We start from the raw sequence: 55,499 nt of genomic DNA, 5'->3' as shown, positions 1-55,499 counted from the left end.
TATAATTAGTGAAATCACTCCAAGACAAAAAGCAACGCTAGAAAGAATCAATGACACAATCCCGACTTTGGATATTGCCCTTTTACCTAGTTGCCACTCATTACCAGTATCCGCCATATTTATCATAGATCCTCTCCCCTTCCCTTCCTAAGGATAGAATATACGAAATGTATCTATCTATGATACAGAATTTTCACATCCAGAAATCTTTGGGCTGTGCGCTCTTTCCCGTAAGCCGTCGAGCTGCTTCAACCAGGATCTTTTGCACACTTCTTGTCGGCTTATATCCTTCCTCGCTGCATGCCCGCGACACCGTTCCAGGGTTCAACCCTGTTTCTTCGCGGATTCTCTCCTGTTTGACTCCGTGTTTATCCAAGAAAGCTCCATAATCGGTTCGCTTTTTCCCTATTCCGGTCATGTGATTCAGGCCTTTCTGTCTATTTCGTATTCCTAATATGGCCGAGTCTACAAAATTTTATACCCGTCCCTATTTGGAATTCAGTAAATATGCCCGAGCCCTCTCCATAGGCTATTGACATATCATGTAGCGCCACTGGTGACGCTAACCGTTCGACGTAGAACGGTTTGTAGGGCTACCAGTAGCGCCAGAAGGAGATGACAGCATGAGTATCATTGGCATCGACGCCGGCGGCAGCTCGGTTAAGCTGTACGACGGTCGGCAGTTCAAACAGTTCCCCTCCCCCATCGGTTATGACTGGCGGGAACGAAATCTTCAGCAAACCCACGGTGAGCATGACTTCGAATGGGAGTACGGCGGGCAGCGCGGTTTTGCTGGGACTCTGGCGATGTATGAAAGCGAGTTGGCGGAAAGCACCAAGGGCGATTCGAAGGCACATCCGGATGCTCGCCTGCGCGTCCTGATCGCACTTCACCAGTATGCACCTGGATCGGAGCATCAGATCGTCGTGGGGCAGCCCATCCGAACGCATACGCCGGAGCAAAAGCTTCAGATCAAGGAGATGCTGCAGGGCCGGCACGAGATCACCATCAACGGGGAGCGGCGAGTCATTGTCATCCGCCGATGCGAAGTGGCGGCCGAAGGAGCGGCAGCTGGCCTCCTTGTTCCTAGCCTCGGTATTGTGCGGGTGATTGATATCGGGAGTGGCACGGTCAACCTCGGCACGCTGCAGGACCGGCGCTTCGTCGATCGAGCGAGCGATACGCTGGTGAACGGCATGGAGACGCTGCGAAATCCGGATCCAGTTGCTTTTGCACGGGCTATCATTGCGCATGCTATCCGCTTGAAGTGGAGAGGTAACGACGTCGTTACCTTGTGCGGCGGTGGAGCTGAAGCATTGCTACCCGACATCAGGATGCATTTCACGTCCGCGCAGCTGCTCAAGCCCGGCATGAATCTCTATGCAAACGTCGAGGCGTTCCATCTGATAGCAAAGGGGCTGTATGGAGGTGTCCAGTAGACGTATTGAAAAAATCCCTGTCTACTTCAGCCAGGACGATCCCGATCAGGTCGCTCTTTTCAAATGGGTGCAGACGAAGAAAAACCGCTCGGGCTACCTCAAGCGGCTGATTCAGCGGGATATGGATGCTTCATCCCCATTGGGGACGACTGCCCCTATTGGTTCAAAAGTTGCGACGTCTCAATTGAACCATACGACGCCGTATAGTTTGGACGCCCAGACGTCTGGACACTTCCCAACGTCGGGAAGTTTGGGCTTTGACGCGGCGGGATTTATCTAAACCGTGCGACGTCGCACCTTTTGGAATTCACCGGCGTCGGTGAATTCGTCGATGTTCGATATTCCTGCCCTAAGGAAAATCTTCCTGAGGGTTCAGCGCTTCGGCAAAATTTTGCACAAACGACTTTCAGGAAATATTTGCTGAAAGATAGAAAAAACCGCCATGGGCAGAGTCCGGTTAGGGCGCTGCGGGCGGTTTACCCTCAGCATATGCGGCAGGATTGGAAAAGATGCCAGTACATCACGATTTGTGAGGAGGATATTTTATGGCGACTCTAACCATGCGGCCGACCGGATACCGGATTGACCTGCGCCCGGCAGCGGCGGTTGCTCTGCCGGAGCCGACAAGGCGCCTGCTCATTGAGAGACTTCAGGCCGGCGCAACGATCGTTGTCGAGCACGTCGAGCGGCACAAGTTGATCTACCGTGTCGGGGCGATTACCATCATGGTGCTGCTCGGAGCCGGTGGGCTGGAACACGCATTCGCTTCGGCAGGGGACGGCACGGGGCTTGACGTAGGAGCTCAGCGGTTATACCACAAGTTGGTGAGCATCGGTAAGTGGGTCATCATCATCAAGGCGGCCTTTGACTGCATCAGCAACACGGTCCAGGGAGACTTCGTTGCAGCCCGCAAGTCGGCCCTCGCTTTTATCTTGGTCTACGGCATTCTTTTGGGGCTTCCGTGGGCATTCGGCCAAGTGGAGACGATCTTCGAAGGGATGGGATGACGATGCCCATGAAATTCCGTGTTTCATCCGAATACGGCGTCCTCGAGGAGATCCGCGGCGGCCGGGAGCACCATGGTGTCGATCTGGCAATGCCGCAGGGGACGGAGCTGCACAGTATCACGTCCGGCACCGTGGAGCGGGTCGTCAATCATGGGGCCGACAACATCGGCCGCGGCGTCATTGTCCGGACAGATAGCGGCGAGCTGCACGTATACGGCCACATGGACAGCGTCGCGGTGCATGCCGGCGAGCGGGTATTCCCCGGCGAGCTCCTTGGCATGAGCGGCAACACCGGACACAGCAGCGGTCCACATCTCCACTTTGGGCTGATCAAGGATGGCGGCTTTGCTGATCCGACTGGCCTGATCCCGGACCTGCAGCGGTATAGCGGGGAAATTGCCGGACCGTCCATTCTCGGCATCAAGGGGCCGGCGGGCTGGGTGGCTGACAAGGTCGTGGATCATGCTGCGGAGCATGTCGCGCACGGCGCCCGCGAGCACATTATTCACTGGCTCAGCGAGGCCGCAGGCGTGCTCGTCGACCTGAGCTATGGCATCGGCCTGATCGGCTGCAGCGTCCTGATCATCCTGGGCGCGCTGGGGTTACGAGACGGCTACCGCTGGTCGGGGCTGGTCTTCGGGGCTTACTCTCTTATCCGACTGCTCGGAGGAGGGCTGAGCCGATGAAAGGCATTCCATTTACGCAGCTGCTGCAGATCGTGAAGCCAGAATATGCTTACCTGCGGATCAAGCCCAACAATGCCGTCCGCAACCAGGGCACGCACAAGATCGCCCGCGCCATCGCCGCACTCTACAAGGGTGCCTTGGCCAACATCAAGGCAGAGGAGCAGCGCGTCATCAAGGCACTCGGTCGGGAGTTCATTATCGGCACCCGGTACAGTTGGACGCTGCCGGCAAAGGTCTCCTATTACATCTACATGGAGCAGCGCAAGGTCGAGTTCTTCTTCATCGTGCCTCGAGCGCACTTGGCCTATCTGCGCGAGAAGATGTCGGACGTATGGGGTCAGGTGACGATCGAGGAGGTGGAGGAGCTGCCGGCAATCGGTCCGGCGGCCACACGTTACGAGCTCGTGTACGAGAAGGAGGACGCCTTGAGCCTTGCCGTCGACCGGCGGAGCAACGACCTCCTGAACAGCAACCTCAACGCCGTGGAGCTGCTGGAGGAAGGGGACCGTCTCGGGGTCTTCTACAACTTCCTGCCCGGCAGCCAGCTTTCGTGGAGACACCTATACAGGGCCACGATCGACAAGGTAAACCGCCGGCTGCCGGTCGAGCGGAATAAGCTGGGGACTGCCTACGCGCTCAAGTACCTGCTGGCTGCCGGGAACGTCATCTTCAAGGAGATCGGCGAGGCGCTCGGTAGCGGCCGTAAGACGTCCGGAGCGTCCGGGGGCGGCGACTATATGGACGCGCTGCTCGATCGGCTCAACGGGGCGCGTAGGGGGGTGTCGGAGAGCACGAGCAAAAAGGCCGCGGCAACCGTCCTCGACACGCAGATTGTGGTCATGGCCGAGAGCGCGGACGGTATGCGGCAGCGCAACGCGGCTCGGAGCCTGGCGCAGTCCTTTGACACGGTCTCCGAGGACAACCGGCTGCAGTATCGACCATACCGGCGGCAGCTCGACATGACAGCCCGGGACATCCGAGCCAGCCGCAACAAGATCGGTGACGAGGAGGCTCAAAACTTTATCGCTCTGGCCGGCCGCGACGTCCTCGAGCGCTATAACTTTATCGAGCGCGTCGAGACGCAGGAAACCGAGGTGCCAGAGGATCTCAAGGCAGGGGTCATGTGCATCGGCACCAACACCTATAGAGGGCATGCACAAGCCGCTTACCTATCCACAGACAGGGAGTTTCGCAATCTGACGACCGTCATCATCGGACCTACTCGGGCGGGCAAATCTAACCTCATCGGCAACCTCTGCCGGGATGCGATCAACGGCGGCGAATGCGTCATCATCTTTGACTTCGTTGGTCAATGCGAATTGTCACGAGAGGTGGCCGCCGCAATCCCCATGGGCAAGACACTGGTTATTGAGTGCGGCGATCCGCGTAAGCTACAGGGCATGGGATACAACGAGGTCGGCCGGAGCACTGATCCTTTTGAGCAATACGACAACGCCAAAAAGCAGACGACGCAGCTGCTGACGCTGGTCAACTCGATCAATGCTGAGGAGACCAAACTGTCGGCTAAAATGCAACGATACCTCGTCAGCGCGTCTCTGGTCGCCTTTATGGTCGGCGGCAGCATCAGGAGCGTATTTGACTGCCTGCAGGATCACGAGACCCGACATAAGCTGATCAAGGCCGTGCCGTTGCTGCAGCGTGACAACCTCAAAAAGTACATCCGATCGCTCCTCGAGCTCGACGACAAGGATAAGGCCGGCGAGGTCATCGGCACCAAGGAGACGTACATCGTCGGGATCATCGACCGTCTCAACCAGCTCGAGCAAAATGCCTACATGGAGCGCATGCTCGACAAGGGCACAGCCGGCAACGTCAATCTTGTGGAGGAGATGCAAAAGAACCAACTGATCTGCATCCGCATGCCGTCCGACATGTTTGGGACCGACAGCGAGCGGGACGTCTATACGACCTACTGGAGCACCAAGATCTGGCTCGCTCTGCAGATGCGCAGCAAGCGGCTGGGTGGCGACCGCGACAAGATGACCAAGGTCAACCTGATCGTCGATGAGCTCTATCAGGTGCAGCACACAGAGCAGTTCATGCGTTCGAAGCTGAGCCAGTACGCCAAGTTTGGGCTCAAGCCGATCATCAGCGCCCACTATCTCAACCAGATCAAGCATATCCGCGAGGAGTTGCGGTCGGCCAATGCCTCCTACCTGCTGATCAGCGGTTGTGACAAAAAGAATTTCCTCGAGCTCTCGTCGGAGCTGCTCCCCTACACAGAAGAAGACCTCCTCAAGCTGCCGCGCTACCACTCGCTCAACCTCATCAAGCATAAGGACGGATACGCTCGCTTTATTACTCATCTTCCGGGGGTGCTGAAATAGAGAACAAAACGTATCAAAAAGTATGGATCAGCAGTGCTATACTGGATACAGGCAGGGCCGGCGCAGATGAGCGTCGGCTTTTTTCTGTACCCAGTTAAACAAAAAAAAGAACCTATCCGATAAAACGGATAAGCTCATTTTTTAAGCTATGGCTTAAAAACATAGCTGTCAGGGACCGCTGAAATTCAGCGGGTATACCTGCTACTAGACATTCGGAGGATGTACAAATCAGTAACTCGACAATCCAAAATATCGGCGCTGTTGATTGCGAATTCTAGTGACATCGTCTCCTTGCCCTTAATCAGACCTGTGATATAGGCAGGAGTAACCTCCATTTTACGGGCAAATTCTGACCTGGTAAGGCCTGCCTCTTTTAGTCGACTCAGTAGCAGGCATTCCCCCAACAGGAATGCCATATTTTTCTCCTTTGTATTTATTTACATGCATGCAGGGCTTGGAATAATGATTCACATTAATGTCGAAAGTGTTCGCATTTTCTGATATACTGATCTTAGTCAAGTTGATAATATTATCCAAGAGACATCAAGGGGTGAAAAGTCATATCGGCAAAACTGATCGTCGATTTGAAAAAGCTGCAAGAACTATTGGGCATCAAGAACCTTATCGAAATTACTAAGGGTTCTTCCGGTACAGACGTTCCGATCGTACAGCAGCAACCATCCGCTTAAATTCCTCTTCTGTCACTTCTTGACCATCAATCTCAAAGATAAATCTATTTTTAATTTCTTCGTCCGTGGACAAATCAATGGCAGTAAGAAACTCCCGCTCATTTTCATATGGGTCGGGAGTTTCTTTGTTGTCGGTATGCCCCAAAATATAATCAGTAGTTGTTCCATAGAACTTCGCAAGCACTAATAGTTCTTCCTTTTTTGGTAAGGCGCGCCCTATCTCGTGATTAGATACGCTAGCGCGATCCAGACCCAATATCCCCGCAATATCCGCTTGAGTTTTCCCTTTTTGCAATCGTAACTCTTTTAAACGTTTCCCTACTTCTTTTCTTAGTTGATCTTTAGTTTTAAGTTCCTTTGACAAAACAAATACACCGTCCCCGAAAAAAAGTTTGCAAGAGTGGTTGACGTGTACTTTTTGCACATGCTATTATTTGGATGTGCAAAAGATGCACGCGCATTCATATCATATGCATATGAAAGGAGGTTTATACATTGTCCAGACGAAAAGCGGATGCTCGCGTTATCGTGAAACGCACTATCTTTCAAGAGCTTCGCCATCATAAGGGCAAGTCTCAACGCGGCATGGGTACTGACTTGGATGTTAGTGAGAGCTTTATTCGTAGCATTGAAAATGGTCGCTGCAACCCAGAACTCAAGTTTGCTTTCCGTCTTGCAACTTACTTGGGCACCACAGTGGACAGACTGTTTGGTGACCTGGCCGATTAATACTTTCTTTGGCATCACTACAGTGTGCATTTAATGCACGCCCTCAGTTGTCCTCATTATAAAGTGTCCATTATATGCACGCAATGAGAACAGATGCGAACAGTCCGTAAATTTTCATAAAATATGGCAAAATGATCAGCTGGAACGGCAATTATTGTAGTCCGAAAGTCCTTTGTTTTGTCGAAATTAGCAGTGGAGAGGATGGTGCAGCAAGTCTTGAGCAATCAACTCCTATCAACTGATTTGAATGTCATCACCGCAGAAATCAACAGCTACAAGCAAGTAGCCGGCCAGTCGATCTTTGAAATCGGCAAGCGGCTCAAGCATGTAAGGGATAATGATTTAGCTCCGGGCAGTTTCAAATCATGGGCAAAAGATCATTGCCAGTTCGATGCGTCTACCGCATCTCGCTTCATACAAGCGTTCGAACAGTTAGGAGATGCGACGTCGCATCTGCCAACAGGGAAACTTTTTGAAATGCTCTCACTTCCGGAATCGATCGACCGCGCAGAGTTCATCCAGCAGCCGCACACGATCCCATCAAGCGGTGAATCGAAGAACGTGGACGAAATGACGGTCCGCGAGCTGCGCGAAGTGAAGAAGGCTCTAAAAGAAGCCGAAGCCGACAAGGCAGCAGCTGAAGAAGCCAAGAACGAAGTAGAAAAATCCCTTAAGAAAGCGCGGCAGTCAGTTGCGGAATTGGATGAAGCTCGAATCAGGTTGAACGCTCGTATCCAGCAATTGACCGAAACGCCGTACTCGGAAGAACAACGGAAGAAAATAGACGATCTTTTGAAAGAGCGGAATGATCTATCAGAAAAACTGCGCATCATGCGCGATAGCTATGAAGAAAAGCTCGCATACTTCGACCGCCGAGTGGTCTGGATGAAGGACATGCGGAAGGCAATGAACCGAGCCACAGCGATGCTGATGACCGACCTATCAACGGCCCTTGCAGACTTCATGTCGTTCACCGAGAGCAAGGAAGCAATTGAGATGATGGACCATTTCTTCGCGGAAATAGACAAGGTCTTGGCTGATAAGAAAGCGTGGTATCGCAAGATTCTCAATGACAATGAAATCGAGGTGACCAGGGATGGAGAAGGAACGTTCAACCGAGTTGGACGCACGATCATTATTGACGGAGAATGCGAAACTCAAAAAGGAGAATGAGGATCTTCGCAACCGGATTCCATGCTCGCGAAATCAACTGAAAGCGATCAGAGGTTGTGGGAAAGCGCTGGTCATCAAGACGCTCGGCCCACAGGACTCTGAACCGTATCGCAAGTATTCGCGCAGCATGTTCAGCTGCCTCTGGTACAAGTACAAGCTTCAATTCAGCCTCAATTCGATCACTGAAACAAAAGAGCATCAAGTCGACGAAGGACTCGCATTCATCAATAAATATGAAATCCCTCAGCGCTTCCTCTATCTCAAACCTGCACCACTCTGCCACCTATGCGATGAAAAGCCGGGCACTGTGCCAGCCGATGACGTCCTGATCTGCGACGATTGCTACGGGTTCTTCCTGTGATCGGCATCGCCCCGATCCACCGGCGCCTGGCGGAGCTGACGCACTACTGCCTCGAAAAGGACGGGCAACTGGTCATGACCTCGCAGGAGCGCGATGAGCTGACAATGCTGCTCAAGGCTAACCAATTGCTCATCCGCAAGATGGACGAGTTCAGAAGCCTATCCCTGATCGCCTACGAAGCCGGCGACATGGACTGGCACCAAAACATCTGCAAGCAAATCGATGATCTGGAGGCGACGATGCTGTGAGCAAAAAGGACGAAAAAACCGCCGCTGTGGGGGCGACGGTTGATCGTGTGAGGGAGGACAAACCAGAAGGTACATGCAGCCATGATGGTTGCTCCTACAAAGCAACTGAATGGGCAGATCGACAGCATGTCTGCTTATACCATGCGGCCATGATAGAACCGAATGCTTTCAAGGATCGCTTTGAGGCAGCAAAGGAAAGATCGAATGCGGAATATAGAGCCGCCGTTGATGACTGGATTGAAAAGCTTAGTCGAGGATCGGCACCTCGCCAAGGGTAGCGAAGAAACGCTGCATCAGACGAACAGTAAACTGCTCCGAGTGGATTCTAAGCTCTTCGCTTGTAAGTCTCAGTTTCTCATCGATATCCGGATTTCTATGTTCACCTTCGTTAAACCCGAACAACACTTCGATTTCATCGTACTCATACAGTCGTTTTCTAAGGCGCTCATAGAATTCACTTCGCATTTCCTCTGACAAATCAGCAGCTATTTCTTCAAGGCTTTTACTCAACGTTATCAACTCCTGATTAGAAATCTGTACAAAACCAGATTAACAGATTGGTACTGATCCCCTGTAGGAATACATTCCGACACGATTCGCTAAAGAACCAAATTTCGAGGAGGAAAACAAATTGAAAAAGTACATGCTGACTGAAACGGTTAAAGAATTCTTTGGCGTCAAGCTCTACCAGATCAAGGCTCTGCGTGATATCGAGGAACTGGATGTGGAAGAAGGTGAACTCGGTGGATGGGTCGAGTCGGATCGCAACCTTGATCAAGAAGGCGATGCTTGGGTGTCCGGCGATGCTCAGGTGTCCGGCGATGCTCGGGTGTCCGGCGATGCTCGGGTGTCCGGCGATGCTCGGGTGTCCGGCGATGCTCGGGTGTTCGGCGATGCTCGGGTGTTCGGCAATGCTTGGGTGTCCGGCGATGCTCAGGTGTCCGGCAATGCTCGGGTGTTCGGCGATGCTCAGGTGTCCGGCAATGCTTGGGTGTCCGGCGATGCTCAGGTGTCTGGCAATGCTCGGGTGTTCGGCGATGCTCAGATTCAGAGCCGCAAGAACATCTTCTGGGCTTCCTACGTCGGGTCTGAATCTGGCACGTTGACGGCTTACACGATCAAGACAGGGGAGATCGAAGTCACTCGGGGTTGCTTCCGTGGCACGCTGGGAGAGTTTGAAACTGCGGTACTCGATCGTCACAATGGCAGCCGGCATTCAGCGGAGTATCTCGTGCTTGTGGAATACATCAAGCTGCGCTTCCGCGAGGTGACGGTATCGGTAGAGGAGGATACAGAGGCCACTACACAATGAACCAATTCGCGACCGAATCAACCAAATTTGCTGAGTATCTAAGGGGGCAGGTTAACATGCCATTGCATGCAAGAGCCGATATTGTCAAGCACCTCCAGCAGCTTAAAGCCTACCGCTACTCCGGTGTGATCCTCGAAGCAGCCGAGTGCTGGCTCGACAAAGAGATTGCCGATCTCGAAGCCGACCTGAGAAAGGCAGGGAACGCAGCATGAGCAGTACGCCGGTGAAAGTCCGAGTCGGTGCGCGAATCTCCAACATTCGGAAGCGTCTTGGATGGACCCAAGAAGTTGCCGCTGAGAATATGAAGCTTACCCGTGCCAGCCTAAGCCACTACGAATTGGGACGGAGAGAGCCCGACCTCGAGACGATTGCCGCTATGGCAGACGCACTAAACGTCACGGTGGACTATTTGCTGGATCGGAAGATCGAACGTCAGCGGCTCTTTATGCAATGGCTGGACGAACCCTGCCCGGCGATCCAGGCAGAACTGAAAGCCAAAATCGATGCGCTTGAAGCCCGGTTGAATGGAGAGAAGCAGCATGCTTAGCCTTGACCGCTTTGCACAGGGACTTCCGGATCCGCAGGAGCACCAGCCGGGGCCGATCGACGAGTGCGAGAATCTTGAATGCTCGAAGCCAATCTATGCCGGCCAGAGGATTTGGAAGCATGGGGCCGATCAATACTGCTCGCTGCGATGCTTGGCCGAATCGATCGGCGCATCGGACGTCACAGCACTGTAAAACAAAAATCTAATGTGGGAGTAGTGAAAAATATGAAAGCAACAGGTATTGTCCGTAAAATCGATGAGCTCGGACGAGTCGTTATCCCGATGGAACTCCGCCGGACACTGGAGATCTCCGAAAAGGATCCGCTTGAAATCTTCGTGGACGGCGAAAGCATCATCCTCCGCAAGTACCGCCCAGGCTGCAGCTTCTGTGGAGAAGAGACGGTCGCAAAACGAGTGGGAGAAAAGAACCTCTGCCGCGGTTGCCTGGTTGCTCTTAAAGCTGAGGTAAACACATGACGACAATCCAGTTCGCCCGCCTTCAGCTGCGCAACTTCAAATCCCACAAAGCGCTGTCCGTCAATTTCGCCCCGATCCTCCGCATCACCGGCACCAACGGCGCTGGCAAGTCCACAATTGGCGAAGCCATCACCTGGGTGCTTTACGGCGTCGATCCGCTCGGTAATACGCTCACCAAGCAACTTTCACCAGAGCCTCTCACCTACGATTACGACCGTGTCGAAGCCCATCTCGAACTGTCCGTCGACGGCAAGCCGATCCTGCTCTCCCGGTATATCGAAAAGGGCACAATGAAATACGCCATCAATGAGACGCCGAAGCAAGCGACGGCCTTTAAGGAGCTCACCGAGTCCCTCTTCGACAAATCCTTGTTCCTCTCCCTGTTCAGTCCCGGATATTTCTTCAGCCAGAAATGGGAAGACCAGCGGGCGCAGCTGCTGCGGTATGTGACGGCTCCAGCGCAGAAGGAAGTCCTTGCGGAGCTGCCGAAGCCGCAGGCCGACAAACTCGCTGAGCTGCTCAAAAAAAAGAACCTCGACGATCTGAAGGCCACCCATGCTGACAACAAGAACCGCCAGGACAAAGCGCTCATTGCTGCCAAGGAACGGGTCCGGACGCTCAAGGAGCAGCTGGCGGAGGCACCGGAGGAAGCGAGCGGTGACCAGGCGCAGTATGAGGCGGAGCTGGCCGAGATCGATGCAAAGCTGGCGGCATCGGATGAGCGGCGCCGGCAGGCTGGAGAGGTCAATCGGAAGATAGCCAGGCTGCAGAGTGAGCGAGAAGGATACAAGGCCAGGGCGAATGACGCGGCCGCGCACTTCAAGGAGCTCAAGGAGTCGCCTGTCGAGGACAACTGCGACAAATGCGGCCAAGCTTTGGACGAGCATACGCGGCAGGCTGTCCTTGAGCACAAAGAGCGCGAACTCAGCACTGTAAAGGGGCGGTACAACGAGCTGAAAGGGAAGTTCGCGGAAATCGGGCAGCAACTGGCAGAGCTGAGCGTTGTAGACATCGACCCATCCGAAGATCAAGGTCTGATCCGCCGACGCTCCGCAATCGCCGCAGCCATGAATGCTGCCGGATCTCGGGACCGTCTGGCAGGGCAGCTGCAGCAGGCGGAGGAGCATGAAAAGAATACGCACGAGAGCTATCAGGAATCGGTCTTCATCCTGGACGCGATCAAAGCTTTCAGTGCCAAGGAAGCCGAAATGATGGCCGAGAAAGTTTCCGGCCTGTTCACCACTCTCAAGCCACAGCTGTTCCAGACGAACAAGGGCGACGGCGAGCAGAAGCCATTCTTCGAACTTGAGCAGAACGGCAAGCCATTCCGGAAGCTTTCCCGCGGCGAGCAGGCGGTTGCCGGCTTGGAACTGATCGACGTGCTGAGCCAGCAGAGCGGCGTCATCTGCCCGGTCTTCCTGGACAATGCCGAATCAATCGTCCGGTACAAACAGCCGGCAGGGCAACTGATCGAGTGCCGAGTCGTCGGCGAGCATAACGAAATCCAAATCACGGAGGTTCAAGTATGAAGCCGCAGCAACAATACAAGGTCATCGCCACGGACGCTGGCGCAATGCTCATCGAAGGCCAGACGGTCAAGCCTTACTACGAGGACGATAATGAAATCATTCTCGATATCAAGGGAGCGGCATTCAGCCACCACGTTCGTAAATCCTCGCCGTACTTCACCAACCACTTCCAACCTGCAGGAGGACAATAACCCATGGCAAACACGAAAACGGCCGTCACGGCCCTGAACACTGAAGCACTCGTCGGCAACTTCAATATGACTGAGCTCGCCACCCTGAAAGGCACGATCGCTAAAGGAACCACGGATGAGCAGTTCGCTCTCTTCGTCCAGACCTGCGCCCGCAGCGGCCTCAATCCGTTCCTAAATCAAATCTACTGCATCGTCTACAACGGCAAGGACGGCCCGGTCATGAGCATCCAGATCGCCGTCGAGGGCATTGTCTCTCTCGCCAAGAAGCACCCGCAATACGCCGGCTTTATCGCTCATGAGGTCAAAGAGAACGACGAATTTGAAGTCGACATTGTGACCGGCAAGCCAATCCATCGCATCACGACGATGCAGCGCGGCAAGACGGTCGGCGCCTACTGCGTGGCATACCGCGAGAGCGCGCCGAATGTCACGGTCATCATCACCAACGACCAGGTCGAGCACCTGCTCAAAGGCCGTAACGGAGCCATGTGGAAGGATTATTACGACGACATGATCGTGAAACATGCTATCAAGCGGGCATTCAAGCGGCAGTACGGTGTCGAGGTTGCAGAGGATGAACCAACCAGCAGCGGCGGAAACTCTGCTGACAGCACGCCAGCCTATGAGCGCCGCGACATTACGGCCGAAGTTGAATCCGAGAAGCCTTCATCACCGAAAGCCCTTAAGGATCCGGAGCCGGCAGCAGAAGTCAACGAGATGGCACAAGTCCGTGGCAAAATCAGTACTGCATTCAAACGACTCGGCATCATGGACAAAGAAGCCCAGGCAGCATACATGCAAGCGAACTGCAAGCCGAAGGGCGATAAAGTGACGCTGCCGGAACTGATCGGGCTGCTGAAAATTATGGAGATGGAGATCGAGGAGCTCGAATCGGAGGAAGGTCTGGCCGAGATCGAATAATGGACATCAAGATCCTCGCTACCGGCTCTGACGGCAACTGCGTCTGGATCAGCAATGGTGCCATCAGCATCTTGATTGACTGCGGCCTCCCCAAGACAAAGGTCGAGAAAATCCTACTCGCTGCCGACATTGACCCGACCAAGATCGAAGCTATCTTCGTGACACATGAACATCAGGACCACGCCCGCGGCCTTCCCTTCGCCGACAAGTACAAAATCCCGGTCTACGCCAGTGAGGGCACTCTTAAGGAGCTCGGCCGCCTGGAAACAGGGAAGATCCTCAAATCCTTCATCATCCTCGACGCTTTCAGCACTTCCCATTTATCGATCGCGCCATTCCCCGTCCATCACGATGCCATGGAACCTACCGGCTTCGTCATCCGCGATCAGCATGAAAAAGTCAGCGTGCTGATGGATACCGGCAAGGTCGACGACGCTATGCTCTATGCCATGTCCCACAGCCATCAATACGTATTCGAATGCAACCACGACGAGGACATGCTGGTCAACGGGGATTATCCAGATACGACCAAGGCCCGGATCCTCTCCGACATCGGCCATCTATCCAACCAAGCAGCAGCAGCCGCGCTGGCCCATCTTGTTCAGGGCCGCGGCGAGAGGATCTACCTGACCCACATGTCGAGCAGTAACAATATGCCGGCGCTTGCTCAGGGTGCCGTCAAGAAAGCTCTGCGGCAAAAGGGGCTGCAGGCCGGCAAGCATTATCATCTGGAGGTGTTTTAAGTGGAGATGCGACGAATCAAACAGATTCAGGATCAATGCAGAAATCATCCGTTTTCAGCAACAGCGAATAAAATCGTTGCGGAGTTGATTGAAAGCTATGATAAGGAACTCATTGAGGTAACAGCTGCGGCAGATCGCCTGACTGACAATGTCGCCCAGCTCCAGAAGGAGAGAAAGCGGCTGGAGGATGAGGCTGACGCCTTGAAGGAGCAAAACGATCAGCTACGGCTTAGATGCTTGGTTCAAATCATCGAATTATCGGCTTTTAATGGAGTCGAGAAGGCTCGAGCGATCGACAAGCTCTATCAAACAACTTGAATGGATGAGGTGAGATGTCCGACGACATTCAAAAGGAAAACGGGTACACCCCGATTGCTCATGTAATCCTCGAGCAAGCTTCTCAGCACGCTTTTAACGGAGCTCAGTCCCGGCTGCTGATGCGGATATGGAGACTGACCTATGGATACAACCGGAAGGATCACGAATTTTCGATCTCCTACCTTAAGAAGGCAACAGGCCTTTCGGAAAGGACAGTCAAAAAGGAACTCGCCGCCTTGATAAAAGCGAATGTCCTGATAGTGACCAAACACGAGACGAGAACGACAGCTCGGAAGCTGGCTTTTAACAAACGGTATAAGCAGTGGACTATCCAGAAGGACGGCGGTGATCAAGTGGAAGAATTGAACTTTGATGAGGGGAACGATACTGCCCCTCACCAAGACGAATCAAGCTACTTTGAGGGGAAGTATACTGCCCCTCCTGAGGGGAACGATACTGCCCCTCAAGTAGCTACTTTGAGGGGAACGATACTGCCCCTAAATAAAGATATTCTTTTAAAGAAAGTATTTAAAGAAAATGTAGACCCCTTTACTTTGTTCTATGAAACCTACCCCAGACGGATATCTAAAGCAGCTGCTTTGAAAGCATGGAAGAAGCTACAGAAAGAACCCGACTTCGACCCGATCATTGTCATCCTTCATACACAGAACTTTGCTGAGACTCACAAGTTGTTGAAAACCCAAACGTCCTATATCCCTCATCCTTCAACCTACCTTAACCAAAAAAGATTTGAAGATTACAGCGTCGTTGATCCAGAAGGTCTCTTACAACAGCTTCCGGCAGCGCCGGCCCGGCAGTCCAAGCTTTCCAAGAACAAGGATCGCCTGATGGGAGGTGTCTCTCATGACCGAGCAAGAAGCGAAATTCATCCTGTACAAGGCATCAGCAGCTTACCCGAGCCAGCTGGAGTTGGAAGACGAGACGATCGCGGTCTGGATTGAGCATCTCGCAGGCGTCCCCTTCCAAAGGGCAATCGGCAATCTAGATGATCATATCAGATCGAGCCGCTTCTTCCCGGTCATCGCGGATATCGTCCGCTCAGATCCTTACGAACACACCACCGGGGAGGTCATGCGATTGAAGGCTGCCATGCACCTGAAGCTGCTCTCTGCCTGGGAGCGAGATGACACGCCGCCGCCGGACGGATACTGGCAGCGAGTGAAACGGGAATTGGAGGGCAACAGCCATGAATGAACAAGATTATCCCTTCCCGCCGGATTACGAGGATAACACCCCCCGGGATTCCGACGCCGAGATGGCGGTCATCGGCTCCGTCCTGATTGATCCTGCTGCATATGATGTCGTCAGCGCCAAGTTGGGGCCGGGCAAGTTCTTCCACGACGAGCACAAGCGGATCTTCCGGGCAATGGGCGAATTGGCGAAGAACGGACACCCGATCGACATGCTTACCCTCGTTTCCTTGCTGCAGGACAAAGAGGAGCTTGATGATGTCGGCGGCGTGAACAAGATCGCGCAGATGGCCAGCACCGTGCCGACTGCCAGCAATGCCGGCTACTACGCCGACCGTGTGAATGAGAAGTACATGCAGCGTGAAGCGATTGAGATCGCTCGGGAGCTGTTGAAGCTGGCGACAAGTGGGCAGGACGTTGCTCAATTCGCGGCGGCGGCAGAAAAGAAGATCAGCAAGCTGACAGAAGAAGCGGTCCAGGAGCGACCGTTCACGACCATGAAACAAGCATTAGGGCAAGTATGGGAGGAGTCCGAAGAGCGCTATAACAACCGGAATAACAACCGCGGCATTACCGGGACGCCGACTGGCTTCACCGATCTGGACAAGATGACGGCAGGCTTGCAGAAACAGGACCTGATCATCGTTGCGGCGCGGCCATCGGTAGGTAAAACAGCATTGGCGCTCAATATTGCCCAGCACGTCGGCGTGAAGGCCAAGGAGACGGTCGCCATCTTCAGTCTGGAAATGTCAGCCAAGCAGCTGACGGCTCGGATGATATCGTCCCAATCCAACATGGACGCTGAGAAGCTCAAGACCGGCCTGTTCGAGGGTGACGATTGGGAACGTATGGGCTTTGCCGTCGGAGTTCTCTCTCAGGCTCGCATTTTCATCGACGACACTCCAGGCATCACGGTCCGTGAGATCCGGAACAAGTGCCGGCAGTTGAAGAAAGAACACGGTCTCGGCCTCATTCTTATCGACTACCTACAGCTGATCCAGGGCATGGGCAGCGGTGGTCTATCCAACCGGCAACAAGAGGTCTCCGACATCTCCCGGACGCTCAAGCAGATCGCCCGCGAGCTCGACGTACCGGTCATTGCTCTCTCCCAACTGAGCCGCGGTGTTGAGCAGCGCCAGGACAAGCGGCCGATGATGAGCGACCTGCGTGAATCCGGATCAATTGAGCAAGACGCGGACATTGTCGCCTTCTTGTACCGGGATGACTATTACAAAAAGCAGGACAGCGATAAGAAGAACATCATCGAGATCATCATTGCCAAGCAGCGGAACGGCCCGGTTGGTACGGTGGAGCTGGCGTTCCTGAAAAACTACGGGAAGATGGTCAATCTCGATCGGCAAACCGTGCCTGAAGATCATGATCCCAATTGGTGAGGAGAATGCCGGACATGGCTAGAATCGACCCAATCATGCAAGGCGATCCATGGGAATTCATATACGACGAAAAGGGCCGGATCATCGGCGAGGTTTACCTGCTGGTTGATATACAGCGGATGCTGATGTTTGGCAAACGGAAGGGGAAACGGAAATGAGGTTTGTAAAGAAAAAAGAACAGTCTGAAGAATCAGCGGCCAGCAAGTATAACTCCCGAAAAGCCCTACTTGATACAGACGGATTCATTACTTTGTTAACCCTTCCAGAAGTGAAAATGTTGAAGGAGAAGGGCTTGAAAGAAGGGCAGTTGCTATTTGACTCCGGACTTGAGGCCAGATACTACCGTGATCAGCTGCTTCCTATGGTCAAAGATCAATCGATCCTAGTGGAGTTCCAGCCTAAATATACACTCGTTCCGAAGTTTGAAAAAGAAGGCATCAAGCACATGGCCGTAACGTACACGCCCGATTTCAAGGTCACCTACTTTAGCGGAAAGGTCCTGCTTATTGACGTAAAGGGCGCCGAAGATCAAAAGTTTCCGATCAAAAGAAAACTCTTTGATTATATCAACCGTGATCTCCCGCCGTTGCTCGTGATGAAGTACTGTAAGAAATTTGGCGGCTGGATAACGATCGAAGAATACAACCTGAAAAAGCGAGAAGAGAAAAAAGCAAATAAAGCATAAATGCCGCGCGTCCCGCTCGGCAGGGGCCTCTTACGCCCATTTGACCAAACGAGCGTTCTCATTTTGAGGAGGGGAAGTATGGTTTACCCCAATTTCCGAAAAGCTTCGCTCGGCCAACTCTACGATATCGCCTACCGTGACAAGGAAGCACATCCCATGTTCCGTGGGCTTGCAAGAGCGGAGATTCTACGCCGGGACCGAATCTACTGGCCGCAGCAGCAGATCAAGGTGAGAAGGAGGAGGTCCGGATGAATGACATCATGCTGAACATCAACAAGCACACGCCGTTGCCGCAACATGACAAGCGCCCGGTTCAAGGCTCCAGCGGCATCGCCCCTTACCGACTCAATGAGCAGGAGTTGCAATGGGCCAGGGAAGGGAAGTACCATCTCATCCCCACTGCGGCGGAGCGTGGAATCCCATATGAAAAAGTTGAGCCGCGAGTATTTAAAACGCCTCCGGTAAATAACGATGGCCGCCGCTCTCCTGAGATCAAGCCGACCCGCGAGCTGCTGGAGTTGGACATCAAGCGGGGGCTCAGCAACAAGCAGATGGCGACCAAGTACCATCTGAGCGAGTCGGCCCTATCGGTTCGGCTAAAGCAGCTGGGACTCAGGAGTGATCGGCGCCGCAAACCCAAGAGCGAAGCTCAGAAGGAGTCGGGCTGGTAATGGGTACGCCGATCCCAAGCAAGAGCCGAGAGCTATCTGCTGCCGGAGCCGGCCCGATCACTACCCGTAAAATGACACCTGAAGAGATGGCCAGCATGGGGCGGCCTGACCGGATGACTAGGAAATGGCGTGGCCCAGGTAGGGCTCCGCAAAGAGATGTGAAGGAGGAAATTCCATTGGCAAGGCCCGCGAAGATCACGAAAGAGGAATACCTGCGGCTAAAAAGCGCTGGTTTCGACAATAAGGACATAGCCGCGAAGGTTGGTATTACGACCAACAATCTTAAAGCATATTTGGATCGCTGGGACATTGCGGAGCCGAAGGCAGCGCCTTTGCACGTGCCGTCACAGCCGCATCAGGCCGCAGTTAGGCAGCTCGTGTCAGACCCAAGCCCTCCTGCAGAGCCAGCGGTCGCAGAAGCACCACCGCAAGCAGTTAATCCCGCACCTGCCCCATCAGAGCCCAAGCCTAACGCTGCTCCCGATTCGCCAAAAGCCAGCATGGTCGACCATCCGGCCCACTACAACAAGGGCGGCATTGAAGCCATCGACGTCATGGAGGCCGCAACGATCAGCCTCAGCGGGGCAGAGGCAGTCAATACCGCATCGGCCCTGAAATATCTCTTCCGCTGGAAGGACAAAGGCGGCGCCCAGGATCTCGAAAAAGCCCGCTGGCATATCAACAGGCTGCTGGAACATCTGGCTGCAGGGAATAAACAGCTATGACCCAGATAATTACCCTTGCTCGCTGTGAGTGCTGCGGCCGAGCTGGAAAGCAACTGCGGCGGTGGAACGATCGAGATGTCTGTCTGAAATGCATTGGAGAACTTACGGATCAATCCAATTTTGAGGAGCGATAGATATGACCAAGCCAATCAAAACCGTACCACTGCCGGAGGGAGCAGCCCCGGCCCGCATCAACGATCTGGTTAACGCAGCTCACGCCAACGCCGTAGCCAAGGGCTGGTGGGCCGAGGAGCGCAGCTTCGGCGAAGTCATCGCACTCATCCACAGCGAGGCATCCGAGGCGCTGGAGGACTTCCGCGTAGGCAAGCAGCCGACTGAGGTCTGGTACGAGAACGGCGACAAGCCTTGCGGCATCCCGTCCGAGATGGCCGACATCGTCATTCGGGTCTTCGACGCCGCGGGCCGGTACGGCATCGACCTGGAGACGGCCATTGCGGAAAAGATGGCCTACAACGCCACCCGGCCGGTCCGGCACGGCGGCAAGGTGCTCTAATGACGCCGGAACTCATCATCGACAACTTCGCCGGCGGCGGCGGGGCAAGCACTGGCATCGAAATCGCCATCGGCCGCAGCGTAGATGTGGCCATCAACCACGACCCGGACGCGATCGCTATGCACGAGGCCAACCATCCGGAGTCGAAGCACTATTGCGAGTCGGTCTGGGAAGTGGATCCGCGGGAGGTCGCTGCAGGGCGTCCGGTCGGGCTAGTTTGGCTCTCCCCGGACTGCAAGCACTTCTCGAAGGCCAAAGGCGGCAAGCCGGTTCAAAAGAATATCCGCGGGCTCGCTTGGGTCGCGGTGCGCTGGGCGGCGACCGTCAAGCCGCGGGTCATCATGCTCGAGAATGTCGAGGAGTTCAAGACGTGGGGGCCGCTGCTGAAAGACGGTTACCCGGATCCCAAGCAAAAGGGCCGGACGTTTAACTGCTTCGTCAATGCACTTCGCCGGCTCGGTTACAAGGTGGACTGGCGGGAGCTGCGGGCTTGCGACTATGGCGCGCCGACGATTCGCAAGCGGCTATTCCTGGCGGCGCGCTGTGACGGCCGCCCGATCGAGTGGCCAGAGCCGACACACGGGGACCCGGAGAGCGAGGCGGTCAAGTCCGGGCGGCTGCTCCCCTGGCGCACGGCGGCGGAGATCATCGATTGGTCGATCCCTTGCAAGAGCATCTTCGGGCGCTCCAAGCCGCTGGCGGATAACACCGAGCGCCGGATAGCTCGCGGCATTCAGCGGTTCGTCATCGACGCGGAGAGACCCTTCATCGCTCCATACGCGCTGATTCAGATGGGCTACGGAGATCCGGAGGGGCGCCGCGTACTCGACCTCAACAAGCCAATTGGCACGGTAACGGCCGGCGGCAATAAGTTCGCTCTTGCGGCAGCTCACATCACCAAGTTCCGCGGCGGGGCGACCGGACATAGCGCGGTCGAGCCATTGCACACTGTCACGTCCGGCGCTGGATCGGCGCGGCCCGCAGGCGCAGCCCATGCGCTGGGCTTGGTAACGGCGTTCATTGCCAAGCACTATGGCGGCAATTACTCCGGCGCGGGTGTCGAGATGGAAGAGCCCCTACCAACCGTAACGACCAAGGATTACAATTCACTCGTTACTGCTCACATCGCCCGACATTTCGGACAATCGGTCGGCAGCGCCGCCGAGGAGCCAGTCGGGACAGTCACGGCGGGCGGCGGTGGCAAGTCATCGCTTGTCACAAGTCATCTTATCAAACTGCGCGGCACATGCGCGGACGGCCAGCCGGTCACAGAACCGATGCCGACCATCACGGCCGGCGGCATGCACGTCGGTGAGGTTCGGGCCTTCCTCCTCAAATATTACGGCAGCGCAGATAACGGCCAGATGCTGACGGATCCGCTGCACACGGTAACGACCAAGGAGCGGTTTGGGCTGGTCACAATCGCGGGAGTCGACTATCAGATCGTCGACATCGGCATGCGGATGCTGGAGCCGCACGAGCTCTTCGCGGCGCAGGGCTTCCCGGCCAGCTACATCATCGACAAGTACGCGGACGGCAAGGCAGTACCCAAATCCGCTCAGGTCGCCCGCTGTGGCAACTCGGTATGCCCGCCGCTGGCGACGGCGCTTGTCCGCGCCAACCTCCCCGAGCTCTGCGTCGGCTCCGGAAAGGTGCTGGCGTTCGAGCGGTACGCAGCGGAGCAGGCGGGGCAGCTGCAGCTCAGTATATAGCCCCCAGGGGCAGCACAACACAGGGAGGCTAAGGCTTCCCAAGGAGGAACAGAGATGAAATTGACAATGCGTGAACTGATGAATTGGGCAGAAAAGCACAACGTCGACTTAGATGCAGAAATTCAGATCGGTGTGGAGTTCAGCGGAGCGCCATCGTACAACTTCAATTTGCAATTCGAGTGTAGGCCGACTCTACAGCCGGAACCTACTTTCTGGATCACCAAAGAAAGTGTTGTTGAGCTGATGCATAATCGCATGCTGGGATAACAATCCGGAACTGCGGCAACATTCCGATGGAGGTGCAGGCATGAGTAACGAACAGCAGCCGGGCGGGATTGCCTGGATCAAGGTAGGCGAAATGGGGAGCGTTCCTGCTGGGCTGGACGCCAACGAATTTTATCTGCTCACGGACGGTCTTCGGGTTGACATGGGATGGGTAGCCAGCGAGACGGATTTAGGAGACGGGGATATGATCCCAAGCCGCTGGATTACACCCGACTTATCTAGCCTGGACGGGGGCAGCGTTACCCACTATGCCTATATCAACCTACCCGAGGACGAGCAGCCGAAGGCGTCATATAAAGAAGGCGACCGAGTCGTTCACGATCAGCACGGCGAGGGGGACTATATTTGCACGGCTTCGCCTCTCGTGGCGGTTGTCCATTTCGAGGAGTCGGGCGAGGACAGAAACGTATTCGTAGGGGAGTTGAGGAAGCGTGACTGAACAGCAGCCCATGACGGCGGAGCAGATGGTCACTGAACATTCCGGAGGCGCGGCTTCCCAATCCAAGGAGGGATTATCAATGAGCAAACAAGCAATTCTGGACGTACTTAACAGCCTGCCAGTGATCGACAGCAACGGCGGCGACGATGCCTATATCTTGGTCGCCAACACACAGGAGGTACGCGAGCGACTGGCTGCGGCAGGGGTGGTCTCGGCGGCTAACGACCCGGATGTATTGGGGCGCTATGGGGATGAGGATGAGTTTTGCATCCTGGCGTTTGCCTTTGGTGATGGATACGCCAATGACTATCAGGGCGGCAAACTGGTTTGGATTTCGGAGCCAACCAACGAAGGCGACAGCAGACCATGACAGCGGAGCAATTGGATGAAATACAAAAATCGCTGGATGCGGCGACGCCGGGGCCGTGGGAAGCGAAAGAGAAAGAAGTGCACACGGCCAAGGAGGACATAGAGGGATACAAAACGCAGGTTTGCAAGTTCACACCCTCCCGAATTGCTGCTTCCAACATTCACCTCATCGCCAACGCCCCGACCTGGCTTCGATCCCTCCTAGCTGAGGTACAGCGGCTCCAATCCTTAACGGAGGATTATGACGAGTTGGGACGGGACTTCTCGGAGGAGGTTGAAACCTTGCACGCCGAGGTACAGCGTCTTACGGAGCTTAACCAGGCCAGTCAGCGACGAGCAGAGGAGTTCATAACTGGCGAGCGTGAACGGCTGTCAGTAGAGGTACAGCGCCAGCAGGGAGAGATCGAGCGCCTGACAAAGTTGCAGGCATTCACGCAGGCTGAGGTCAAATCCGTTAGAAACCGTCTGACCAACGAGGTACAGCCGGAAACAGACATTCTGGATGAGAGCCGAGCAAGTTTGAGAAATCTAGCTCAGCACAATCATCGAAAATGGATAGAGGAAGAGGAGAGAGCTGAGCGCCTACAGGCCGAGAACGACCAGTTCCGCCAGCAGGTCCAGCACGAGCACAACCTGCACATGCAGGAGATGGACGAGAGGCGCAAGGCACGGGATGAGGTAGACCAACTCCGACAGCAGCTGGGAGAAGCCGTCGAGGTACTGAATACAGCAGGAGTGCGGAAAGCATTGCGATACCCAATCAAGCACGATATCTCCGCGAATGACGCAGAGTACGATCAAATCATTGCGGCACAAAAATTCATTGATCGTCTGAAAGGAGATAGAACCGATGGGTAGGGATTACAAGTTCAGGGGACAGAAGCACGCAGATGGTGAGTGGGCTTTCGGAAGCCTCGTCACAGCCGACAACGGCGATACGTTCATTATGACATTGAGCAAAGGCGGCATCGGCTACCACTCGAATAGCCATGCGGTCGATCCCGAGACCGTTGGCCAATACATCCGGTCAGATATAAATGGGAATGCCGTTTTTGAAGACGACATCGTGAAACAGCCGGGACCAATTTTCATTACCGGAATGGGCTTCAAGACGGAGACTGAGATGATTGGTATTGTCGAACTGCGCGAGTCGGTGTACAGAGTGCGAGGGAAGACGAACAATTCCAAGCTTACTGATTCGCCGTTGTATCCTGTTTGCGAGGTCATCGGCAACATCCACCAGCACCCCGAGCTGCTCAAGGAGGGAGAGGGATGAGGAAGGAAGTTTGTTGGTTCGCGGAACGAATGGAAAGCCGCCTCTCGGAAAATGACCACAAGCCAGGCTGGCAGGACAGCCGTGAAGATCGGGAGTTTCTGCTGAAAAGGCTGGAGGCCAATTACCACAAGTTGTGGGCAGCAGAACAATGCTACGGATCAGCATTCGACCCAGAGAATGTCGTAAAGAAAGCTGCCGACATTGCCAATTTCGCCATGATGCTCGCGGACAACGCTCGACGTGATCTTGAAAGGCAAGCCAAGGAGGCCCCCAATGGACATTAGGACGGAGACTCGGCGTCTGGTTGTTATATACGAGCCTGTTGTAATTCCGGTCGAGTTGTCGCCAGGAAGTACTCTTGTCCCTCAGCAAGACTTCACCGCAGGCAACGGCGAGATCAAATGGGTTTACTGCGAGGCGATCGACAACGGTCTGCCTGCAGATATACACGATCTCATCTCAAGTAACGAAGCCTGGATTCGTCAATGGGCTCCTTTTAAGAAGAGAAGCAAGGAGTTGGCCCTCATAATCGAAGAAGGTCTACTCCAGATCGGGGTGAGGGTATGACCGACATTAGGACGATGCAGGCGGGGCCGGAGTTGGACCAGGAAATGATCCTCGCGTTCGGGTGGACGCTGGTCAATGCCGACGTACCTCAATGGCCGGAAACCGCGCCTTTCCCATTCGTCCAATTCAATAAGGACTGGAACGAGTATCGCCTGTACGAGATATATGAAGAAGGCTGGCCCTTCCTGAGGTTCGCCCCTTCCACCACCTGGGACGGCGCCGGACAGGTCATCGAGGAGATGCGGCGGCGGGGGTTCAACGTACTCATCGGGAATCACGCATTAACCGGCAATTGGGTCGTTGAAATCGGCACGGTGTTAGTCGAGGACGTAGAGAGCTGCCCCCACGCCATCACCGTTGCCGCTATCCTTGCACTTCGATCGGAGGCAGAGCATGGAGACGTGCGGTGATTGCATCCACTTAAACGCCGGGCGCTGTCCATTCGAAAGTGAGCCGGTAAACGAGCAAGATTACGCCTGCATCGAGTTTCAAGGCGAGCCTATGCATCATCATTTTATCGGGGACTAACCCGCGAGAGGAGCAATCATAGATGGCAATCGAACTGAACGTACTTTTCAAGGCACTGACCAAGGACGACAAGAAAGAGGTCCTGAAGTTCGAGATTAAGGGCACAGAGGACGAGCAAGGTGAAGCGGACCTCTTCGACCTCTCCGGCAGCATTGTAGTGTTCGGCCTGCAGGTCGGCGGCGATTACGTGGTTCAAAACATGAAGGCGGATTTCCTGACCATGCAGCGCGACAGCAAGAAGACAGTGCTAAAGTTCGAAATCAAAGGCGAGCCAGAGAAAGCGCAGGCGCTGTATCCCTTTGCTGGCCGGAACGTCTCATTGGAAGTCGCTGCCTCGCAGATGACTATCGAGGAATTCAGGGAGCCACATGAGGGTGTTAAGTACAAGGTCGGGCCGGACGGAACAACTGAGCTCCAGAACGACAAAAACCAGCTGACAATCGACGAGGTAGCTGCCGCAGCCGAAGATCCGATGCATGACGTGGATGATCCGGAGCCGTTCTGATGCGCAGGCTCAATTGGGGCGCGCTGGCCGTACTCCTGTTGTGCTGCTGTTTTTGGCTGGCGGCATGGCTGCTGCTTAGATAAATAGGGAGGGGCTTCGGCCCCTTTTAGCTGGAGGTGAGCCGAAGTGCAGCAGGAATTCGATCTTGGTCCGCTGCCGAACCTGAACGACCTGGACGGTAAGAAGACGCAGGCTGCCATCGAGGCCGTCTTCGAGAAATATCTCTTCTACAAAAGCATCACCTTCGAGGAGCGCGAGGCGAGCACGACCGCCAGTTACTCCGACATCCCCCGCAGCTACACTGGTACGACGAGCGACCAGACGGGCAGCATCGCCATGTACAACGTTGACGAACCCGAGCGCCGCCGAATCTTCATGGACAAAGTCAGGGCTGGCGTTCGTAAGCTCCCGGTTACCGAACGCACTCTAATTGACTTCCGATACATGCAGGATGAGTACAAGCGTGATCTCGACGTCTTCCAGACGGACATGCCAATGGGAAAAAACCGCTATATGGAGATCCGGCTCCGCGCGTTTTACCGCCTCGCATTCATCTTCCACGACTTCCGGTTGCTCCAGGTTAAGGACCTGACAAGGAATCATTAACACATAAAGAGCCTGGGTCGGCAAGTTTGCCGAGCCCTCGCTCATAAAATATACAGGGTGATGCGAATGGGACAAAACGAGTCCGGCAAGAAACCCAGAAAAAAGCTCCAACTCAAGTACAACTGGATCCCCACCGACGAAGATCCGGTAGAGGCAATCTATCAAGCTCTCAACCCGAATGTAAGTTCTGTGTTGGCAAGGCATGGAGCATCCTTTAAGATAGGCTTTAAAGAAATTATCCGTAACCACTTGAAGGTGTGATGTGTTCTAATGCATAAAAATAATAGCAATTCAAAGGCGCGGGCTTATGTTCGCGTCTCTACTCTTAAAGATGCCCAAAAAGACAGCCCAGAGCATCAGGAAGGCCTGATCCGCGAACGTGCTCTTTCGGACAACGTGGATATCGATCAAGTTTATACGGACAAAGGCACAGCGACCAACATAATTGAACGGGAAGATGTTCAGCAGATGGTTGAGGATGCGAAACAGAGGAAATTCAATACCATCTATTTTGCCTCTCTCTCCCGTTTCAGCCGGGACACGCTGGACGCAATTTCTCTGAAAAGGATTCTCGTCAATGCCCTCGGTGTTCGGGTGATATCAATTGAGGATATGTATGATTCAGGCAAAGAGGATAACGAGATGGTCTTCACTATGATCTCCTCGGTTAACCAGCAACAGTCCGAGAATACGAGTAAGTCCTCAAAACGCGGCATCCGGCAGTCCGCCAAGAAGGGAAACTTCACTGGTTCAGTTCCTCCATACGGATATAAGAAGGTCGTTGTCGATGGAAGGAAAACACTTGAAGTCGTACCTGAAGAGGCCGCGGTAGTCCGTGACCTGTATGATCGGTATGTTAACCAAGGCATGGGAGAAAAAAGCCTGACCGTATATTTAAACGATTTGGGGATTCCAAGCTCCAAAGGCGGGGTATGGGGCTTATCGTCAGTTCAGCGGATCCTGCAAAATGAGAACTATACCGGCTTTCTCGTTTACGGAAAGATGGAGTCTATCAAGGTCTATGAAGATGTGAATGATCTTCAGAATCGCCGGAAGAAGCTGGTGCAGCGGGATAAGGGGGCATGGGAGAAGACTGAGTTCCAAACCCATGAGGCGATCGTATCAAAGGAACTCTTTGACGAAGCTCAGCGTATAAGACTTATCAGAGGCGGCGGCAGCCGCGGAGGAAGACGATCGTATGTAAACGTCTTTGCCAAGCTTATATTCTGCAAGCATTGCGGCTCAGCGATGGTCACAATGGCAAGCGGCCGCGAGCGTAAAAGCGGAGATATGACCTACTATCGATATCTCATGTGCAGTAAGCGGCGCCGGCAAGGCGTCAACGGATGCGACAATTCGAGTTGGGTTCCATACTACGAATTACGAGACGGTTTAATTCAACAGATCATCGAACGCCTCTCGCGCGTTGGTGAGGGTATTGAAGGATTGGACAAGGCAGCAGAAAAGCAACTGACCATCCAAGCCAAGGATTTCGAGAAGGACATCACGAAGTTGGAGAAACAGATCAGTAACAACCGCCGGCTACTGTTTGAGATTCGGCGTCAGAGTATGAACGACGAGATCGACACGGAGCAATATGAATTCGAGAAGAGTCAATACGAGAAGGAGATTAAGGAAAGCGAACTCAAGTTGATGGGGCTTAATAAACGATCCGAAGAACTCAAGAATAAGGAACGGGTCTTGAAAGAAGTCGGAAAGAGTGTGAATGCGTTGAAGTCCATCACCAATTTGGATGATGTTGAGCTGGTAAGGGGTCCGCTGAGCAAGTTGATTCAGCGAATAGAAATCGATAAGGAAGGCGAAGTTGATATCCATAGCTTCCTGGGGCGCTTTTGAGCTCCAGGATTTTTTTGTGCGTACTTGAAAATATACGATGTTGGAGATATGGTTCCTCACAGTCTTTTCGCTGATGAACAGCAGCTGCGCGATATCCCTTGTCGTCTTGTCCTGGACCAGTAGTTCGAATACTTCGCGTTCCCGGTGAGTCAGCAGAAATTTGTTTTTGTGATCGGTGCCCTTCAAAATGCCACCCCTCCTTGCTCGGGTTTTTGTGGGATACAACAAGGTTAAGGGATACAGTCAACTTATCTTATGAACAACCGCCCTGCAGGGTGCGGCTGATTGCGGAAATGGGCGCATCAGCCGGAATACATTCCGGAAGAAGGAGACGGGCCGCGCTTTTTCGCCTTCCTCCGATTTTCCAAACCGCCGGCATATGCTATGATGTGGGCTGATGGACAACTTGCATTCTTAGGGAGAAACGGGGCTGCCTTATCCATGAAAATTTTCCTGCTGTTCGGCTTGTTATGGACTCTTCTCGGCAATCCCTTCCTTGCCCTGATCGTCTTGCTTGCCGTCCTGTATATTTTGGATCGCCGATTCATCGGCCTGACGCCGAGCCTGCTGAAGCCGATCCGCGCCCGCAGCCGGAGAGCCGCGCTCCGCAGGGAGATCGACGCCAATCCGAGCAACAGCGGCTCCCGCCTGGAGCTCGCCAAGCTGCTCCTGGACCGCCGCAAGTACGGAGAAGCGCGCAGGACGCTGGAGCCGCTCAAGGAAACGCTCGTCATGGAGGAGTCGGCCGAGTTCTGGGACGATTACGGCACGAGCCTGCTGCATACGGGGCAGCCGCAAGAGGGTGAAGCTTGCATCCGCAAGGCGCTGGAGCTGAACCCGAGAGTGAAGTACGGGCAGCCGCATCTGCGTCTGGCGGCATACTTTGCGGCTTCGGACAAGGAGAAGGCGCTGCGGGAGCTGGAGGCGTTCAGCCGCATCCAGTCCTCTTCCTGCGAAGGCTATTACAGGATGGGCCGGCTGCAGAGCGAGCTCGGCCGTTCGCAGCAGGCGAAGGAGGCCTGCGAGGAAGGGCTTCGCCTGTACCGGATGCTGCCGCGCTACAAAAAGCGCCAGGAAAGGCGCTGGGCGCTTCTGTGCTTCTTGCGCAAAAACGCCGGCTGAGCTGAAGCTCCAAAAAGAAAAAGAAGAGCATTGCGGCATGTGCATAAGCCGTCCTTGCTCTTTTTTTGTTCTTTTTTTGGTATAATGATAAGAATGCCGAACAGAAGCGGAGGGGGAAGGGAATGGGCACGGACAGCAGGGTGAATCCCTTCTTCATGGACATGGAGGCAATGATCTCCAAATATATGCGGCCGGATGCCATCCGTCGAGGCTGGGACTATTCCAGCAGGGGCAAGGTCGCCGCGGTTCGAATGGTCGGCTCCAAGCTGGCTGCCGTCGTCAGCGGCAGCCATGATTACATGGTGATGCTGGGAACCAGGCATGACGATTGCAGCTGCGATTGTCCGGTCAGCGGATGGTGCAAGCATATGGCGGCCGTATTCTTCAAAGGCCTGCAGGAGAACGGCGGCGATGCGGAGCGGGCGCTCGAGCGGCTTACCGGCGGCGGACCGGTGACGATCAGCCGCATCGGCTCGAATGCGGAGCCTTCGAGCTCCGTCCGTCCGTCCGGCCAGACCTCTTCTCCCGGGGAGGAAGCCAGTCCGGAGGAGTGGCTGGAATGGATGGACAGATCGTACGGAGAGACCTGGCACGGCTGCAAGCATACTCTCCATCCGCTGCAGCCGGTGCTGTCGGCGCTCAAAGGCTCGGCCCGGGACTGGCCGAAGCCGCTGCAGAAGCTTCATTGGATGGCTTCGATCCTATTCGTCCTCGAGCAGGCGGAGCGCGCGTTGCGGCTAGCGGATGCTTTCAGCCGTTATTATCAGGAGATGAGCTTCACCCGAATGGCGGAGCCATGGGTGGATCATTTCTATGCGCTGGCCGGGGAGCTCGAGCCGTCCCTGATGAAGGGCAGGCAGTTGGAGTGGCTCGACTTCCTGACCGGGCTTCTTCGCGAGCGGGGAGCCGATACGGCCGGCAAGCTGTTCCGTTGGGACCGGCTCTACTATGCCTTGGCGGAGAAGCTTCATGCAAGGGACGACTGGATGGAGAGGGAGACGGATCAGCTCCGCTCCATCCTGAGCAAGGCGAGGCAGGCTGCATCCGATGAGCTCCTTCCGGAGCCGGGTGCGAACGACGTCCGCCGGCCTCAGGACGAAAGGGGCGGAGCCGACGGAGATTCCAGGATCTATTTCCCCATCATTGCCCTGGCGCATCTGGAGGCGTTCCGCGGCCATGACCGGCAAGCCGTTGATCTGCTGCTGCAGGGACCATCCGATCCGGCGGCCGGATTGGCGCTCGATACGGCGAGGAAGCGGCTGGACAGCAAAGATTGGGGAGGACTCGCCATCTGGATGGATTATCTGTCCAAGACGACGGACGGCAAGCGGGGCGGCTCGGCGATCCAGCCGTTTCTGCTTTTGTGCAGGAGCGCGGACATGGAGCAAAGCGACAACCCGATCTGGATGGAATACTTGGTGCAAAAGCTGCCCTTCTCCTATATGGCGCTGTCCGACCAGCTTCTGGATAAGGGCAGCTTCGAGCAATGGGCGGATCTGCAGCTCGCGATGGGCTTGAGGCCAGACGAGCTCGATCCGGCGGATGTCCGTTCCGTCGCCAAGCTTGCGCCTGCGATGCTGATTCCGCTCTACCACCAGTCTGTGGAGAGCTGGATCGGCATCCGCAACCGCCAGAGCTACCGGATGGCTGTGAAGCAGCTCAAAAAGCTGGAGAAGCTGTACCAGGCCGAACGGAATACAGAAGCCTGGGAACGCTATATGGCCCGAATCGCGCTGAAATACCAGCGGATGCGGGCGCTCCAGGAGGAACTGAGGAAAGGAAGCCTGCTGAAATGATGAGAGGACTATCTACGGCCAAGCCGATCAGGCTGAGCGGCCGCTGGACCGGCAGCGGCATCCAGCTGCATGCTGCCGAGCCCGGCGAGTTCGACGCCAGGCTGCGCGATCTGTTATTTGCCTGGCACGCTCCTTCCTGGTATGGAGCCGAAGTGGAGCAGCTGGATGCGGATCCCGGCACCGGCGCGGGCAGGTCCCTGCTCGTTGCGCCGCTGCTCGCGTGCGATTACCTGGCCATGCCGCAGCCTGTGCGGCTGCTGGCGATCGAGTACGACGATGAGCTGCTCAGGCTTGCCCGTTATGCCGGACTGATTCGCCAAGCGCTGCTGGACGGGGCGTTCGAGCCGGATTGGCAGGGCTGGTCGGAGCTGCGCAGAAGCTGGCGGCTGCGGGAAGGCTGGGAGCCCGCCATAGATGCCGTCGAGCCCCATCGGGAGGCGGTCGTCCATGAATGGCTGAGCGCGGCTGTGGAAGAGCTTATCGAGGGCAGCCGAACCGTCCGCAATGCATGGCATGATCTGGAGAGGGCGACCGGCCAGGTGCTGGAGCGCAAGTCGCCGTCCGAAGAAGACTGGTATATCGGAATCGGGCTGCGCAAGGATACGTTTCCGTTCCGCGTCGCCCTGCAGCTGGCGGAGCCGGAGCAGGGCGGGGAATGGAGGCTGCGGGCCGCCATTCGCGACCGCGAGGGAAGCGGCCCCTGGATTCCGCTGGAGCGCGGAGAGGAGCCGGGCGGCTGGCGTCCGGTCAGCGGGTCGGAGCTTCGCATTCCCGAGGAATGGCTCGACCTGCTTCATGACCGGCTGGCGAGAGAAGAGGGCAAGTGGCTGCTGGCCCTGCCGGAGTGGGGCTCCGATGCCGGCAGCGTCGTCAAGCATGCGCTTCAGGATGACGAGGCGTGGGATTTCCTGCAGAACGCCAGCTTGCGCCTGCTTGACGCCGGCTCTTCCGTTCTGCTTCCGGGATGGTGGGAGACGGTCCGCAAGCGCCGGATCCGGGTGAAGGCGAAGCTGAAGTCCGCTGCCGGATCCGCCGACCAGCCGATGTTCGGGCTGTCCCAGATCGTCCAGTTCGACTGGAAGCTCGCGCTCGGCGGGCTGGATCTGACCGAGGAGCAGTTCATGAGCCTGGCCGCCGAGAACAAGCGCCTGATCCGGATCGGAGACGAATGGGTGCATCTGGATCCCGAGGATGTATCCAAGATCCGCAAATGGATGAAGAAGGCCGGAGGACGCAAAGGACTGAGCTTCCGGGACGTCATGCAGATGCATCTGCAGGGAGGCATTGTCCTTTCGGAAGAGGAGGAAGGCGGCGAGGACGATCTTGTCGCCGAAGTGGAGCTGAACGAGCATCTGCACCGCCTGATCGGACAGCTGCAGGATACGAGCGAGCTGCCGCTCGTCAGCGTCCCCGCTGCGTTCCACGGCGAGCTGCGGCCCTACCAGCTGCAAGGCGTGTCCTGGCTTGCGTTCCTGCGGCGCTTCGGCCTGGGAGCTACTCTGGCCGATGACATGGGTCTGGGCAAAACGATCCAGTATACGGTCTACCTGCTCTCGATCCGGGAGCTCGAAGGGCGGCAGCCGGCTCCGTCGCTGCTGATCTGCCCGACATCGGTCATCGGCAACTGGGAGAAGGAGCTGCAGCGGTTCGCCCCGTCGCTCGACGTGAGGCTGCATTACGGACCCAAGCGCGCCAGAGGCCGGGATGCGTTCCTGGCATTCGCGGAAGGCGCGGATCTGGTCATCACCTCCTACGCGCTGGCTCCGCTCGACGAGGAAGAGCTGTCGGGACTGCAGTGGGAAAGCCTCTGCCTGGACGAAGCCCAGAACATCAAAAATGTGTACACGAAGCAATCGTCGGCCATTCGGAATCTGACGGCCCAGCATCGGATCGCCCTTACCGGAACTCCGATGGAGAACCGTCTGAGCGAGCTCTGGTCGATCTACGATTTTACGAATCCGGGCTATCTCGGCACGCTGCCGGAATTCCGGCGCAACGTCATCCTGCCGATCGAGAAGGAGCGGGACGAGCGGACGATATCGGCCCTCCAACGCTGGGTGAAGCCGTTCATGCTGCGGCGGGTCAAGAAGGATCCCGCCATCCAGCTGTCGCTGCCCGAGAAGAACGAGAGCCAGGTCTACGTCACGCTCACGGCCGAGCAGGGCGCGATGTACGAATCCATCGTCTCCGACCTGCTGGAGAAGCTCGACACGCTCGGTCCGATGCAGCGCCGCGGGCTTATCCTTGCCTCCATCACGAAGCTGAAGCAGGTATGCGATCATCCCGCGCTGCTCCTGCGCGAGGCGGAAGGCGATTCGGCCGCCTGGAATCCGGAACGCTCGGCCAAGACGATGAGGCTGCTGGAGATGTGCGAGGAAGCGGCTGCCGAAGGGGAACGGGCGCTTGTCTTCACGCAGTTCGTCGATATGGGAGCGGCCTTGCAGAGGCTGCTCAAGGAAAGGCTCGGCCTCCCTGTCCCTTATTTGCACGGCGGGGTGCCGAAGGCCAAGCGCGACGACATAATCGCCGACTTCCAGAATCCGGATCTGCCGCATGGAGCGTTCGTGCTGTCGCTGAAGGCGGGCGGAACCGGGCTGAATCTGACGGCGGCGAACCATGTGTTCCACTATGACCGCTGGTGGAATCCGGCCGTCGAGAACCAGGCGACGGACCGGGCATTCCGCATCGGGCAAACCAGGCAGGTGCAGGTCCACAAGTTCGTCGCTCTCGGGACGCTCGAAGAGCGGATCCATGAGATGATCGAGCGCAAGCAGTCGCTGAACGACCAGGTGGTCGGGCAGTCGGAGCAGTGGATCACGGAGCTGTCGACCGACGAGCTGCGGGAGCTGTTCACGCTGCGCCGCCAGTGGATTCAAGGCTGAGCGGCCGGGATATCGGGATCATCGAGGGCAGGGAGGAAGTTAAGGGATGAAGGATTACATCCGTTCCGGAATTCCGGAAGCAGAGGCGGGCCGTCCGCTCTCCTCAGAAGATGCAGCTTCCGGGGAGACGCGCCGCGAGGCGGAGGAAGCCGGCCCCGAGAAAGCATGGGCTGCTTTTTACGAAGCGGTCCGCAGCTCTGTGCAGGGCATGAGGAAATGACCGATAGCAATCAAAAGCCCGCCTTCCGGCGGGCTTTTTTTTCGCGTCGTCTCGATCCAATGAGGAATCTGACGGCATAACGGGTCGTTCAGACTCCGAAATCGGAATCGGGGGCTTTGTCAGGCATGATCTTCTTGTAGCTTGCCGACAGGAAAATCATGTACTTGCGCAGGTACTTTCGGCTGATATAGGCGATGAAGCCGGTTATTCCCGCCAATACAATCGCGTAGGCCATGCTCCATTGGGTCGGGATTTCGACGCCTGGATAGATGGACATGGAAATCCACGTCTGTCCGAACGAGCGGATAATTCCCGCCAGCAAAGCGAGGACCGTGCACAACCCAAATCCGTATGCGATGGTCGCAAGCGTCGGAATCACCATGATGCTGAGCAGTCCCGTCGTGCAGTAGAATCCGGCCATGGCAAGCATATCCCGGAAGGATCGGTTCGAGCCGCGGCCCATGATATATTCGCTCCGGTAAGCTCTGGCGAGCTTGCGGGGGTCGCCGAGCCGGGCCAGAACCTCGGATTCCCGCCGGCCATGGGCGATTCCCTCGGCGATGTGGCTTTCGATCTCTCTCACGGCGTCAAGCTTTTCTTCATCGGGAATGCCGCTGAGCAGCTGATGGAACCGGTCCAGGTAAGCTCTTCCTTGCGGACTCATTAAGCTTCATCTCCTCGGTGCAGTTGGATTTGATGAATGGCGGCCGCGAATTTGCCCCATTCGGCCGACATGTCATGCATGAGCATGCGTCCAGCATCGGTCAGGCTGTAGTACTTGCGCGGAGGTCCGGATTCCGATTCCTGCCAGAAGGACTCCAGGTAGTTCTCTTTCAGCATCCGCCTCAGGAGGGGATAGAGCGTTCCTTCGGTGATGGCGAGCGGTTCCCATTTGTTCAGGAGAGTCACCAGCTCGTACCCGTACCGGGGATTGCCGCTGATCAACAGCAAAATGCAAAATTCCAGAATCCCCCTCCGTACCTGGGAATTCCATTCCGATATTTCCATGCCGACCACTCCTCAGGGAACATGTTACTACAAGGTACTGTGCAGCGCAAGGTAGGTGATTGAAAACAGGCTGAATTTACGAGCGCAGCGGCGGAAATCGAATAGAATTGTATCCCTTGACAGTTTATTTTTCATCCTGCAACGGGGCGGGCCTTCCGTCTATAATAGAGTCATAGAGATCCGGGAGGTCATTCCATGATCAAACGCTTTGCCTGCGCGGCGCTGGCGGCCGTCATGCTGGTTCCTTCGGCAGGCTGCTTCAATGAATCGGGCGCTAACAAGCCCGCTGCCGATCCTTCCGTCCCCCAGGGCAGCCCTTCCGGGCCGGTGACGCTGACTCTGAGGCATACCCAGATCAAGGAGTCCGCCAAGGCCAGGCTGAGAATCCTCCAGGATGTCGTGAGCGAGACGGAGAGGGACAATCCGGGCTTGAAATTCCAGCTTGAAGGCATCGACGAGATCATCAACCGGGACCAGAAGCTCAAGGCCGAGATGGCTACCGGGACAACTCCCGATATATTTGAGATCTTCGGAGGCTCGGACGTCAGGCTGTACGTAAAAGCCGGGCGTCTGCTGGATCTGACTCCGATCATCCGCGAGTTGGGCATCGAGAGCCAATTCCAGAGCCTGGAGGAGTTCACGGTCGACGGCAAGGTATACGGCCTTCCTTTCGGCGGCTACAGCGAAGCGCTGTATTACAACAAAAGCATCTTCAAGGAGCTCGGACTGGACATTCCGACTACCTGGGACGAGCTCATGCAGGCTGCGGACAAAATCAAAAAGGGCGGGTATACGCCGTTCGCGCTGTCCGCCAAGGATCCCTGGATCGCCGGCATGATGTGGAACACGATCATGGACCGGTACGCCGGCACGGACAAGCTGGCGCGGATCGCGGCCGGCACGGACAAATGGACGGATCCGGACATGGTGGCGAGCTTCCGCGCCTATTCCGAAATCGTCAAGGCAGGCTATTTTCCTGCCGACGCGCTGAGCCAGTCCGACAAGCAGCAGGCCAAGGATCTGCTCTACGGCAAAGCGGCCATGCTGTTCACCGGCACCTGGGATCTGGCGGCACTGACCGGCGACAACGCAGGCCCGTACAAGAACGATCTCGGCTACTTCTCTTTTCCGTCGATTCCGGGAGGAGCGGGAGACTTGCATGCGCTCAATACCGGATACTCCAACGGATTCGGCTTTTCGTCCACCCTGTCCCAGGATCAGATCGCCATGGTGACCAGCTTCATCCGCAGCTACTTCAATGAAGCGAACCAGAAGCGGATCCTGCTGGAGGACAAGACGCTTCCTTCCATGAAGCTCAGCGATTTTTCCGGCGTGGATCCGCTGATATCCGAAGTTCTCCAAGTCGTGGGCAATGCGCCGTCCACGTTCCGGGCGTTCGACTACTACATGCCGTACAAGATCAACACGAAGGTCGGCATCGGGCTGCAGGAGCTGATCGGGCAGATCCGTTCCCCCGAAGCCGTGGCGGCGGAAATTCAGGCGGTGCAGGACAGCGTCCTGCGCGACGAGAAATGAAGATGCGGCCTTCCCGACCGATCATGGACGCGAGCTGACAAGAGAGGGGTTCGACAGGCTGTGAATCTAAGACCTAAGCTGCTGCTGGCCTTCATCCTTCTGATCGTAGTGCCCGTCGCATCTTCAGGGGTCGTATCCTTCCTCTATTACGAGCATCTCCTGGAGAAAAAGTACAACGAGCAGACCGAGATGACGATGCATGCGGTCGGCAGCAACATCCGCAATTTTTTCGATGAGATGAACCGTCTTACCGATGCGAGCCTGACGAGCTCCGTCGTGCAGGAAACGCTCAAGCTCAACGCCGATCCGAACGGCGGCGCCAGCTCCCTGATCGCCAAAGGGCAGGCGGAAAAGGAAATGGGCGAGCTGCTGTTCCAGAATCCGGCGATGAGCTACATCATCCTGTATGCGAACAACGGGGCGCTGTTCCGCTCCACCCGCAACGATCCCACGACGTTCAAGCCCGTCACGTACGAGCGGCTCAAATTCCATCCTTCCTATGCCAAGGCGGAGCGCCTCAACGCCAAGCCGCTCTGGATCGGACCTTATGAACAGGAAGAGCTGACCGGCAAGGAATACTCGCTGTTCACCCAGATGCGCGTCGTGAAGGACAGGGACAGCCTGGACAATCTGGGCATCATGGTCACCCAGTTCAAGTCGTCCGGCGTGGACGACATCCTGACGAACTTCCGGGGCAGCCTCTCGGACGGCTCCAGGTATTACATCGTCAACCAGCGCGGCCTCGTGCTGCTCGACAGCGAGACGAAGCTTGCCGGACAAGTGCTGGACGGGAAGAGCTATCTGCCCTCGAGCGCTGATCAGCCCTACGCGAGCGAGCGGGCCAAGTTCCAGGGAGTCGACAGCCTGACCTCCTCTTATTGGCTCGGCATCAACGACTGGATGCTCGTATCGGCCAAGCCCTGGAATTCCCTCATGAGCGAGAACGTCAACTTCGTCAAATGGATCAGCCTGATCACCGGCTTATGCCTGCTGTCGGCGATTCTGTTCAACGTCTTCTTCGTCAACCGCGTGGCCAAGTCGATCATCCGCGTCGTCCGCAAAATGCGTCTGGTCGAGCAGGGATTGCTGGATATCCGGGTTCCGGTGCAGGGCAAGGACGAAACGGTGCTGCTCGGGAGCAGCTTCAACAGCATGACCGAGAGGCTGGGAGGCTTGCTGACCGAAGTGAGGGAGGAGCAGGTGCGCAAGCAGCGTGCCGAAATGATGCTCATGCAGGCGCAGATCAAGCCCCACTTCCTGTTCAATACGCTGGAGTCCATCAATGCGCTGGCTGCGCAGAACGAAGGCGCCAAGATCATGCTCATGGTCCATCGTCTCAGCCGGCTGCTGAGGACGAGCATGCACCATAAGGAAGAGATTACGGTGCAGGAGGAGCTGGAGCATGTACGAAGCTATCTGGAAATTCAAAAGTACCGCTTCGAGGATCTGTTCCATTACGAGCTGGATGTCGATGAGGAGGCGCTGGAATACCGGATTCTCAAGCTGACCCTGCAGCCGCTCGTCGAGAACAGCATCCAGCACGGCTTTGACGGGCTGGAGCACGCAGGCATGATCCGGGTGTCCGTGAGCGTCGTTTCCGGCAGCATCGTCCTTGAAGTGGCCGACAACGGCATCGGCATGGACGGGGAAGCGATGAGCCGGATCGCAGAGGGCAGGAAAGAGGAAAAATGGAGTCCGATGGAGGATGGGGAGAGGGGCGGCCTGGGCCTGCGCAACGTCGCGGACCGGCTCCGGATCCATTACGGACCCGGCTACGGCATGATGATATGCAGCAGCCCCGGACAGGGAACGACCATCCGGTGCACCATTCCGCGCAATAGGGGGGAACAGGCATGACGGGAAAGGTCATGATCGTCGACGACGAACCGCATATTACACGCAATCTGGAGAAGGTCATCCCCTGGGAGATGCTCGGGCTCCAGGTGGCTGCCACGGCAAAGAACGGGAGGGAGGCTCTGGAGCTTCTCCAGGACGGCGACACGGATTTGCTCCTGTGCGACATCCGCATGCCCGTGATGGATGGAATGACGCTCGTGAGGACGATCCGCGAAGCGGGCATGGATCTGGACATCATCATGCTGTCCGGCTATCAGGACTTCAGCTATACCCGTACCGCCATCCAGTATGGAGTCCAGGATTATATCCTGAAGCCGATTCCTTATGACGAATTGACCGGAGTCATCGCGCGGGTCATGAACCAGCGGCGCACCCGCATGAAGCAGCTGCAGAGCGAGCGGCAGAGGCTGGATGCCGTCATGGATCTCGCCAATGAGAAAGTGCTGTTCGACGTGCTGAAGGATTATACGGACGTGTCCCATAACCATTGGCTCATGGCCGAGGACGAGCTTGAGCCGGCGGGACGCAGCTACATCCTGATCGTATTCGATCTCGACGCCGGATCCGAGGAGGCGAAGGACTGGAGGGAGTGGAACGACAAGGAGCGCAAGCTCTGGAACTTCGCCGTGAGCAACGTCGTCCGGGAAGCGCTTCGCCGCAGCGGCATACGGAATGCCGTCATCCAGATGCGGGACGGCGAATGGTGCCTGCTGCTGGAGACGCATCTCTCGCGGCTGGATCTCAATGTCATGGCGGAGAGGACCGAGAAGCTGCTCGGCGAAGTCAGCCGTCATGTGAAGCTCAATCTCCATGCCGGCATCTGGCATGAGCCGGTTCCACTCAAGGGGCTGTCGGCCGCCTACAAGCGGGTCCACCGCTCCATGCAGCTGGATCCCGAGGCGGAGCGCATCCGATTCTTCACCGACGACAGCGTGGAGAGGGACACTTCCCACGAGGAGCTGTGGGCGAACTCCGAACGGATCCTGGAGGCGATGAAGGGCGGATCGTCCAGCGAAGTGCATGAGGTCATCCGGCAGCTGTCCGCCCATCTGCAGACTCTCAGCACGCCTGAGCTGGGCAGAGCCAAGCCCGTTCTGCACTACTTCGCTCTCCATCTCATGAGGGAGATGAAGGACATGCAGCTGCTCGGCAAGGAGCAGGAAGACGCGCTGTGGCGCAAGCTGGACCGGAGGATCAGCGCCAAGGACCTGATGGGCGTCATCCGCCAGACGGCGGACGCCGGCCTTGCGGGATCGAGCGACAAGAAGAAGCATTCGGAGCGGACGATCGCGGAGGCGCGGGCATATCTGGACCGCAACCTTTTCCGCGACATCAGCGTCGAGGAGGCGGCTACCCGCGTCGGTCTCAGCACTTCTTATTTCAGCCTGCTCTTCAAGCAGACCTACGGCGAGACATTCATCGAATACGTCACGCGGCAGCGGATGGAAAAAGCCAAGGCGCTGCTCGCCGATACGTCGAAGAGCGTCGCTCTGATCTCCAAGGAAGTCGGTTATTCCGAGCGAAGGTATTTTACCAAAGTATTCATGAAGTACACCGGCGAGAATCCGACGGATTTCCGGGCCAGGCTGAGCCAGCCTCCGGCCGAAGGCTCTAGGCCGCATTCGACTTAATCTACATTTTGGAAGGCAGGGGTCTCTCTATGTCCATCAATCATCCATCTTCTATTGCCGATAGCGCGGGCAAGCCTTACGAGGGTTGGCTGCTCAAGGAAAAGATCGCACAGCTGTTCATCTTCGGCTTCCACGGCAAGCAGCCTTCGGACGACATCCTGGGCGTCATCCGGGATTACGGCGTCGGAGGCGTCATCTACTTCTCCCGCAATGTCCAGGACGCCCGCCAGGTGCATGAGCTGTCCGGGCAGCTCGGCGCGGCCGCCGCCGAGGCGGGTCGTCCGCCGCTGCTCGTCAGCATCGATCAGGAAGGCGGCATGGTCGCCCGCATCGTGGACGGAGTCACCCTCATGCCCGGCAATATGGCGCTCGGCGCAACAGGCTCGGAGCAGGCCGCGTACGAAACGGCCCGGATCTCCGGCGAAGAGCTGCGCAAGCTGGGCATCAACCTCAACCTGGCGCCTTGCCTCGACGTCAACAACAATCCGGACAATCCGGTCATCAATGTGCGCTCCTTCGGAGACCGTCCGGAGCTGGTGTCCAGGCTGGGAGCGGCGGCCGTCCGCGGCTATCAGGCGGCGGGAGTGTCCGCTACGGTCAAGCATTTCCCCGGGCATGGCGACACGAGCGTCGACTCCCACCACGACCTGCCCGTCGTCCCGCATGACCGCGCGCGCCTCGACGCCGTCGAGCTGCCCCCGTTCAAGGCAGCTATCGAGGCCGGCACGGACCTCATCATGACCGCTCACATCTGCCTGCCTTCGCTCGATCCGAGCGGCGTTCCGTCCACCTTGTCGAAGCCGGTACTGACCGGGCTGCTGCGCGGCGACCTCGGCTATGAAGGCGTCATCGTGACGGATTGCCTCGAGATGGATGCGATCGACCGCTTCTACGGTCCGGGCCAAGGCTCCGTCAAAGCCATCGAAGCCGGCGCAGACCTCCTGCTCGTCAGCCATACGCCGGAGAAGCAGCTGGCCGCGCTTGAAGCCGTTGCCGCCGCCGTCGAGAACGGACAGCTCGACGAAGCCCGCATCGACGAATCGCTGGAGCGGATACTGGCGCTCAAGGACAAGCTGGCCAAGGGCGAGCCGCTGCTGCCATGGGAAGAAGCTTCCCGCAGCATCTTCACCGAAGATCATCGGAACGCCGCTGAGCGCTGGAGCGAAGCTTCCGTGACGCTCGTCAAAAATGAAGGCGGCCTGCTGCCTCTGCCGCCCGAAGGCCGCACGCTCGTCCTGTGGCCGGAGATCGTCGCCGTATCGGTCGCCGACGAGATGCTCGCCGGCGACGGAACGCTCGGCTCGCAGCTGCAGAAGCGGCTGCCTAACGTGGAGGAGCGCCGCATGAGCGGCAGCGATCCGCTTGCGGGGCTGGAGCGCTTCGACCGCATCGTCTTCGTCAGCTACGACGCGATGAAGCATCCGCTCGAGAGGACGACGGCCGAGCGGCTGATGGAGCTGGCTCCCGAGAAGACGGTCGCCGTCTCGGTCCGCAACCCTCTCGACATCAACCTGTTCCCGGATGTCCAGGCTTACCTGGCGGTATATGAGTGCCGGCCGCTAGCCCTTCAGTCCGCCGCCAAAGCTCTTGCCGGCGAGCTGAAGCCTTCCGGCCGGCTTCCGATGGAGCTTTCGGCCGAATATCCGTTCGGCTTCGGTCTTTAATCAGCTGTTTGAACACTCGTGTTCCCTTATGGAGCGGCGCTTTATTGCGACCGCTCTATTTGATTGTGAACTTGTCCGGAAGAGCGGGTTGGCGATGGGCTGGAGGCGGTTTAAATTCCTATGCGCAGCATCATGGGATGAGCGGGTCGATTGAGGTTTTTATTTATGGAGGGGCTTTGACTTTGAACCTGCCCGAAGCGGAGCAGCCGGAAGAATCGTGCAGAAGCGGCAGCGTTCGCCTTTGAAGCCGGATTTCCTCCTCGGGAGGGAATGGAATCCATGAAATCCGGCTTCAACAGCGATCGGAACGAGCTTCCGGCTGCATAGCCTGAACGAGCTTCCGGTTGCGCAGCCTGAGTTTCCGACGCCGGAGCCGGTCAAAGCGACCTTTCCCGTGCATGAAAGTTTTACATAAAGTTTACAATACCCCCATAGCGCCGCTGGGACAAGGAGGGTACGATAGGGGAGGGTTCAGAAAGAGACTTGGGAGAGATGCCGGCTTGAAACGTTTTCGCATGCGGTTGACGCTTATCATTATCCTCATGATCGGCTTGTCGGTGACGGCAGCCGGGCTCATGATGGGCAAAACCTATAAATCCAACCATATCTCGGCGCTTGAGGACAGCATGGTTCGGGAGATGAGGATCATCAATTCCAATACGACTTGGGAATTTGCTTCCCAGGCCGAGGCGGAATCGTACTTCCAGGCGAAAGCCAAGGAACTGAAAGATTTGACGGGAGCGAGGGTCACCTTCATCCGCAAGGACGGCATCGTCCTCGGGGATTCGGATCATGATCCCTCCACGATGGACAACCATCTCGGCCGCACGGAAGTGAAGCAGGCGGAGCAGAACGGGACCGGACGCGCGATCCGCCACAGCGACACGATCAGCCGGAACATGCTGTATGTGGCGATGGCGGTAAATAAGGAAAATCCCCACTCGGACATCATCCGGCTTTCCTATAGCCTGGAAACCGTCGAAAGGAACATCAACCGCCTCTGGACGGTTCTCATCATCGGATTGCTGCTGCTCTTCCTGGTGGCCGCAGCCGTCAGCTACCGGATCGCAAAGGGGCTGACCAGCCCGCTTGAGCAGATCACCGACGCGGCCAAGCGGATCCGCTCCATGGATTACAGCGTGCGCGTCGACGTCCACAACAAGGATGAGATCGGCGAGCTGGGAGCGGCCATCAACTCCATGGCGGAGGGTCTGCAGGTGCAGATGAACCGCATCCAGCAGAACGAGACGCAGCTCTACAGCGTGCTGGACAACATGACGAGCGGCGTCGTCATGATCGATCCCGCCGGCCGCATGATGCTGCTGAACCGCCGGGCGGAAGAGGTGCTTGGCTTCGAGCATAGGGAAATGGTGGGCCGGCCTTACAGCGAGGCCAAGCAGCAGTACGAGCTGTCCCAGATCATCCAGCAGGGGCTCGAGAAGCAGGAAGCCGTCCACGAGGAGATCACGTTCTATTTCCCGGAGGAGCGCTTGCTGGAGCTGAATCTGGTGCCTGTCTACCAGAGCGACGATTCCTTCGGCGGCTTGCTGCTCGTCCTTCATGACGTCTCGGCGATCCGCCGCCTGGAGCGGATGCGCAGCGAATTTGTGGCCAATGTGTCGCATGAGCTCAAGACGCCGATCACGGCGATCAAAGGCTTCGCCGAGACGCTTCTCGGCGGAGCGGTCGACGACCCCGTCATGTCCAAGCAGTTCATGCAGATCATCTATGACGAGAGCGAAAGGCTGAACCGGCTGATCGGAGACATTCTGGAGCTGTCCAAAATCGAGTCCCGCCGCGTCCCTCTCCAATTTTCTCCGATCGATCTGGCTTCCTTCATGGAGCGGAGCATGACGATACTGGAGTCGGAAGCCGCGCGCAAATCGATAACGATGACGCTGGACAACGCGCCGGGCATTTATTTGGAAGCGGATGAGGACAGGCTGCGGCAGGTCGTGGCCAATCTGCTGCAGAACGGCATCAGCTACACGCCGGAAGGCGGCAAGGTAAGCGTGCGGACAAGCCTCGTTCAGGGCGAGGGCGGCTCGGAGATGGTGCAGATCCGGATCGTCGATACCGGCATCGGGATTCCGCGCAAAGATCTGCCGAGAATTTTCGAACGGTTTTATCGGGTGGACAAGGCAAGGTCGCGGGTCAGCGGCGGCACCGGCCTCGGGCTGTCGATCGTCAAGCATCTGGTCGAGCTGCATCACGGCAGCATCACGGTCGACAGCACGGTCGGCGTCGGAACGGCGTTTACCATCGAGCTGCCCGTCATTCAGCCTTGACGAAGGGAGCTTTCTCCGCTTCCTTCGTTTCCTTGCCGCCGCATGGTACACTGGTAAGAGACAAGCAGCCGGAGCCGCAAGCTCCGGCGCATATGCTGCAACGCAAGCGGAACCGGCAGACGGGCGGCGGAGAGATCCATGCCCGGTCGTCGGCTCACGAGGCTGGAGGTCGATAGAATATGACGCACAAAGTGCTGGTCATCGAGGACGAGCCGACATTATCCAGGCTTTTGTCTTATAACCTGACGCAGGAAGGGTATGAAGTAACCGTATCGGAGAACGGGGCGGACGGGCTGCAGGCGGCTCTGCAGCGGAGCTTCGACCTGATCATGCTCGATATCATGCTGCCGGGCATGAACGGCTTCGAGGTGCTGGGCAAGCTGAGGCAGAGCGGCATCCGGACGCCGATCATCATCCTGACCGCACGCAACGCCGAGGAAGAGGTCGTGCAGGGACTCAAGCACGGCGCGGACGATTACATCACCAAGCCGTTCGGCGTGGCGGAGCTGCTGGCCCGGGTATCCGCCGTGCTCCGGAGATCGGGCGGCGGCCTGCCGGATGCCGCGGACCCGCAGGACAAGGTCATTACGGCCGGGGAGCTGTCCATTTATCCCGACCGCTACGAGGTCGTGCTCGCGGGCGAGCAGGTGCCGCTGAGGCCGAAGGAATTCGAAGTTCTGCTGTATTTGATCCAGCGGCCGGGCATGGTCATCACCCGCGACGACCTCATGAATGTCGTCTGGGGCTTCGACTATATCGGCGGCCAGCGGACCGTCGATGTCCATGTCAGCTCGCTGCGCAAGAAGCTCGAGCTGGGCGCCCAGTCCGTCTGCATCGAATCGATCCGCGGCGTCGGCTACAAGCTGGTGCTGCCTAGGAAGGCCGGATCTTCGTTGTAAGAGGCTGCCGCCGTGAAGATTCCGGGAGCTTCTCCAAAAAAACCGTCGCAAGGGTACGACCCTCGCGACGGTTTTTTGGCTTGAATCGCTGCTCCATAGAATGCGAGGCGGCGGGAAATCAGCTGCTCCGCCCGCCCCAGGCGAGCATCCGCTTCTGGAACTCCTTCGGCGAGCAGTCGTTGTATTTCTTGAACATCTTGTAGAAGTGGGCCATGTTCGGCATGCCGATCCGGTCCCCGACCTCCGAGACGCTGAGATCCTTGGTGAGCAGAATCCGCTCGGCCCATTTGATCTTGCGGTAGTTGACGTATTCGGTGAAGCTGAGCCCGATGGATTTTTTGAAGTACTTGACGAAATAATAGTAGCTCATATTCGCCAGCTTGCATACTTCCTCCACCTGGATCCGGTCGGTGAGATGCTGCTCCACGAAGCTGAGCACGGGCCGCAGGCGGACCCGGTCGAAATCCTCCTGCTCGGCCAGCACCTTGCGCTTGTCGTTGCGGAGCATGAGGAGGAGGATCTTCTTGATGAGCATGTTGACCGCAAGCTCGTAGCCGGTCTGCTTGACGGTCGCCTCCGACAGGATCTCGCGAACGCTATCCCCGATCGCTTCCTTGACGGAGGAATTCTCCTTGAAAATATAATTCACCTGGCTGAGAGGGTGGTTGGTTTCCGTGAAATAGCGCATGTAAGGCATCGTGCTGTGGTCGAAAAACTGCTCCAAGTCGAACTGAAGCACGATGTAATCCAGCCTTTCGGCCGAGCTCCGGTCACGATGAAGCTGGTTGGCGCCGATGATCGCAACGTCCCCGGCTTCCAGCTTGAAGACATCTTCCTCGACGAACACTTCCATGCTGCCGCTCTGGACGAGCAGAAGCTCCAGCTCCCGGTGGTAATGCCAGTTGATGAGCAGATTGTCCTCGCGCTGCGACTGGAAGATGCGCAGAGACAAGAGAGGGTTTTCATACAGAACCTTTTCGTTGTAGACTTCCAAAGCCGAAGCGCCTCCAATACCAATATTGCATAAAAGCATCGCTATTAAGACGCTTTCTTTTTAGTGGGCTGTTATCTATACTTATTCTAGTGTGAGAGGGCATCCACAATCAAGAGTCCCTCTGCGATCAACACCCAAAAACCCAAAATAACGGATTTATAGCGAGGAGGAAGATTCATGTCCAAAGTACGTGTGGGCATTATCGGATGCGGGGGCATCGCCAACGGCAAGCATATGCCTTCCCTGTCCAAAGTTCAAGAGGCTGAAATGGTGGCGTTCTGCGATATCCACCGCGACCGCGCCGAAGACGCCAAGTCCAAATTCGGCACTCCTGAAGCGGCGGTATATGAGAATTTCCATGATCTTCTGAATGATTCTTCCATTCAAGTCGTGCATGTCTGCACGCCGAACGATTCCCATGCGGATATCGCGATCGCCGCTCTGGAAGCCGGCAAGCATGTCATGTGCGAAAAGCCGATGGCCAAAACGGCTGACGACGCGCGCCGCATGCTGGAAGCCGCCAAGCGTACGGGCAAAAAGCTGACGATCGGCTACCAGAACCGCTTCCGCTCCGACTCCCGCTTCCTGAAGGACGCCTGCGCGAAGGACGAGCTCGGCGAAGTTTACTACGCCAAGGCCCATGCCATCCGCCGCCGCGCGGTTCCGACCTGGGGCGTGTTCCTGGACGAAGAAAAACAAGGCGGCGGACCGCTCATCGACATCGGCACGCATGCGCTTGACCTGGCTCTGTGGATGATGGACAACTACAAGCCCAAAGCCGTGCTTGGACGCGCCTACCACAAGCTTTCCCAGAACGAAAACGCCGCGAATGCATGGGGTCCATGGGATCCGAAGCAGTTCACGGTCGAGGATTCCGCTTTCGCCATGATCACCATGGAGAACGGCGCCTCCATCGTGCTGGAATCGAGCTGGGCCTTGAACTCCCTTGAAGTCGACGAGGCGAAAGTATCGCTGAGCGGCACGAAGGCCGGTGCGGACATGAAGAACGGACTTCGCATCAACGGCGAAGACAACGCCCGCCTGTACGTCAAGGAAATCGAGCTTGGCAGCGGCGGCGTCGCCTTCTACGAAGGCGCTTCGGAAGATCCGGGCGAGCTGGAAGCGCGCTCCTGGATCCAGAGCGTCATCAACGACACGACTCCGGTCGTGACGCCGGAGCAGGCGCTGGTCGTATCCGAGATTCTCGAAGCGATCTACGAATCCTCCAAGACGGGCAAAGCCGTTTACTTCGACTAATAGAATAAAGATGCCGCTGCATGGAGTCGTCAGACTTCGGCAGCGGTTTTTTTATTGCCGTCATGCGTGGAACGCGGGATGTGAAATGCGTGGAACGGGAGAAGGGGAACCAACTTTCTCGTTGCTTGGTTGGCTCCGCGAAAATACGCTGCAATGGTTGGATATCGGGTGTATCCTAGGTCGGGTCCATGCTGGACAAGTGCCTTGGAGTAAAAAGCGGCGGAATCGGCACGGTCGGGTTCGGCTCGGAAAGTTACCTTGCCAGGGGATCAGAAGGAGTGCTGCCGTCCGCAAAACGGAACAGGAACAGATTCGAGTTGGAATTGCAGCATCGGAACGATACCGGAAGCGGACTTAGAGTGAAGCGGGAGATGGAAAGGGAACAGAGTCGGAGTCGGACTCGGATTGGGGCTGGAGCATCGGAACGATACCGGAAGCGGACTTAGAGTGCAGCGGTAGGTGGAAAGGGAACAGAGTCGGACTCGGATTTGAATTAGAGCTGTAGCATTGGAACTGTACCGGAGGTGGACTTAGAATGAAGCGGGAGATGGAAAGGGAACAGAGTCGGAGTCGGACTCGGATTGGAGCTGGAGTATCGGAACGATACCGGGAGCGGACTTAGAGTGAAGCGGGAGATGGAAAGGGAACAGCATCAAGCGTGGGTTCCGAGTGTTGCATGCACCGGAAATAGAAAAGAATTGGATCAAGAAGGTAATTGAAGCTAATGGGATGAAATCTGATCGATACATGGGCGTTAAAGACGGAATGGTATCAAAATTGGACCCGTAACGCCATCGGACATGGACTCGCAAACGGGGTTCGAAGTGGAAAAGAAACATTATCGGACATACAATCCGCTATTTCCTGTTTTTTGGGCATTCAAGAAATTTTAACGGACATGAGTTCCGCTATTTTAAGAAAAAACACCCTAATGAGGCGGTTTCTCGCTAAATAACGGATCGTATGTCCGATAAATTCCAATAACCGCCTTTAATTTCAAAATAACGGATCCTATGTCCGATACAGCGGCGTTCCGTTGTGAACAAGGTGAAGAAGCCTAGAAGAACGAAAAAGATGGTTAAGATTTTTAGTGAAAAAGAAATGTTGTGGCCGTAGACAGGACAGTATCCACGAGGTTGAAGCAGCAATCTCGGGAACAAGCCACGACCACAAAGCATAAGGGTTATTGGAGCGGCTTCAAGCGCCAACAACAACGGCCAATGCGCGGCCGTTGTGGGGGAGAACCTCCGAGCGCCATGAACAATGACCAAAACACGATCGTAGTGCCGGCGCGCCTTCAATAGCCAAGTGCGCCGGCCACAGCACGGCCGTAGTGCAAGAGCGCCTTCAAGCGCCGAGTGCGCCGGGCTGGGACACGTAACAGCGCCAAGAACACCGCCAACAGCCAGAGTGCTGTGAACCCAATCAAAGCGTTGGTGCACCTCAAGCGCCAAGTGCGCCAGCCACAGCAAAGCAGCAGTATCGGGAGCACCACCAAGCGCCAAGAGCATGGACCACAACACGGTCGCAGTGCCGGAGGCCAGCCGCTGCCGCAACCTGAGCACCTATACCAACAGCCAAGGCTCCACCGGCGCAAGTCCCGGCCGGCTTACTTCCCGCGCTCGAACTCCTCCCGGATCCGCCGGTACAGCTCGGAATCCGCCAATACGTCCAAGGCGGTGGAGGCGAGCAGGCCGGCGCCTTGCAGCATCGCTTCCAGCGCCTCCTCCTTCATGGCGGCATCCCGGAACTCCGCCGTATGCAGGCCCAGTTTCTCGTTCACGACCTTCAGATAGGGATGGATGGCCGGACAGCGGAGAGAGACGTTGCCGAGATCAAGCGACCCGTGGTCGCTGCCCGATATGATTTCATCCTCCGCAACGCCGGACGCGATCAGGTTCGAGGTGTAGACGGCAGACAACGCCTCGTTCGTCCGCAGCTCGTCATAGCTGAATTCGAACCGCGAGACTTCGAGCTTGCAGCCGGTCTGGAGCGCTGCGCCTTCCGCGCAGGCGGTGAGCCTTGCCGTCAGCTCATCCGTATAAGCCCGGTCGCCGGAGCGGACATAGAACTTGGCGGAAGCATAACCGGGAATGATGTTGGGCGCCTGGCCGCCGTGGTCGATGATGCCGTGAATGCGTCCGTCGCTGCGCGTCTGCTGGCGCATGGCGTTGCTGGAGCCGAACAGCATCAGCACGGCATCGAGGGCGTTGATGCCCAGATGCGGGCTAGCCGCCGCGTGGGCCGTCCGGCCGTGATACTCGAAGCGGACCGCATCGAGAGCAAGCGATGCTCCGGACCGTTCGTGGGAATGGTAGGGATGAGCCATGAGCGCGAAGCCGCAGTCGTCGAAAAGGCCCGCTTCGCTCATGGGCACTTTGCCGCCGCTCGTTTCTTCGGCCGGGGTGCCGAATACGCGGATGCTTCCGCCGGTTTCGCCGATCGCCGACTTCAAGGCGGCAGCCGCCGCGACGCCCATGACGCCGATGATATGATGGCCGCAGGCATGGCCGATGTCGGGAAGAGCGTCATATTCGCACAGAAAAGCGGCGACGGGCCCAGGCTTGCCGGAATCGTAGGAGGCGACAAAGGCTGTCTTCATGCCGAGCGTGCCGCGCTCGACGGAGAAGCCTTGCTGCTCGAGCTCGTCGGCAAGCAGGGAAGAGGCCAGGAACTCCTCATGGCCGAGCTCCGGGTTTTTGGCGATGCGCAGAGAAATCTCCTTCCAGCGCGCTCCGTGCCGCTGAATCGTTTTTTGGATCATGCCGTGGTCTATGGGCATAGTTCTTCCTCCCTATACAAACAATGTAAGAATGAATCCTTCGATTCCTGTCCCATCAGTATACCATCCGGATGGCAAAGCCGCCGCAAAGTCCCGAAATCGCTGGAATATTCAGATCTATTCCGGCTGTTTAATAAAGTCTTGTCAGCAGGCTTCCTGACAATATAGCGTTTTCATTTTGTTGTTGGAGCGGTGGTTGTGGGATAGGATGAATACAGGACGAACGGCTCATGCCATCTTGCCGTTCGACAGAAGACAACCATAGGGAGGTACACCTCGTGGCTAAAACCACTCCATCCTCCTCATCCGGCGGTGCCCGGGTAGGAGTTCAAAAATTCGGACGCTTCCTTAGCGGCATGGTCATGCCGAATATCGGAGCGTTCATCGCTTGGGGCTTGATCACGGCCTTGTTCATACCGACAGGCTGGTTCCCGAACGAATATCTCGCCAAGCTCGTCGGCCCGATGATCACCTATCTGCTTCCTCTGCTGATCGGTTATACCGGCGGTTCGATGATCCACAAGCAGCGCGGCGGCGTCATCGGCGCACTCGTCACCATGGGCGTCATCGTCGGCACCGACATTCCGATGTTCCTCGGGGCGATGGTCGTAGGTCCCGGGGCGGCATGGGTGCTGAAGAAGTTTGACCAGGCCGTCGAAGGCAAGATTCGTCCCGGCTTCGAGATGCTCGTCAACAACTTCTCGCTCGGCATCATCGGCGGCGGACTCGTCCTGGTCGCTTACGCGGTCATCGGACGCATCATTGAAGGCCTGACGAACATCCTCTCCACAGGCGTGGATTGGCTGGTCGCCCACCATCTTATTCCGCTGGTCAACATCCTGATCGAGCCGGCGAAGATCCTGTTCCTGAACAATGCGATCAATCACGGCGTCCTGAACCCGATCGCGGTCGAGCAAGCCAAGGAAGCCGGCAAGTCGATCCTGTTCATGCTGGAGTCCAACCCGGGCCCGGGTCTCGGCATCCTGCTGGCCTACATGTTCGTCGGCCGCGGAGCTGCCCGCCAGTCCGCTCCCGGCGCAGCGATCATCCATTTCTTCGGCGGGATTCATGAGATCTACTTCCCGTACATCCTGATGAACCCTCGCCTGATTCTGGCTGCCATCGCAGGCGGCGTAACCGGTACGTTCACGTTCTCCCTGTTCAGCGCTGGCCTCGTCGGACCTCCGTCCCCGGGCAGCATCATCGCTTACCTGGCGATGGCGCCGCGCGGAGAGATTCTCCCGGTTCTGAGCGGCGTGATTACGGCTGCGGTCGTATCCTTCCTTATTGCCGCGCTGCTGCTCAAGACGAGCAAGAAGGCAGATGAAGACGAAGACGATCTGGAAGCTGCAACCCAGCGCATGAAAGACATGAAGGCTTCCGGCACTCCGGCCTCGGCCGCAGCTGCGGCATCCGAAGGCGCTCGCGAAGCGACTGCAGGAATGTCGGCCGGTCTGAAGGGCAAGGATGAAGTGCATAAAATCGTCTTTTCCTGCGACGCAGGCATGGGATCCAGCGCCATGGGCGCATCCATCCTCCGCAAGAAGATGAAGGCTGCAGGCTCGCCGATCGAAGTCACGAATACCGCGATCAGCGACATCCCGTCGGATGCGGACATCGTCATTACGCACAAGACGCTTACCGACCGCGCTCGCGGCGTAGCGCCGAAGGCGGAGCATATTTCCATCGACAATTTCTTGAAAAGTCCGGAATACGACGAGCTCGTCAAACGATTGACGAACGAATAATAGGCTTGAGGCGAGTGGATGCGGGCAAATTGCCGGCATCCAACCGCCTTTTTGCGGCCGTACGGGGGGAGCAGGCTCATGGAGCTAACGTATCGGATGCGCCAGATTCTCGATTCGCTGCTTCGTCCCCCATACGAGATCACCGTGGCGGAAATCGCTCGTACGATCCGCGTCAGCGCCCGGACGGTGCACAGGGAATTGGACGCGGTCGAGAGTTTCCTGCATCGCAGCGGAATCATGCTTCGCCGCAAAGCCGGCTCGGGTCTCAGCGTCGAGGGGGATCCGGAGCGCCTTGAAGCTCTCCGGGCCCAGGTGCTCATTCCCGAGGAGGCGGAGTACTCCTCCGATGAGCGGCAGGTGTACCTGCTCTGCCGCCTGCTGGCGTCCAAGGAGCCGGTGAAGCTGTTCTCGCTGGCTTCGGAGATGAAGGTGACCGTGCCGACCGTAGGAGCGGATCTGGACGACCTGTCCGAATGGACGGGAAAGCAAGGTCTGCTGCTTATCCGCAGACGGGGATACGGGGTTGAAATCACCGGTTCCGAACCTCTGCTGCGGGAAGCGGTGAGAGCGGTCGTCCGCTTGCGCCTGGACGACTTGCGGCTGATCGCCGGCAGCGACGATCAGCCGATCCACCCGGTAGACGCGATGATTGCGGGCATGGCGGGTGCGGACCGGATCGGGCTCGTGGAAGAGGCGCTCTGGAGATGGGAAGAAGGCAACCAGCGGGAAACGCTGAGCGAAGAGGCCTATACCGATCTGCTTGTTCGGCTGTCGATCGGGGCGGTAAGAATAGAAGCGGGGATGACTGTCAGCGAAGGGGATATGGACCGGCTCGCCTATGCGCGCAAAAGCGCAGCCTCCGGGCAAGCAGCCGGCGAAGCCGCCGGAGGCGAGTCCGGTTCGGCCGCCATCCTGTGCCGCATGCTGGGGGAAGCTCTCGGCATCGCCTATTCCGCGGCGGAAGCCGCTTATGCAGCGGAGCTGCTGCGCCGAGCGTCCTCGCATTCTTCCGGCTCGCTGGCGGCGGACGACCTGGAGCTGGCCGGCAAGGTGCGGTCGTTCATCCGCCGCATGAGCGAGCTGGACGGGACCGATTATTCGGCGGACCGCTCGCTGCGCGACGGGCTGTTCGCCCATCTGAAGGCGGCTCTGGAGAGGCTGGGGGCAGGCCAGAGAATCCGCAATCCGCTGCTGGATGCCATACGCAAGGAATACCCGGAGCTGTACCGCCAGGTTCGGCAGGCAGCCGATTCCGCCCTGCCCGGATTCACGGTTCCCGACGAAGAGATCGCATTTCTCGTCATGCATTTCGGGGCGTCCCGGGAGCGTCTCCGGCAAGTAAGCCAAGTCATGCGGGCAATCGTCGTATGCACGAGCGGAATCGGTTCTTCCAAAATGATTGCGGTCCGCCTGCGCAAGGAGTTCCCGCAGCTGCAGATCGTCGACCAGGCATCCTGGTATGAGGCGGCGCGCATACCGCGGTCGGATTATGACCTCATCATCAGCACGGTGGACTTGCCCCTGCCAGAAGACCAGTACTTGAAGCTGAGCCCGCTTCTCACCCCGCCCGAGGCGGATCGCCTCCGCGAATTCATCCGGAGCAAGAGCTGGCAGGATGAAGGCCTCCGGCCGACGCCTGCCGGCGATACGGCTGCGGCGGAGCTGCTCAAGGAATGGGAACCGCCGGAAGCGAGCTCCCTATCGGATGATGCGGTCAAGCTGTCGGAGGCGGCCGGTCTTACGGGACTGGAGCAGCTTGGGGCGGCTACCAAGCAGTGCATCGAGCTGCTGAATGCCTTCAAGGTGCTGAAGCTGTCCGTTGACGGACGGCCCACCCTGGAGAAGTGGCTGAGCGCCGCATGCGGGCATGCGGCGCTCGGAGACACGGTCAAGGATGTCCATCGAGTCGTCGATCTGCTGCTGCGCCGCGAGGAAAACGGGACACAGCTCATACCGGGCACGGAGCTGGCCCTGTTCCACACCCGCACCGACGCTGTGCTTAAGCCTTCTCTGTTATTGTTCGAGATGGAATCGGCACTGCGGCTGGACGGTGCGGAAGGGCCGAGGCTTGCCCGCTTCCTGCTCATGCTGGCGCCGCGCCAGCTGTCGCGCGAAAGCCTCGAGGTGCTCAGCGAGGTCAGCGTCACGCTGCTGGACGACGGGATGATTCAGGCACTCGCGGAGGGCCGGGAGAGCAGGATCAGGGAACTGATCGCCTCCCATCTCCGCGGATATCTCAAAACAAAACTGGAAAGCGAGTGAGGAAGATGAGCATTTTATCGGCAGACAAAATCAAATTGAACGTACAGGTGGCCGACAAATTCGAAGCGATCCGCATGGCGGGCCAGATGCTGGTCGACGCCGGGCATGCCGACCAAGGCTATATCGAGAAAATGATCGAGCGCGAGAACGCGCTCTCCACCTATATGGGCAGCGGACTGGCCATTCCCCATGGCACGAACGAAGCCAAAGCGATGATCCAATCGACCGGCCTTGCCGTGCTGCAGGTTCCGGGCGGCGTCGACTTCGGCGGCGACGAGCCTGCCGTGCTGATCGTCGGCATCGCCGCGCAGAACGGCGAGCATATGGACATTTTGACGAGCGTTGCGATGGTCTGCTCCGACGAGGAGAACATGGAGAAGATCCGCACTGCCGGATCGGCGGAGGAAATCATCTCGATTTTCGAAAGCGGGATGGAAGAATGAAGGCCCTCCATTTCGGCGCCGGGAACATCGGTCGAGGCTTTATCGGGCTGCTGCTGTCGCGTTCCGGCTATGACGTCGTCTTTTCCGATGTGAACGAAACGCTCGTCAAGGCGCTGCGGGAGCGCGGCTCCTATACGGTGACGCTCGCGGATGAAGGCGGAGAAGCCGTCGAGGTGACCGGAGTGTCGGCGATCGACGGGCGCGACGCCGCAGCTGTGGCTGAAGCGGTCGCCTCGGCGGACCTCGTCACGACGGCGGTCGGCGTGCCGATCCTGAAGCATATCGCTCCCGGCATCGCGGACGGATTGAAGCTGCGCATGGAGCGCGGCGCGTCTCCTCTGCATGTGATCGCCTGCGAGAACGCGATCGGCGCCAGCACGCTGCTCAAAGAGCATGTCTACGCTTTGCTCGGTGCTGACAATGCCAAGCGTGCGGAGGCGGCGGCAGCATTCCCCGACTCGGCGGTCGACCGGATCGTGCCCATCCAGCATCATGAGGATCCTCTTGCCGTAACCGTGGAGCCCTTCTACGAATGGGTCGTCAACCGTTCGCAAATGCTGCCCGGATCGCAGGAAATCAGCGGCGTTCATTATGTGGACGATCTCGTTCCTTACATCGAGCGCAAGCTGTTCACGGTGAACACCGGCCACTGCAGCGCGGCGTATGCGGGCTACAACAAAGGCTACGAGACGATCCAGCAGTCGATGCAGGACGAGGAGATCGTGAAGCTTGTCTCGGGCGCGCTGGCGGAGACGGGCGCTATGCTCGTCAAGGCTTACGGATTCGACGAAGGCGAGCATAAGGTCTACATCGATACGATTCTCGACCGCTTCCGCAATCCGTATCTCACCGACGAGGTCGTGCGCGTCGGCCGCTCGCCGATCCGCAAGCTGTCTCCGGACGACCGGCTGATCCGGCCGGCGCTGCGGGCTTTGGAGCAGGGCGGCCATGCGGACTCCCTGGCCGAGGTGATGGCGCTGGCCTTGAAGTTCGACTATGCGGAGGATCCCGAAGCAGCCAAGCTGCAGGAAATGATTGCCTCCGATGG

General features: G+C 57.1%; 62 protein-coding genes and 1 pseudogene (2 of these 63 only partly in view). 54 read left to right on the top strand and 9 right to left on the bottom strand.

Annotated elements, in window-relative coordinates; all coding sequences use genetic code 11:
• Window positions 1-126, bottom strand: partial view of a hypothetical protein gene (locus PHU01S_RS03760; protein ID WP_164762967.1) — the 5' portion only. It extends 375 nt beyond the left edge of the window; the window shows 126 of its 501 coding nt (coding positions 1-126); it begins with the start codon at window positions 124-126; the stop codon falls past the left edge of the window.
• 497 nt (window positions 127-623) lie between these two features.
• Between PHU01S_RS03760 and PHU01S_RS03755 the strand changes: the two genes are divergently transcribed.
• The 5 genes from PHU01S_RS03755 (at window position 624) to PHU01S_RS03735 (ending at window position 5,480) form a co-directional block, all read left to right on the top strand.
• The gene (locus PHU01S_RS03755) at window positions 624-1,439 is read left to right on the top strand and encodes a ParM/StbA family protein (protein ID WP_127506202.1); all 816 of its coding nucleotides are present in this window, start codon (window positions 624-626) and stop codon (window positions 1,437-1,439) included.
• Complete coding sequence (locus tag PHU01S_RS03750; protein ID WP_127506200.1) at window positions 1,429-1,719, top strand: hypothetical protein; 291 nt, start codon at window positions 1,429-1,431, stop codon at window positions 1,717-1,719. Before PHU01S_RS03755 ends, PHU01S_RS03750 begins: the two co-directional genes overlap by 11 nt.
• 265 nt (window positions 1,720-1,984) lie before the next feature.
• Complete coding sequence (locus PHU01S_RS03745) at window positions 1,985-2,446, top strand: hypothetical protein (protein ID WP_127506198.1); 462 nt, start codon at window positions 1,985-1,987, stop codon at window positions 2,444-2,446.
• An 8-nt stretch (window positions 2,447-2,454) separates the two neighbouring features.
• Window positions 2,455-3,132 (top strand): M23 family metallopeptidase, encoded by a 678-nt coding sequence (locus tag PHU01S_RS03740; protein WP_164762966.1) that lies wholly within the window; start codon window positions 2,455-2,457, stop codon window positions 3,130-3,132.
• A complete protein-coding gene (locus tag PHU01S_RS03735; RefSeq protein ID WP_127506194.1) occupies window positions 3,129-5,480 on the top strand; it encodes a type IV secretory system conjugative DNA transfer family protein in 2,352 nt (783 codons plus the stop codon). Before PHU01S_RS03740 ends, PHU01S_RS03735 begins: the two co-directional genes overlap by 4 nt.
• 185 nt (window positions 5,481-5,665) lie before the next feature.
• Here PHU01S_RS03735 and PHU01S_RS27080 read toward each other — a convergent pair whose 3' ends face one another.
• Together PHU01S_RS27080 and PHU01S_RS03725 are read right to left on the bottom strand one after the other, a co-directional pair.
• Window positions 5,666-5,896: a helix-turn-helix transcriptional regulator gene (locus PHU01S_RS27080; protein ID WP_127506192.1), complete on the bottom strand. Its 231-nt coding sequence runs from the start codon at window positions 5,894-5,896 to the stop codon at window positions 5,666-5,668.
• 217 nt (window positions 5,897-6,113) lie between these two features.
• Entirely contained in the window at window positions 6,114-6,533 is a 420-nt protein-coding gene (locus PHU01S_RS03725; RefSeq protein WP_164762965.1) for a helix-turn-helix domain-containing protein, read from the bottom strand.
• 131 nt (window positions 6,534-6,664) lie between these two features.
• Here PHU01S_RS03725 and PHU01S_RS26565 point away from each other — a divergent pair, with 131 nt between their 5' ends.
• The 4 genes from PHU01S_RS26565 to PHU01S_RS03705 all read left to right on the top strand — a co-directional run bounded on the left by PHU01S_RS26565 (window position 6,665) and on the right by PHU01S_RS03705 (window position 8,680).
• Window positions 6,665-6,898 carry a helix-turn-helix transcriptional regulator gene (locus PHU01S_RS26565; protein ID WP_127506188.1) on the top strand — a complete coding sequence of 78 codons (234 nt, stop codon included), beginning with the start codon at window positions 6,665-6,667 and terminating at the stop codon, window positions 6,896-6,898.
• 216 nt (window positions 6,899-7,114) lie between these two features.
• Window positions 7,115-8,071 (top strand): DUF3102 domain-containing protein, encoded by a 957-nt coding sequence (locus PHU01S_RS03715; RefSeq protein ID WP_246029135.1) that lies wholly within the window; start codon window positions 7,115-7,117, stop codon window positions 8,069-8,071.
• Entirely contained in the window at window positions 8,037-8,432 is a 396-nt protein-coding gene (locus tag PHU01S_RS03710) for an ORF6C domain-containing protein (RefSeq protein WP_164762964.1), read from the top strand. Before PHU01S_RS03715 ends, PHU01S_RS03710 begins: the two co-directional genes overlap by 35 nt.
• Window positions 8,411-8,680: a DUF7667 family protein gene (locus tag PHU01S_RS03705; protein ID WP_218032407.1), complete on the top strand. Its 270-nt coding sequence runs from the start codon at window positions 8,411-8,413 to the stop codon at window positions 8,678-8,680. Before PHU01S_RS03710 ends, PHU01S_RS03705 begins: the two co-directional genes overlap by 22 nt.
• 246 nt (window positions 8,681-8,926) lie before the next feature.
• Here the strand turns inward: PHU01S_RS03705 and PHU01S_RS03700 are convergent, their stop codons facing one another.
• Window positions 8,927-9,190 (bottom strand): hypothetical protein, encoded by a 264-nt coding sequence (locus PHU01S_RS03700; protein WP_127506180.1) that lies wholly within the window; start codon window positions 9,188-9,190, stop codon window positions 8,927-8,929.
• 121 nt (window positions 9,191-9,311) lie between these two features.
• On the opposite strand from PHU01S_RS03700, the gene PHU01S_RS03695 reads away from it, so the two are divergent.
• The 30 genes from PHU01S_RS03695 (at window position 9,312) to PHU01S_RS03560 (ending at window position 28,062) form a co-directional block, all read left to right on the top strand.
• Complete coding sequence (locus PHU01S_RS03695; RefSeq protein ID WP_164762963.1) at window positions 9,312-9,992, top strand: bactofilin family protein; 681 nt, start codon at window positions 9,312-9,314, stop codon at window positions 9,990-9,992.
• A gap of 56 nt (window positions 9,993-10,048) precedes the next feature.
• A complete protein-coding gene (locus PHU01S_RS25590) occupies window positions 10,049-10,204 on the top strand; it encodes a hypothetical protein (protein WP_164762962.1) in 156 nt (51 codons plus the stop codon).
• Window positions 10,201-10,539: a helix-turn-helix domain-containing protein gene (locus PHU01S_RS03690; protein ID WP_127506178.1), complete on the top strand. Its 339-nt coding sequence runs from the start codon at window positions 10,201-10,203 to the stop codon at window positions 10,537-10,539. Before PHU01S_RS25590 ends, PHU01S_RS03690 begins: the two co-directional genes overlap by 4 nt.
• Window positions 10,540-10,764: 225 nt before the next feature.
• Window positions 10,765-11,016, top strand: coding sequence for an AbrB/MazE/SpoVT family DNA-binding domain-containing protein (locus tag PHU01S_RS03685; protein WP_127506308.1), 252 nt, complete (start codon window positions 10,765-10,767; stop codon window positions 11,014-11,016).
• Window positions 11,013-12,545, top strand: coding sequence for an AAA family ATPase (locus tag PHU01S_RS03680; protein ID WP_127506176.1), 1,533 nt, complete (start codon window positions 11,013-11,015; stop codon window positions 12,543-12,545). Before PHU01S_RS03685 ends, PHU01S_RS03680 begins: the two co-directional genes overlap by 4 nt.
• A complete protein-coding gene (locus tag PHU01S_RS03675) occupies window positions 12,542-12,736 on the top strand; it encodes a hypothetical protein (protein ID WP_127506174.1) in 195 nt (64 codons plus the stop codon). Before PHU01S_RS03680 ends, PHU01S_RS03675 begins: the two co-directional genes overlap by 4 nt.
• Window positions 12,737-12,739: 3 nt before the next feature.
• Complete coding sequence (locus tag PHU01S_RS03670) at window positions 12,740-13,657, top strand: RecT family recombinase (protein WP_127506172.1); 918 nt, start codon at window positions 12,740-12,742, stop codon at window positions 13,655-13,657.
• On the top strand, window positions 13,657-14,400 hold the full coding sequence (locus PHU01S_RS03665) for an MBL fold metallo-hydrolase (protein ID WP_164762961.1): 744 nt from the start codon (window positions 13,657-13,659) through the stop codon (window positions 14,398-14,400). Before PHU01S_RS03670 ends, PHU01S_RS03665 begins: the two co-directional genes overlap by 1 nt.
• Window positions 14,401-14,718, top strand: a complete 318-nt coding sequence (locus PHU01S_RS03660; protein WP_127506168.1) for a hypothetical protein — start codon at window positions 14,401-14,403, stop codon at window positions 14,716-14,718. It begins immediately after the preceding gene.
• 14 nt (window positions 14,719-14,732) lie between these two features.
• Window positions 14,733-15,680: a replication protein gene (locus tag PHU01S_RS03655; protein WP_127506166.1), complete on the top strand. Its 948-nt coding sequence runs from the start codon at window positions 14,733-14,735 to the stop codon at window positions 15,678-15,680.
• The gene (locus PHU01S_RS03650) at window positions 15,583-15,933 is read left to right on the top strand and encodes a replicative helicase loader/inhibitor (protein ID WP_127506164.1); all 351 of its coding nucleotides are present in this window, start codon (window positions 15,583-15,585) and stop codon (window positions 15,931-15,933) included. Before PHU01S_RS03655 ends, PHU01S_RS03650 begins: the two co-directional genes overlap by 98 nt.
• Window positions 15,926-17,323 carry a replicative DNA helicase gene (gene dnaB, locus PHU01S_RS03645; protein ID WP_127506162.1) on the top strand — a complete coding sequence of 466 codons (1,398 nt, stop codon included), beginning with the start codon at window positions 15,926-15,928 and terminating at the stop codon, window positions 17,321-17,323. The genes PHU01S_RS03650 and dnaB overlap by 8 nt, the downstream gene beginning before the upstream one ends.
• Before the next feature lie 14 nt (window positions 17,324-17,337).
• On the top strand, window positions 17,338-17,481 hold the full coding sequence (locus tag PHU01S_RS25585) for a hypothetical protein (protein ID WP_164762960.1): 144 nt from the start codon (window positions 17,338-17,340) through the stop codon (window positions 17,479-17,481).
• Entirely contained in the window at window positions 17,478-18,008 is a 531-nt protein-coding gene (locus tag PHU01S_RS03640; RefSeq protein WP_127506160.1) for a DUF1064 domain-containing protein, read from the top strand. Before PHU01S_RS25585 ends, PHU01S_RS03640 begins: the two co-directional genes overlap by 4 nt.
• A gap of 248 nt (window positions 18,009-18,256) precedes the next feature.
• Window positions 18,257-18,679, top strand: a complete 423-nt coding sequence (locus PHU01S_RS03635; RefSeq protein WP_127506158.1) for a hypothetical protein — start codon at window positions 18,257-18,259, stop codon at window positions 18,677-18,679.
• Window positions 18,679-19,404, top strand: a complete 726-nt coding sequence (locus PHU01S_RS26210) for a DUF3310 domain-containing protein (protein WP_218032405.1) — start codon at window positions 18,679-18,681, stop codon at window positions 19,402-19,404. Before PHU01S_RS03635 ends, PHU01S_RS26210 begins: the two co-directional genes overlap by 1 nt.
• Window positions 19,405-19,540: 136 nt before the next feature.
• On the top strand, window positions 19,541-19,918 hold the full coding sequence (locus PHU01S_RS03625) for a nucleoside triphosphate pyrophosphohydrolase family protein (RefSeq protein ID WP_127506156.1): 378 nt from the start codon (window positions 19,541-19,543) through the stop codon (window positions 19,916-19,918).
• Window positions 19,918-21,630, top strand: a complete 1,713-nt coding sequence (locus PHU01S_RS03620; RefSeq protein WP_127506154.1) for a DNA cytosine methyltransferase — start codon at window positions 19,918-19,920, stop codon at window positions 21,628-21,630. Before PHU01S_RS03625 ends, PHU01S_RS03620 begins: the two co-directional genes overlap by 1 nt.
• Window positions 21,631-21,684: 54 nt before the next feature.
• A complete protein-coding gene (locus PHU01S_RS03615; protein WP_127506152.1) occupies window positions 21,685-21,897 on the top strand; it encodes a hypothetical protein in 213 nt (70 codons plus the stop codon).
• Between the two features lie 40 nt (window positions 21,898-21,937).
• Window positions 21,938-22,354, top strand: coding sequence for a hypothetical protein (locus tag PHU01S_RS03610; protein WP_127506150.1), 417 nt, complete (start codon window positions 21,938-21,940; stop codon window positions 22,352-22,354).
• Between the two features lie 79 nt (window positions 22,355-22,433).
• Window positions 22,434-22,724: a hypothetical protein gene (locus PHU01S_RS03605; RefSeq protein WP_127506148.1), complete on the top strand. Its 291-nt coding sequence runs from the start codon at window positions 22,434-22,436 to the stop codon at window positions 22,722-22,724.
• Window positions 22,721-23,581 (top strand): hypothetical protein, encoded by an 861-nt coding sequence (locus PHU01S_RS03600; RefSeq protein ID WP_127506146.1) that lies wholly within the window; start codon window positions 22,721-22,723, stop codon window positions 23,579-23,581. The genes PHU01S_RS03605 and PHU01S_RS03600 overlap by 4 nt, the downstream gene beginning before the upstream one ends.
• Window positions 23,574-23,999, top strand: a complete 426-nt coding sequence (locus PHU01S_RS03595) for a YopX family phage-derived protein (RefSeq protein WP_127506145.1) — start codon at window positions 23,574-23,576, stop codon at window positions 23,997-23,999. The genes PHU01S_RS03600 and PHU01S_RS03595 overlap by 8 nt, the downstream gene beginning before the upstream one ends.
• Window positions 23,996-24,283, top strand: a complete 288-nt coding sequence (locus tag PHU01S_RS03590) for a hypothetical protein (protein ID WP_127506143.1) — start codon at window positions 23,996-23,998, stop codon at window positions 24,281-24,283. Before PHU01S_RS03595 ends, PHU01S_RS03590 begins: the two co-directional genes overlap by 4 nt.
• On the top strand, window positions 24,273-24,566 hold the full coding sequence (locus PHU01S_RS03585; protein ID WP_127506141.1) for a hypothetical protein: 294 nt from the start codon (window positions 24,273-24,275) through the stop codon (window positions 24,564-24,566). The genes PHU01S_RS03590 and PHU01S_RS03585 overlap by 11 nt, the downstream gene beginning before the upstream one ends.
• Before the next feature lie 32 nt (window positions 24,567-24,598).
• Window positions 24,599-24,976: a hypothetical protein gene (locus PHU01S_RS03580; protein ID WP_127506139.1), complete on the top strand. Its 378-nt coding sequence runs from the start codon at window positions 24,599-24,601 to the stop codon at window positions 24,974-24,976.
• A gap of 140 nt (window positions 24,977-25,116) precedes the next feature.
• Complete coding sequence (locus tag PHU01S_RS03575) at window positions 25,117-25,599, top strand: hypothetical protein (RefSeq protein WP_127506137.1); 483 nt, start codon at window positions 25,117-25,119, stop codon at window positions 25,597-25,599.
• 126 nt (window positions 25,600-25,725) lie between these two features.
• Window positions 25,726-26,205: an ArpU family phage packaging/lysis transcriptional regulator gene (locus tag PHU01S_RS03570; protein ID WP_246029134.1), complete on the top strand. Its 480-nt coding sequence runs from the start codon at window positions 25,726-25,728 to the stop codon at window positions 26,203-26,205.
• Between the two features lie 66 nt (window positions 26,206-26,271).
• On the top strand, window positions 26,272-26,466 hold the full coding sequence (locus tag PHU01S_RS03565) for a hypothetical protein (RefSeq protein WP_048744506.1): 195 nt from the start codon (window positions 26,272-26,274) through the stop codon (window positions 26,464-26,466).
• Window positions 26,467-26,475: 9 nt separating this feature from the next.
• Window positions 26,476-28,062 (top strand): recombinase family protein, encoded by a 1,587-nt coding sequence (locus tag PHU01S_RS03560; RefSeq protein ID WP_127506135.1) that lies wholly within the window; start codon window positions 26,476-26,478, stop codon window positions 28,060-28,062.
• Window positions 28,063-28,101: 39 nt separating this feature from the next.
• On the opposite strand, the pseudogene PHU01S_RS03555 reads toward PHU01S_RS03560, so the two are convergent.
• Window positions 28,102-28,248 (bottom strand): annotated as a pseudogene (locus PHU01S_RS03555) (LuxR C-terminal-related transcriptional regulator); the annotation flags it as partial.
• 255 nt (window positions 28,249-28,503) lie between these two features.
• On the opposite strand from PHU01S_RS03555, the gene PHU01S_RS03550 reads away from it, so the two are divergent.
• The 4 genes from PHU01S_RS03550 to PHU01S_RS25580 all read left to right on the top strand — a co-directional run bounded on the left by PHU01S_RS03550 (window position 28,504) and on the right by PHU01S_RS25580 (window position 34,082).
• The gene (locus tag PHU01S_RS03550; RefSeq protein ID WP_127506133.1) at window positions 28,504-29,184 is read left to right on the top strand and encodes a tetratricopeptide repeat protein; all 681 of its coding nucleotides are present in this window, start codon (window positions 28,504-28,506) and stop codon (window positions 29,182-29,184) included.
• A gap of 155 nt (window positions 29,185-29,339) precedes the next feature.
• Window positions 29,340-30,980 carry an SWIM zinc finger family protein gene (locus PHU01S_RS03545; protein WP_218032404.1) on the top strand — a complete coding sequence of 547 codons (1,641 nt, stop codon included), beginning with the start codon at window positions 29,340-29,342 and terminating at the stop codon, window positions 30,978-30,980.
• Complete coding sequence (locus PHU01S_RS03540) at window positions 30,977-33,862, top strand: DEAD/DEAH box helicase (RefSeq protein WP_246029133.1); 2,886 nt, start codon at window positions 30,977-30,979, stop codon at window positions 33,860-33,862. Before PHU01S_RS03545 ends, PHU01S_RS03540 begins: the two co-directional genes overlap by 4 nt.
• Window positions 33,863-33,908: 46 nt before the next feature.
• On the top strand, window positions 33,909-34,082 hold the full coding sequence (locus PHU01S_RS25580) for a hypothetical protein (RefSeq protein WP_021880420.1): 174 nt from the start codon (window positions 33,909-33,911) through the stop codon (window positions 34,080-34,082).
• A gap of 88 nt (window positions 34,083-34,170) precedes the next feature.
• Here the strand turns inward: PHU01S_RS25580 and PHU01S_RS03535 are convergent, their stop codons facing one another.
• Together PHU01S_RS03535 and PHU01S_RS03530 are read right to left on the bottom strand one after the other, a co-directional pair.
• Entirely contained in the window at window positions 34,171-34,746 is a 576-nt protein-coding gene (locus tag PHU01S_RS03535; protein ID WP_127506129.1) for a DUF1700 domain-containing protein, read from the bottom strand.
• The gene (locus tag PHU01S_RS03530) at window positions 34,746-35,090 is read right to left on the bottom strand and encodes a PadR family transcriptional regulator (RefSeq protein WP_127506127.1); all 345 of its coding nucleotides are present in this window, start codon (window positions 35,088-35,090) and stop codon (window positions 34,746-34,748) included. The genes PHU01S_RS03535 and PHU01S_RS03530 overlap by 1 nt, the downstream gene beginning before the upstream one ends.
• Window positions 35,091-35,285: 195 nt before the next feature.
• On the opposite strand from PHU01S_RS03530, the gene PHU01S_RS03525 reads away from it, so the two are divergent.
• From PHU01S_RS03525 to PHU01S_RS03500, 6 genes are all read left to right on the top strand, one after another.
• Window positions 35,286-36,626 carry an ABC transporter substrate-binding protein gene (locus PHU01S_RS03525; protein WP_049867014.1) on the top strand — a complete coding sequence of 447 codons (1,341 nt, stop codon included), beginning with the start codon at window positions 35,286-35,288 and terminating at the stop codon, window positions 36,624-36,626.
• A 60-nt stretch (window positions 36,627-36,686) separates the two neighbouring features.
• Entirely contained in the window at window positions 36,687-38,483 is a 1,797-nt protein-coding gene (locus PHU01S_RS03520; protein ID WP_049867015.1) for a cache domain-containing sensor histidine kinase, read from the top strand.
• Complete coding sequence (locus PHU01S_RS03515) at window positions 38,480-40,114, top strand: response regulator transcription factor (RefSeq protein ID WP_048747681.1); 1,635 nt, start codon at window positions 38,480-38,482, stop codon at window positions 40,112-40,114. The genes PHU01S_RS03520 and PHU01S_RS03515 overlap by 4 nt, the downstream gene beginning before the upstream one ends.
• A 29-nt stretch (window positions 40,115-40,143) precedes the next feature.
• Entirely contained in the window at window positions 40,144-41,778 is a 1,635-nt protein-coding gene (locus tag PHU01S_RS03510; RefSeq protein ID WP_127506125.1) for a glycoside hydrolase family 3 protein, read from the top strand.
• A gap of 515 nt (window positions 41,779-42,293) precedes the next feature.
• Window positions 42,294-44,066, top strand: coding sequence for a two-component system histidine kinase PnpS (gene pnpS, locus PHU01S_RS03505; RefSeq protein WP_246029132.1), 1,773 nt, complete (start codon window positions 42,294-42,296; stop codon window positions 44,064-44,066).
• Between the two features lie 179 nt (window positions 44,067-44,245).
• Window positions 44,246-44,965, top strand: coding sequence for a response regulator transcription factor (locus PHU01S_RS03500; protein WP_048747687.1), 720 nt, complete (start codon window positions 44,246-44,248; stop codon window positions 44,963-44,965).
• Window positions 44,966-45,083: 118 nt separating this feature from the next.
• Here PHU01S_RS03500 and PHU01S_RS03495 read toward each other — a convergent pair whose 3' ends face one another.
• Window positions 45,084-45,959: a helix-turn-helix domain-containing protein gene (locus tag PHU01S_RS03495; RefSeq protein ID WP_048747689.1), complete on the bottom strand. Its 876-nt coding sequence runs from the start codon at window positions 45,957-45,959 to the stop codon at window positions 45,084-45,086.
• A 177-nt stretch (window positions 45,960-46,136) separates the two neighbouring features.
• On the opposite strand from PHU01S_RS03495, the gene PHU01S_RS03490 reads away from it, so the two are divergent.
• Window positions 46,137-47,216, top strand: a complete 1,080-nt coding sequence (locus PHU01S_RS03490; RefSeq protein ID WP_021882216.1) for a Gfo/Idh/MocA family protein — start codon at window positions 46,137-46,139, stop codon at window positions 47,214-47,216.
• 1,609 nt (window positions 47,217-48,825) lie between these two features.
• On the opposite strand, the gene PHU01S_RS03480 is transcribed toward PHU01S_RS03490, so the two are convergent.
• Window positions 48,826-49,998: a M20 family metallopeptidase gene (locus PHU01S_RS03480; protein ID WP_246029131.1), complete on the bottom strand. Its 1,173-nt coding sequence runs from the start codon at window positions 49,996-49,998 to the stop codon at window positions 48,826-48,828.
• A 278-nt stretch (window positions 49,999-50,276) separates the two neighbouring features.
• On the opposite strand from PHU01S_RS03480, the gene PHU01S_RS03475 reads away from it, so the two are divergent.
• The 4 genes from PHU01S_RS03475 to PHU01S_RS03460 all read left to right on the top strand — a co-directional run.
• On the top strand, window positions 50,277-51,746 hold the full coding sequence (locus PHU01S_RS03475; RefSeq protein WP_048747691.1) for a PTS mannitol transporter subunit IIBC: 1,470 nt from the start codon (window positions 50,277-50,279) through the stop codon (window positions 51,744-51,746).
• 78 nt (window positions 51,747-51,824) lie between these two features.
• Complete coding sequence (locus tag PHU01S_RS03470; RefSeq protein WP_164762959.1) at window positions 51,825-54,008, top strand: BglG family transcription antiterminator; 2,184 nt, start codon at window positions 51,825-51,827, stop codon at window positions 54,006-54,008.
• A gap of 5 nt (window positions 54,009-54,013) precedes the next feature.
• Window positions 54,014-54,451: a PTS mannitol transporter subunit IIA gene (locus PHU01S_RS03465; RefSeq protein ID WP_048745419.1), complete on the top strand. Its 438-nt coding sequence runs from the start codon at window positions 54,014-54,016 to the stop codon at window positions 54,449-54,451.
• Window positions 54,448-55,499: the 5' portion of a mannitol-1-phosphate 5-dehydrogenase gene (locus tag PHU01S_RS03460; protein WP_048745420.1), read on the top strand. Its footprint extends 88 nt past the window's final position; 1,052 of the gene's 1,140 nt are visible here — the first part of the coding sequence; it begins with the start codon at window positions 54,448-54,450; its stop codon lies beyond the right edge, outside the window. The genes PHU01S_RS03465 and PHU01S_RS03460 overlap by 4 nt, the downstream gene beginning before the upstream one ends.

Origin of the sequence: Paenibacillus humicus NBRC 102415, assembly GCF_004000905.1 — a bacterium.
GTDB classification, from domain to species: domain Bacteria; phylum Bacillota; class Bacilli; order Paenibacillales; family Paenibacillaceae; genus Paenibacillus_O; species Paenibacillus_O humicus.
Note: the sequence above shows the minus strand (reverse complement) of the source record. Positions and strands in the feature narration are given on the sequence as shown.

Coding starts and splice junctions, on each gene's coding strand:
- PHU01S_RS03680 (WP_127506176.1), top strand. CDS start 11,013: ATGACGACAATCCAGTTCGCCCGCCTTCAGCTGCGCAACTTCAAATCC.
- PHU01S_RS27080 (WP_127506192.1), bottom strand. CDS start 5,896: ATGGCATTCCTGTTGGGGGAATGCCTGCTACTGAGTCGACTAAAAGAG.
- PHU01S_RS03665 (WP_164762961.1), top strand. CDS start 13,657: ATGGACATCAAGATCCTCGCTACCGGCTCTGACGGCAACTGCGTCTGG.
- PHU01S_RS03515 (WP_048747681.1), top strand. CDS start 38,480: ATGACGGGAAAGGTCATGATCGTCGACGACGAACCGCATATTACACGC.
- PHU01S_RS03585 (WP_127506141.1), top strand. CDS start 24,273: ATGGACATTAGGACGGAGACTCGGCGTCTGGTTGTTATATACGAGCCT.
- PHU01S_RS03540 (WP_246029133.1), top strand. CDS start 30,977: ATGATGAGAGGACTATCTACGGCCAAGCCGATCAGGCTGAGCGGCCGC.
- PHU01S_RS03690 (WP_127506178.1), top strand. CDS start 10,201: ATGAGCAGTACGCCGGTGAAAGTCCGAGTCGGTGCGCGAATCTCCAAC.
- PHU01S_RS03480 (WP_246029131.1), bottom strand. CDS start 49,998: ATGCCCATAGACCACGGCATGATCCAAAAAACGATTCAGCGGCACGGA.
- PHU01S_RS25580 (WP_021880420.1), top strand. CDS start 33,909: ATGAAGGATTACATCCGTTCCGGAATTCCGGAAGCAGAGGCGGGCCGT.
- PHU01S_RS25590 (WP_164762962.1), top strand. CDS start 10,049: ATGCCATTGCATGCAAGAGCCGATATTGTCAAGCACCTCCAGCAGCTT.
- PHU01S_RS03745 (WP_127506198.1), top strand. CDS start 1,985: ATGGCGACTCTAACCATGCGGCCGACCGGATACCGGATTGACCTGCGC.
- PHU01S_RS03550 (WP_127506133.1), top strand. CDS start 28,504: ATGAAAATTTTCCTGCTGTTCGGCTTGTTATGGACTCTTCTCGGCAAT.
- PHU01S_RS03675 (WP_127506174.1), top strand. CDS start 12,542: ATGAAGCCGCAGCAACAATACAAGGTCATCGCCACGGACGCTGGCGCA.
- PHU01S_RS03565 (WP_048744506.1), top strand. CDS start 26,272: ATGGGACAAAACGAGTCCGGCAAGAAACCCAGAAAAAAGCTCCAACTC.
- PHU01S_RS25585 (WP_164762960.1), top strand. CDS start 17,338: ATGGCTAGAATCGACCCAATCATGCAAGGCGATCCATGGGAATTCATA.
- PHU01S_RS03490 (WP_021882216.1), top strand. CDS start 46,137: ATGTCCAAAGTACGTGTGGGCATTATCGGATGCGGGGGCATCGCCAAC.
- PHU01S_RS03655 (WP_127506166.1), top strand. CDS start 14,733: ATGTCCGACGACATTCAAAAGGAAAACGGGTACACCCCGATTGCTCAT.
- PHU01S_RS03670 (WP_127506172.1), top strand. CDS start 12,740: ATGGCAAACACGAAAACGGCCGTCACGGCCCTGAACACTGAAGCACTC.
- PHU01S_RS03535 (WP_127506129.1), bottom strand. CDS start 34,746: ATGAGTCCGCAAGGAAGAGCTTACCTGGACCGGTTCCATCAGCTGCTC.
- PHU01S_RS03735 (WP_127506194.1), top strand. CDS start 3,129: ATGAAAGGCATTCCATTTACGCAGCTGCTGCAGATCGTGAAGCCAGAA.
- PHU01S_RS03500 (WP_048747687.1), top strand. CDS start 44,246: ATGACGCACAAAGTGCTGGTCATCGAGGACGAGCCGACATTATCCAGG.
- PHU01S_RS03590 (WP_127506143.1), top strand. CDS start 23,996: ATGAGGAAGGAAGTTTGTTGGTTCGCGGAACGAATGGAAAGCCGCCTC.
- PHU01S_RS03615 (WP_127506152.1), top strand. CDS start 21,685: ATGAAATTGACAATGCGTGAACTGATGAATTGGGCAGAAAAGCACAAC.
- PHU01S_RS03470 (WP_164762959.1), top strand. CDS start 51,825: ATGGAGCTAACGTATCGGATGCGCCAGATTCTCGATTCGCTGCTTCGT.
- PHU01S_RS03525 (WP_049867014.1), top strand. CDS start 35,286: ATGATCAAACGCTTTGCCTGCGCGGCGCTGGCGGCCGTCATGCTGGTT.
- PHU01S_RS03510 (WP_127506125.1), top strand. CDS start 40,144: ATGTCCATCAATCATCCATCTTCTATTGCCGATAGCGCGGGCAAGCCT.
- PHU01S_RS03600 (WP_127506146.1), top strand. CDS start 22,721: ATGACAGCGGAGCAATTGGATGAAATACAAAAATCGCTGGATGCGGCG.
- PHU01S_RS03465 (WP_048745419.1), top strand. CDS start 54,014: ATGAGCATTTTATCGGCAGACAAAATCAAATTGAACGTACAGGTGGCC.
- dnaB (WP_127506162.1), top strand. CDS start 15,926: ATGAATGAACAAGATTATCCCTTCCCGCCGGATTACGAGGATAACACC.
- PHU01S_RS03625 (WP_127506156.1), top strand. CDS start 19,541: ATGACCAAGCCAATCAAAACCGTACCACTGCCGGAGGGAGCAGCCCCG.
- PHU01S_RS26210 (WP_218032405.1), top strand. CDS start 18,679: ATGGGTACGCCGATCCCAAGCAAGAGCCGAGAGCTATCTGCTGCCGGA.
- PHU01S_RS03545 (WP_218032404.1), top strand. CDS start 29,340: ATGGACATGGAGGCAATGATCTCCAAATATATGCGGCCGGATGCCATC.
- pnpS (WP_246029132.1), top strand. CDS start 42,294: ATGCGGTTGACGCTTATCATTATCCTCATGATCGGCTTGTCGGTGACG.
- PHU01S_RS03635 (WP_127506158.1), top strand. CDS start 18,257: ATGAATGACATCATGCTGAACATCAACAAGCACACGCCGTTGCCGCAA.
- PHU01S_RS03575 (WP_127506137.1), top strand. CDS start 25,117: ATGGCAATCGAACTGAACGTACTTTTCAAGGCACTGACCAAGGACGAC.
- PHU01S_RS03740 (WP_164762966.1), top strand. CDS start 2,455: ATGAAATTCCGTGTTTCATCCGAATACGGCGTCCTCGAGGAGATCCGC.
- PHU01S_RS03640 (WP_127506160.1), top strand. CDS start 17,478: ATGAGGTTTGTAAAGAAAAAAGAACAGTCTGAAGAATCAGCGGCCAGC.
- PHU01S_RS03530 (WP_127506127.1), bottom strand. CDS start 35,090: ATGGAAATATCGGAATGGAATTCCCAGGTACGGAGGGGGATTCTGGAA.
- PHU01S_RS03685 (WP_127506308.1), top strand. CDS start 10,765: ATGAAAGCAACAGGTATTGTCCGTAAAATCGATGAGCTCGGACGAGTC.
- PHU01S_RS03620 (WP_127506154.1), top strand. CDS start 19,918: ATGACGCCGGAACTCATCATCGACAACTTCGCCGGCGGCGGCGGGGCA.
- PHU01S_RS03595 (WP_127506145.1), top strand. CDS start 23,574: ATGGGTAGGGATTACAAGTTCAGGGGACAGAAGCACGCAGATGGTGAG.
- PHU01S_RS03560 (WP_127506135.1), top strand. CDS start 26,476: ATGCATAAAAATAATAGCAATTCAAAGGCGCGGGCTTATGTTCGCGTC.
- PHU01S_RS03605 (WP_127506148.1), top strand. CDS start 22,434: ATGAGCAAACAAGCAATTCTGGACGTACTTAACAGCCTGCCAGTGATC.
- PHU01S_RS03650 (WP_127506164.1), top strand. CDS start 15,583: ATGACCGAGCAAGAAGCGAAATTCATCCTGTACAAGGCATCAGCAGCT.
- PHU01S_RS03610 (WP_127506150.1), top strand. CDS start 21,938: ATGAGTAACGAACAGCAGCCGGGCGGGATTGCCTGGATCAAGGTAGGC.
- PHU01S_RS03755 (WP_127506202.1), top strand. CDS start 624: ATGAGTATCATTGGCATCGACGCCGGCGGCAGCTCGGTTAAGCTGTAC.